This window comes from Mucilaginibacter agri (assembly GCF_009928685.1).
Lineage (GTDB): Bacteria > Bacteroidota > Bacteroidia > Sphingobacteriales > Sphingobacteriaceae > Mucilaginibacter > Mucilaginibacter agri.
In genome coordinates this window covers 115344-173014 of sequence record NZ_WWEO01000041.1, presented here as the reverse complement: position 1 = coordinate 173014, position 57671 = coordinate 115344, and the positions used below count along the sequence as shown (strand labels likewise).

General features: G+C 43.4%; 55 protein-coding genes (2 of these 55 cut by a window edge). 30 read left to right on the top strand and 25 right to left on the bottom strand.

Features of this window, described 5'->3' with window-relative positions; all coding sequences use genetic code 11:
• Positions 1 to 1305, top strand: partial view of an outer membrane beta-barrel protein gene (locus tag GSY63_RS08045; protein ID WP_166585285.1) — the 3' portion only. 1686 nt of this gene lie to the left of the window's left edge; only the last 1305 of its 2991 coding nucleotides appear in the window; the start codon falls outside the window, past its left edge; the stop codon is at positions 1303 to 1305.
• A 70-nt stretch (positions 1306 to 1375) separates the two neighbouring features.
• On the opposite strand, the gene GSY63_RS08040 is transcribed toward GSY63_RS08045, so the two are convergent.
• Both GSY63_RS08040 and GSY63_RS08035 read right to left on the bottom strand, forming a co-directional pair.
• Positions 1376 to 1750: a response regulator gene (locus tag GSY63_RS08040; RefSeq protein ID WP_166585284.1), complete on the bottom strand. Its 375-nt coding sequence runs from the start codon at positions 1748 to 1750 to the stop codon at positions 1376 to 1378.
• 131 nt (positions 1751 to 1881) lie between these two features.
• A complete protein-coding gene (locus tag GSY63_RS08035) occupies positions 1882 to 2436 on the bottom strand; it encodes a biliverdin-producing heme oxygenase (RefSeq protein ID WP_166585283.1) in 555 nt (184 codons plus the stop codon).
• Positions 2437 to 2601: 165 nt separating this feature from the next.
• Between GSY63_RS08035 and lspA the strand changes: the two genes are divergently transcribed.
• On the top strand, positions 2602 to 3126 hold the full coding sequence (gene lspA, locus GSY63_RS08030; RefSeq protein ID WP_166585282.1) for a signal peptidase II: 525 nt from the start codon (positions 2602 to 2604) through the stop codon (positions 3124 to 3126).
• 114 nt (positions 3127 to 3240) lie between these two features.
• Here lspA and pdeM read toward each other — a convergent pair whose 3' ends face one another.
• Positions 3241 to 3903, bottom strand: a complete 663-nt coding sequence (gene pdeM / locus GSY63_RS08025; RefSeq protein WP_166585281.1) for a ligase-associated DNA damage response endonuclease PdeM — start codon at positions 3901 to 3903, stop codon at positions 3241 to 3243.
• A gap of 571 nt (positions 3904 to 4474) precedes the next feature.
• Entirely contained in the window at positions 4475 to 6031 is a 1557-nt protein-coding gene (locus GSY63_RS08020; protein ID WP_166585280.1) for a trypsin-like peptidase domain-containing protein, read from the bottom strand.
• A gap of 71 nt (positions 6032 to 6102) precedes the next feature.
• Between GSY63_RS08020 and GSY63_RS08015 the strand changes: the two genes are divergently transcribed.
• The 4 genes from GSY63_RS08015 (at position 6103) to GSY63_RS08000 (ending at position 11144) form a co-directional block, all read left to right on the top strand.
• Positions 6103 to 6246, top strand: coding sequence for a hypothetical protein (locus GSY63_RS08015; protein WP_166585279.1), 144 nt, complete (start codon positions 6103 to 6105; stop codon positions 6244 to 6246).
• Positions 6227 to 7018: a diaminopimelate epimerase gene (gene dapF, locus GSY63_RS08010; RefSeq protein ID WP_166585278.1), complete on the top strand. Its 792-nt coding sequence runs from the start codon at positions 6227 to 6229 to the stop codon at positions 7016 to 7018. The genes GSY63_RS08015 and dapF overlap by 20 nt, the downstream gene beginning before the upstream one ends.
• Positions 7019 to 7121: 103 nt before the next feature.
• Positions 7122 to 9059, top strand: coding sequence for a gliding motility-associated C-terminal domain-containing protein (locus GSY63_RS08005; protein WP_166585277.1), 1938 nt, complete (start codon positions 7122 to 7124; stop codon positions 9057 to 9059).
• 93 nt (positions 9060 to 9152) lie between these two features.
• A complete protein-coding gene (locus tag GSY63_RS08000; protein WP_166585276.1) occupies positions 9153 to 11144 on the top strand; it encodes a gliding motility-associated C-terminal domain-containing protein in 1992 nt (663 codons plus the stop codon).
• A 42-nt stretch (positions 11145 to 11186) separates the two neighbouring features.
• Here the strand turns inward: GSY63_RS08000 and GSY63_RS07995 are convergent, their stop codons facing one another.
• Positions 11187 to 13079 carry an alpha-amylase family glycosyl hydrolase gene (locus GSY63_RS07995; RefSeq protein WP_208094490.1) on the bottom strand — a complete coding sequence of 631 codons (1893 nt, stop codon included), beginning with the start codon at positions 13077 to 13079 and terminating at the stop codon, positions 11187 to 11189.
• A gap of 283 nt (positions 13080 to 13362) precedes the next feature.
• Between GSY63_RS07995 and GSY63_RS07990 the strand changes: the two genes are divergently transcribed.
• The 18 genes from GSY63_RS07990 (at position 13363) to GSY63_RS07905 (ending at position 32692) form a co-directional block, all read left to right on the top strand.
• Entirely contained in the window at positions 13363 to 16257 is a 2895-nt protein-coding gene (locus GSY63_RS07990) for a DEAD/DEAH box helicase (protein WP_166585275.1), read from the top strand.
• Between the two features lie 31 nt (positions 16258 to 16288).
• Positions 16289 to 16942 (top strand): DUF4919 domain-containing protein, encoded by a 654-nt coding sequence (locus tag GSY63_RS07985; RefSeq protein WP_166585274.1) that lies wholly within the window; start codon positions 16289 to 16291, stop codon positions 16940 to 16942.
• Positions 16943 to 18098: 1156 nt separating this feature from the next.
• Positions 18099 to 18944 carry a dienelactone hydrolase family protein gene (locus GSY63_RS07980; protein ID WP_166585273.1) on the top strand — a complete coding sequence of 282 codons (846 nt, stop codon included), beginning with the start codon at positions 18099 to 18101 and terminating at the stop codon, positions 18942 to 18944.
• 79 nt (positions 18945 to 19023) lie between these two features.
• A complete protein-coding gene (locus GSY63_RS07975) occupies positions 19024 to 19983 on the top strand; it encodes a lysylphosphatidylglycerol synthase domain-containing protein (protein ID WP_166585272.1) in 960 nt (319 codons plus the stop codon).
• Positions 19980 to 21110: a glycosyltransferase family 2 protein gene (locus GSY63_RS07970; RefSeq protein ID WP_166585271.1), complete on the top strand. Its 1131-nt coding sequence runs from the start codon at positions 19980 to 19982 to the stop codon at positions 21108 to 21110. The genes GSY63_RS07975 and GSY63_RS07970 overlap by 4 nt, the downstream gene beginning before the upstream one ends.
• An 80-nt stretch (positions 21111 to 21190) precedes the next feature.
• Positions 21191 to 22429 carry a PP2C family protein-serine/threonine phosphatase gene (locus GSY63_RS07965; RefSeq protein WP_166585270.1) on the top strand — a complete coding sequence of 413 codons (1239 nt, stop codon included), beginning with the start codon at positions 21191 to 21193 and terminating at the stop codon, positions 22427 to 22429.
• A 43-nt stretch (positions 22430 to 22472) separates the two neighbouring features.
• On the top strand, positions 22473 to 23069 hold the full coding sequence (locus GSY63_RS07960) for a ribonuclease HII (RefSeq protein ID WP_166585269.1): 597 nt from the start codon (positions 22473 to 22475) through the stop codon (positions 23067 to 23069).
• A 56-nt stretch (positions 23070 to 23125) separates the two neighbouring features.
• The gene (locus GSY63_RS25065) at positions 23126 to 24337 is read left to right on the top strand and encodes a glycosyltransferase family 4 protein (RefSeq protein ID WP_166585268.1); all 1212 of its coding nucleotides are present in this window, start codon (positions 23126 to 23128) and stop codon (positions 24335 to 24337) included.
• Between the two features lie 37 nt (positions 24338 to 24374).
• Positions 24375 to 25451, top strand: coding sequence for a glycine cleavage system aminomethyltransferase GcvT (gcvT, locus tag GSY63_RS07950; protein WP_166585267.1), 1077 nt, complete (start codon positions 24375 to 24377; stop codon positions 25449 to 25451).
• Between the two features lie 80 nt (positions 25452 to 25531).
• Positions 25532 to 26299, top strand: a complete 768-nt coding sequence (locus GSY63_RS07945) for a 2-phosphosulfolactate phosphatase (protein ID WP_166585266.1) — start codon at positions 25532 to 25534, stop codon at positions 26297 to 26299.
• Between the two features lie 109 nt (positions 26300 to 26408).
• Complete coding sequence (locus GSY63_RS07940; RefSeq protein ID WP_166585265.1) at positions 26409 to 26900, top strand: hypothetical protein; 492 nt, start codon at positions 26409 to 26411, stop codon at positions 26898 to 26900.
• Positions 26901 to 26906: 6 nt separating this feature from the next.
• Positions 26907 to 27806: a hypothetical protein gene (locus GSY63_RS07935; RefSeq protein WP_166585264.1), complete on the top strand. Its 900-nt coding sequence runs from the start codon at positions 26907 to 26909 to the stop codon at positions 27804 to 27806.
• 4 nt (positions 27807 to 27810) lie between these two features.
• Positions 27811 to 28959 (top strand): beta-ketoacyl-ACP synthase III, encoded by a 1149-nt coding sequence (locus GSY63_RS07930; protein WP_166585263.1) that lies wholly within the window; start codon positions 27811 to 27813, stop codon positions 28957 to 28959.
• Positions 28960 to 28982: 23 nt separating this feature from the next.
• Entirely contained in the window at positions 28983 to 29390 is a 408-nt protein-coding gene (locus tag GSY63_RS07925; protein WP_166585262.1) for a hypothetical protein, read from the top strand.
• Positions 29380 to 30393 carry a BtrH N-terminal domain-containing protein gene (locus tag GSY63_RS07920; protein ID WP_166585261.1) on the top strand — a complete coding sequence of 338 codons (1014 nt, stop codon included), beginning with the start codon at positions 29380 to 29382 and terminating at the stop codon, positions 30391 to 30393. The genes GSY63_RS07925 and GSY63_RS07920 overlap by 11 nt, the downstream gene beginning before the upstream one ends.
• Entirely contained in the window at positions 30384 to 31139 is a 756-nt protein-coding gene (locus GSY63_RS07915; RefSeq protein WP_166585260.1) for an ABC transporter ATP-binding protein, read from the top strand. The genes GSY63_RS07920 and GSY63_RS07915 overlap by 10 nt, the downstream gene beginning before the upstream one ends.
• Positions 31139 to 32416, top strand: coding sequence for an ABC transporter permease (locus tag GSY63_RS07910; RefSeq protein WP_166585259.1), 1278 nt, complete (start codon positions 31139 to 31141; stop codon positions 32414 to 32416). Before GSY63_RS07915 ends, GSY63_RS07910 begins: the two co-directional genes overlap by 1 nt.
• Before the next feature lie 12 nt (positions 32417 to 32428).
• Positions 32429 to 32692 (top strand): phosphopantetheine-binding protein, encoded by a 264-nt coding sequence (locus GSY63_RS07905; protein ID WP_166585258.1) that lies wholly within the window; start codon positions 32429 to 32431, stop codon positions 32690 to 32692.
• 115 nt (positions 32693 to 32807) lie between these two features.
• Here the strand turns inward: GSY63_RS07905 and GSY63_RS07900 are convergent, their stop codons facing one another.
• From GSY63_RS07900 to GSY63_RS07850, 11 genes are all read right to left on the bottom strand, one after another.
• Positions 32808 to 33185 (bottom strand): 3-hydroxyacyl-ACP dehydratase, encoded by a 378-nt coding sequence (locus GSY63_RS07900; RefSeq protein ID WP_166585257.1) that lies wholly within the window; start codon positions 33183 to 33185, stop codon positions 32808 to 32810.
• Positions 33179 to 34237 carry a beta-ketoacyl synthase N-terminal-like domain-containing protein gene (locus tag GSY63_RS07895; RefSeq protein WP_208094489.1) on the bottom strand — a complete coding sequence of 353 codons (1059 nt, stop codon included), beginning with the start codon at positions 34235 to 34237 and terminating at the stop codon, positions 33179 to 33181. Before GSY63_RS07895 ends, GSY63_RS07900 begins: the two co-directional genes overlap by 7 nt.
• A complete protein-coding gene (locus GSY63_RS07890; RefSeq protein WP_166585256.1) occupies positions 34237 to 35436 on the bottom strand; it encodes a beta-ketoacyl-[acyl-carrier-protein] synthase family protein in 1200 nt (399 codons plus the stop codon). The genes GSY63_RS07895 and GSY63_RS07890 overlap by 1 nt, the downstream gene beginning before the upstream one ends.
• Before the next feature lie 121 nt (positions 35437 to 35557).
• On the bottom strand, positions 35558 to 36172 hold the full coding sequence (locus tag GSY63_RS07885) for a hypothetical protein (RefSeq protein WP_166585255.1): 615 nt from the start codon (positions 36170 to 36172) through the stop codon (positions 35558 to 35560).
• Positions 36173 to 36188: 16 nt separating this feature from the next.
• Complete coding sequence (locus GSY63_RS07880) at positions 36189 to 37328, bottom strand: beta-ketoacyl-[acyl-carrier-protein] synthase family protein (RefSeq protein ID WP_166585254.1); 1140 nt, start codon at positions 37326 to 37328, stop codon at positions 36189 to 36191.
• Positions 37329 to 37335: 7 nt separating this feature from the next.
• Positions 37336 to 37764 (bottom strand): 3-hydroxyacyl-ACP dehydratase, encoded by a 429-nt coding sequence (locus GSY63_RS07875; protein ID WP_166585253.1) that lies wholly within the window; start codon positions 37762 to 37764, stop codon positions 37336 to 37338.
• A gap of 4 nt (positions 37765 to 37768) precedes the next feature.
• Positions 37769 to 38497, bottom strand: a complete 729-nt coding sequence (gene fabG, locus GSY63_RS07870) for a 3-oxoacyl-ACP reductase FabG (protein ID WP_166585252.1) — start codon at positions 38495 to 38497, stop codon at positions 37769 to 37771.
• 4 nt (positions 38498 to 38501) lie between these two features.
• Complete coding sequence (locus tag GSY63_RS07865; RefSeq protein WP_166585251.1) at positions 38502 to 40055, bottom strand: HAL/PAL/TAL family ammonia-lyase; 1554 nt, start codon at positions 40053 to 40055, stop codon at positions 38502 to 38504.
• A 191-nt stretch (positions 40056 to 40246) separates the two neighbouring features.
• Positions 40247 to 41014 carry a DUF1835 domain-containing protein gene (locus GSY63_RS07860; protein WP_166585250.1) on the bottom strand — a complete coding sequence of 256 codons (768 nt, stop codon included), beginning with the start codon at positions 41012 to 41014 and terminating at the stop codon, positions 40247 to 40249.
• Positions 41015 to 41206: 192 nt separating this feature from the next.
• Positions 41207 to 42829 carry an ATP-dependent DNA ligase gene (locus GSY63_RS07855; RefSeq protein WP_166585249.1) on the bottom strand — a complete coding sequence of 541 codons (1623 nt, stop codon included), beginning with the start codon at positions 42827 to 42829 and terminating at the stop codon, positions 41207 to 41209.
• Complete coding sequence (locus tag GSY63_RS07850) at positions 42826 to 43962, bottom strand: ligase-associated DNA damage response exonuclease (protein ID WP_166585248.1); 1137 nt, start codon at positions 43960 to 43962, stop codon at positions 42826 to 42828. The genes GSY63_RS07855 and GSY63_RS07850 overlap by 4 nt, the downstream gene beginning before the upstream one ends.
• Positions 43963 to 44088: 126 nt before the next feature.
• Here GSY63_RS07850 and GSY63_RS07845 point away from each other — a divergent pair, with 126 nt between their 5' ends.
• The 3 genes from GSY63_RS07845 to GSY63_RS07835 all read left to right on the top strand — a co-directional run bounded on the left by GSY63_RS07845 (position 44089) and on the right by GSY63_RS07835 (position 45878).
• Complete coding sequence (locus tag GSY63_RS07845) at positions 44089 to 44493, top strand: VOC family protein (RefSeq protein WP_166585247.1); 405 nt, start codon at positions 44089 to 44091, stop codon at positions 44491 to 44493.
• A 5-nt stretch (positions 44494 to 44498) separates the two neighbouring features.
• Positions 44499 to 45002: a DinB family protein gene (locus GSY63_RS07840; RefSeq protein WP_166585246.1), complete on the top strand. Its 504-nt coding sequence runs from the start codon at positions 44499 to 44501 to the stop codon at positions 45000 to 45002.
• 186 nt (positions 45003 to 45188) lie between these two features.
• Positions 45189 to 45878 carry a hypothetical protein gene (locus GSY63_RS07835; protein ID WP_166585245.1) on the top strand — a complete coding sequence of 230 codons (690 nt, stop codon included), beginning with the start codon at positions 45189 to 45191 and terminating at the stop codon, positions 45876 to 45878.
• Between the two features lie 76 nt (positions 45879 to 45954).
• Here GSY63_RS07835 and GSY63_RS07830 read toward each other — a convergent pair whose 3' ends face one another.
• The 5 genes from GSY63_RS07830 to GSY63_RS07810 all read right to left on the bottom strand — a co-directional run bounded on the left by GSY63_RS07830 (position 45955) and on the right by GSY63_RS07810 (position 51943).
• Positions 45955 to 48093 (bottom strand): carboxy terminal-processing peptidase, encoded by a 2139-nt coding sequence (locus tag GSY63_RS07830; protein WP_166585244.1) that lies wholly within the window; start codon positions 48091 to 48093, stop codon positions 45955 to 45957.
• 196 nt (positions 48094 to 48289) lie between these two features.
• Complete coding sequence (locus tag GSY63_RS07825; protein WP_166585243.1) at positions 48290 to 48907, bottom strand: hypothetical protein; 618 nt, start codon at positions 48905 to 48907, stop codon at positions 48290 to 48292.
• Between the two features lie 179 nt (positions 48908 to 49086).
• Positions 49087 to 49716: a DNA-3-methyladenine glycosylase family protein gene (locus tag GSY63_RS07820; protein ID WP_166585242.1), complete on the bottom strand. Its 630-nt coding sequence runs from the start codon at positions 49714 to 49716 to the stop codon at positions 49087 to 49089.
• Positions 49717 to 49825: 109 nt separating this feature from the next.
• On the bottom strand, positions 49826 to 50428 hold the full coding sequence (locus GSY63_RS07815; protein WP_166585241.1) for a hypothetical protein: 603 nt from the start codon (positions 50426 to 50428) through the stop codon (positions 49826 to 49828).
• Between the two features lie 366 nt (positions 50429 to 50794).
• Positions 50795 to 51943, bottom strand: a complete 1149-nt coding sequence (locus tag GSY63_RS07810; RefSeq protein ID WP_166585240.1) for an alginate lyase family protein — start codon at positions 51941 to 51943, stop codon at positions 50795 to 50797.
• Positions 51944 to 52212: 269 nt separating this feature from the next.
• On the opposite strand from GSY63_RS07810, the gene GSY63_RS07805 reads away from it, so the two are divergent.
• Entirely contained in the window at positions 52213 to 52800 is a 588-nt protein-coding gene (locus GSY63_RS07805) for a hypothetical protein (protein ID WP_166585239.1), read from the top strand.
• Between the two features lie 80 nt (positions 52801 to 52880).
• The gene (locus tag GSY63_RS07800; protein WP_166585238.1) at positions 52881 to 54161 is read left to right on the top strand and encodes a replication-associated recombination protein A; all 1281 of its coding nucleotides are present in this window, start codon (positions 52881 to 52883) and stop codon (positions 54159 to 54161) included.
• Positions 54162 to 54325: 164 nt separating this feature from the next.
• Here the strand turns inward: GSY63_RS07800 and GSY63_RS07795 are convergent, their stop codons facing one another.
• A complete protein-coding gene (locus tag GSY63_RS07795; RefSeq protein ID WP_166585237.1) occupies positions 54326 to 54529 on the bottom strand; it encodes a KTSC domain-containing protein in 204 nt (67 codons plus the stop codon).
• Between the two features lie 150 nt (positions 54530 to 54679).
• Between GSY63_RS07795 and GSY63_RS07790 the strand changes: the two genes are divergently transcribed.
• Positions 54680 to 55651 carry a c-type cytochrome gene (locus tag GSY63_RS07790; protein WP_166585236.1) on the top strand — a complete coding sequence of 324 codons (972 nt, stop codon included), beginning with the start codon at positions 54680 to 54682 and terminating at the stop codon, positions 55649 to 55651.
• A 13-nt stretch (positions 55652 to 55664) separates the two neighbouring features.
• Here GSY63_RS07790 and GSY63_RS07785 read toward each other — a convergent pair whose 3' ends face one another.
• The 3 genes in view from GSY63_RS07785 to GSY63_RS07775 are tightly spaced (each overlapping or abutting the next) and all read right to left on the bottom strand, a layout consistent with a single transcriptional unit that may run on beyond the window.
• Positions 55665 to 56354 (bottom strand): 4'-phosphopantetheinyl transferase family protein, encoded by a 690-nt coding sequence (locus GSY63_RS07785; RefSeq protein WP_166585235.1) that lies wholly within the window; start codon positions 56352 to 56354, stop codon positions 55665 to 55667.
• Positions 56351 to 56611: an acyl carrier protein gene (locus GSY63_RS07780; protein ID WP_074491485.1), complete on the bottom strand. Its 261-nt coding sequence runs from the start codon at positions 56609 to 56611 to the stop codon at positions 56351 to 56353. Before GSY63_RS07780 ends, GSY63_RS07785 begins: the two co-directional genes overlap by 4 nt.
• Positions 56611 to 57671, bottom strand: partial view of a beta-ketoacyl-[acyl-carrier-protein] synthase family protein gene (locus GSY63_RS07775; protein ID WP_166585234.1) — the 3' portion only. 211 nt of this gene lie beyond the right edge of the window; only the last 1061 of its 1272 coding nucleotides appear in the window; its start codon lies off the right edge, out of view — the gene reads right to left on this strand; it ends in the stop codon at positions 56611 to 56613. Before GSY63_RS07775 ends, GSY63_RS07780 begins: the two co-directional genes overlap by 1 nt.

The window sequence follows — 57671 nt, the reverse complement described above, 5'->3', positions numbered from 1 at the left end:
CCATCGTATGAGTTTTATCCGCGCTTAAGTAACAGTTACGATTTTACCTTTACAACCAATAGGGTGGGTTTAAACTACCGCGTGGTTCAAAAGAAATATAACTATACCTTAGGTATTGGCGTGTTGCCGGCAACTTTAGATGGGCACTCTGCCACTACCGGAACGGATACCCGTACAACTACAGTTAACTTTGCACCAACCGCGCGCTTCGTATACAACTTTGCCCGCAGCAACTCATTAAGCATTAATTATAACGGAACCAGCAACCAGCCAAGTTTTAGCCAGCTTCAGCCGGTAACAGATTTTTCTAACGCATTATACCCTGTACAAGGTAACCCTAACCTAAAGCCCGAGTTTAATAACAGCCTTTCTATTCGCTACAATAAATTCAGTTTCCAAACGGGCGATGTAATTTTTACCAACTTGTCATTCAACCAAACAAGCAATAAGATCTCTACCGAAGTAATTACAGTGCCTCAGAGCGCCGCTTTAAATAACAGCGTGCTGTATAAAGACTTGCAGAATACTATATTGACCCGCTATACCAATACAAGTGGCTATTACTCGGCAAATGGCTTTGTAACCTATGCCAAGCCTTGGGCTAACCGTAAATATACCGTGTACTTAAACGGCTCTGTTGGCTATACTAATAACATCAGCTATGTAGGTAACGTAGATTCAACTACCACTGCTTTAAACCTGCAGAAAAACATAGCCAAAAACCTGCAGTTTACGCCGGGTGCACGTTTCCGTGTTGATATAACCGATATTGTTGATGCGCAGATCTTGACAAGCTATTCTATCAACAAAACAAATAACTCTATTAAAAACGATTTGACCAGTGCAAGCTCTAATGTTCGTGCATTTACTATTGGCTTAAATGGTAAAAACTACTTCTGGAAAAACTGGACTTTAAGTTACGACTACAGTCGTGTAATGAACTATGGCTACACCGTACCGGTAACCAATCCTAACATCCTGAACGGTTATGTAGAACGCCGTTTCCTTAAAAATAATGCTGCAACTATCCGTGCAGCGGTATTTGATGTGTTTAACGAAAATACAGGTTACAGCAGCTCGACAACAGGTTCATCTATTACGCAAACCAACACCAACAGGCTTGGCCGTTATTATTTGTTAACCTTTACGCTAAGGTTGCAGAAATTTGCTGGTCGTAGCCCGGGTCAGGGCCAAGGCGGCGATAGAGGCGATCGTGGTTTCAGACGTGATGGCGGCGGCCCTGGTGGCCCTCCTCCGGGTCCCGGCGGCCCAGGTGGTGGTGGTCCCGGTGGTTTTAATAACTAAATAAGACTAGCCCAATAACAAAAGCCCTATAGTGCATACTATAGGGCTTTTAACTTTTATAAATCGAAGTTTATTGTTTTATTAATACGGTGTTGATAATTTGCTCCAGATCATCCAGATCAAATGGTTTGGCCAGATAGGTTTCTGCACCGGCATGCTCTGCCAGCAACTGAATGTCACTGTTTGCCGAGAAATAGATAACCGGGATGTGTTTCAGTTCTTCAGATTTTTTAAGGGTTTGAGTTGCAATGATGCCGCCTGCATCGGGGATCCAGTTATCCATTAAAATAACTGCCGGGTTTACGCTGCTTACCTTCTCAACAATATTATTGCAATCTGTAAATGTATGTACCTCCCAGCCCTGCTCTTCTAAAATATAAGAGCAGATAGAAAGAATGTCTTCATCGTCATCAAATATGATGATTTTCTTAGTAGAAGCGTCCATAGGTGGTTTTAAGCGGAGAACAAAACTAATTATTAATTATAAAAAAATGCTAAATTATTTTTTAGTTAGCTGTTTCAACACGAATCTTTATTTATCTTACAATCAAGGCCTATAATGGCCACTAAAGGCATTTAATTATGCTGTTCTATCCAGTTTTCAAATTTCAAAAAAGTGCTGTTTGCCGCATCTACAACAACGGGTTGTGATTCGGCAGGTTGTCCGTTAAGTATGTTTTTGAAAACGGCCCACATTTGATGCGTATTATCGCCGTAACTATTAAAAAACGACAGCCCGTTTTGAAGCCCCAGCCTGCCCGAAATCATTTTACTGATAATGCTTCCGCCCAGGGTAGAACCCTCAATTACATAGAGTGCGCCAAGCGCTTGTTGTGCGTTATTTATTTCGGGCAAGTCGTTATTTATAGCCTTGTCTGCAGGTGTGCCGCCTAGTTCAGTAATATCGGCGGCAATAGATTCGGTTTTGCGACGGTTAGCGTGATCGGGGATGATATTTTGGTCGATAAACAGGTTTATGCGCTCTTCCAGTCCACCGAAATAGCCGTAAAACAATTGTAATAGTTTAATATAGTCTTCTTTAGAAGTAAGACCTTTTATTTGTCCAACCAACTTCTTTTCCAATTGCTGGTGATTTGCTAGGGTTTGTTCTTTTAAATTTTCGGCTAACATAAAGTGTAGAAACACGAAATAAGAGAATAAGTTTAATAAGTAGAAATTTATTTAAGCAACAAGGATCTCAATGGGTGTTTTGTAACCAATAAACTACGTTGCTAAACTAAGCAGAAAAAATATTAATAGCTTTGACCCCGTATTTGAGAGTACAACATTGATGACATGAAAGTAAGTAAGCCGCTTAAAGCAATAATAATTATAACAATAGTGCTGGTTAATGTGGGTTGCGATCAACTTACCAAAGCTATCGTGCGCAGCCACGTAGAAGCCTACGCCAGTTTCAGGTTTTTCGGCGGCCATTTTATGCTTACCCGTGTAGAGAACACCGGCGCATTTCTAAGCCTGGGCGATCAGATTCCCGGTTATTTGCATGCTATTTTACTATCAATTATTCCCGCTGCTTTTTTGGTGCTGGGTATATGGTACCTTATTCAAAACAACACGCTTTCTAAGGCCGCTGTGGTAGCAATTTGCTGTATGATAGGCGGCGGAGCCGGCAACGTGTTCGATCGCATTATATACGGTTCGGTTACGGATTTTTTATATATCGATTTCGGCGGTTTCCTCCACACGGGTGTATTTAACGTGGCAGATATTTCCATAACCACCGGGGTAATTATTATGCTGATTGACATGATTAAGCAAAGAAGAAAGGCACAGCCAATCTCCCCGGAGCAAGAAGCTTGAAAGATTTCGGATATAAATTATAAAAATCGTCATTTCGAGGCAGCGGGAGTTCTAAGGCAATGACGAGTTTTAAATAAGGTCTGAATTCTTGTTTCTCGATTCTTGCCTCTCTTCTTACACCTTTATCACCCTATCACCAAGCACGCCGTATACATGATCGTCTTGGTGGTGGCGTATGGCCACTTTGCCGGTAAATCTTCCAAAAGAAGGGAGGATAGCTTGTTTTTCGCTAAAAGTGAAGCAGGGTAGCGTGAGCGCCTGGCGTCCTTTGCCATGCAGCCGTACGCCGGGATGAATATGACCGCACATCACATAGCCCTCTGCTTGCAGGAGCTGGGCGGGCGTTAAGGGGTGGTGTAGCATCAAAAACGGACCGATTTGATATTCTATCGGTGTTTCGATATTGAGCTTGTGGTAATACTCATCATTAATAATATCATGATTGCCTTTAACCAATATGATCTTTAAATGGGGAAATTGCTCGCGCCACATCGCAAACCAATCCCAATCCGTATTTAATTCGCTATGGAAAAGGTCGCCCAGGAAAATAAGTTTTTCGGGATGGTATTGTAAAATGAGATCTGATAGCACGGCAAGGTCTTCCTGCGCAATATTTTGAGGAATGGCGATGCCTGCTTTACGAAAGTGACCTGATTTACCCAAGTGCACATCGGCAGCAATAAGCGCTTTTTCCTGTTGCCAGTAAATAGCTTTTTCGGGTAATAATAAAAGCGATTGGTCTAATAGATCAACCTCAGCCTCAGCACATATCTTCATTCAAACAAAGATAGTTATTTGCTATTTAAATTAGCAACCCGCTGGTCGCTTACATGTCCTTTGTTAAAAGATAATGTGAATACAGGCGTTTAAAAAAGATTTAAGCGTAATGCGTAGCCAACGCTAAGGCTAACATGGCACCAGCTGTTAAAAATTGAAGAACTAAATATTTTAATGGTGGATGTTTCATGGCGGCGAAGTTTTAAGTTATACAAATATAACGCATACCTGCCCCAAAGGGTTGCAGTTGATAACACTTTTAAGATAATGTTAAAATAGTAGCAACATATCGGCATTTTTTTTGAAAACTTTGTTTTTGACGTATTCTTTTTAAGAATATTTAAGCAGAACAATGTGAAAAATTGTATCACTTAGCGAGAGATTTTGATCAAAATATGAGAAATAATGTTCAAAAACTCTTGTTCTTGCATAAGTAGGAACCAATGATGAAACAGGCCGATTTAGGCATAGAATTACTCAAAGCGTAATCACTTACAATTGATGTTAACACCATAAACAAAGAAAGCCCTCGAATTTTTCGAGGGCTTTCTTTGTTTATAATACTATTAAATTATTGCACTTGGAAGGTATTGTTAAAGCTGGTACCGTCTGGATAAACACCGGTAATAATAACCATACCGTTACGGAGGTTTGTTATTGCTTTATCAATATCGGCAACACCGTTTATCGGTTGCTTGTTAATGCTGGTAATTACTGATCCAACAGGGATGTCAGTTTCATCAAAGAAACCACCCGAGCGTACCTGCGTTACCAAAACGCCGCTGCCTACATGCAACTTGCCTTTTTCTTGAGGGGTAAGCGGTTTAAAGCTTGCACCCAGTTTGTTGTACAACTCTTCGGCAGATTTTGAGCGTGCTGCTGCAGTTTTGTTAGTTGGCGCAATATCGCCTTTAAGCGTTACGGCAATGTCTTTAGTGCCGCCGTCGCGTAATACGGTTAATTTTACTTTATCACCTGGTTGCAAACGACCAATACGTTCTTGCAAGTCAGATGATTCGTAGATGGTAGTACCATCTACCTTGGTAATAATATCGCCTTTGCGTACACCAGCTTGTTGTGCGCCACCGCCATCAACCACATCATTTACATATAGTCCGTTGGTGGTTTTAATATTTAACCTGTCGGCCTGGTCTTCGTTCAACTCAACAAAGTTTACGCCTATGTAGCCACGTTTTACGCTACCGTATTTTTCAATATCGTCCAAAACCTTTTTAGCCAGGTTAATTGGAATAGCGAAGCCATAACCTTCGTATGAGCCAGTGTGCGAAGCAATTGCCGAGTTGATACCAATTAACTCGCCTTTGGTATTTACTAAAGCACCACCACTGTTGCCCGGGTTAATAGCAGCGTCGGTTTGGATAAACGACTCGATAGCTTTATTGGCCTTTGGCACAGCTGGTTGGTTGCGGGTTGGGCCAAACGGGTTCTGATCATCATCGTCGCCTTGATCTTCGCTGCCGATGATGCCGATGTTACGGCCTTTGGCGCTTACGATACCAGCTGTTACAGTTGACGTAAGGTTAAAAGGGTTGCCCACGGCTAATACCCACTCACCAACTTTTACGTCGTCAGAGTTGCCTAATTTTACAATAGGTAAGTTAGTAGCTGTGATTTTTATCAGCGCCAGGTCGGTATTCGGGTCTGTACCGATAACTTTAGCCTGAAATGTACGGTGATCATTAGTAGCTACAGTAATTTTATCGGCCTTTTCAACCACGTGGTTATTGGTTACGATGTAGCCATCTGGCGAAATGATAACACCTGAGCCAGATGCCATTTGTGGCTGCGACTGGCGCGGGCGCATACGCTGACCAAACATCTGACCAAAAAGATCTTCCATCTGGCTATCGCGGCCGCTGCTTGCTGATGCTGAATATGTAGTACGAATATAAACTACCGCAGGGGTTACTGCAGCTGCAGCCTGGGTAAAATCAACATCACCAGCCGATGAAGTAATGGCTGCAGATTTGTTGCTGGCGAAATATACTTTCTGACGATCTTCGAAACTCATGCTGCTTTCTTGCTTGTTCTCGAATACCTTATAGGTACCGATCGCCATTGCCCCGCCAACAAAGGCAGTTAACAATGTTAAACCTATCTTTCTCATATAATTGTTTTACGCTTTTACTTAATTGTAATATGAAATTAAATATTCAAAATTAATACCATATAGACGATATGAACAATAAGAAGTTATTAGCAAATTTGTTAAAAAATGTTAAAGTTGGAGGTATAGAACAAACAGCGGTTAGCGTTGCATGTTTTGATGGCCTTGCTTTAAGGTATATTTATTTAATAAAAGGTGAAATTGCATTTCTATAAATACCAGGGTGCCGGCAACGATTTTATCATGATCGATAACCGCGAAAACAGGATAAATCATCAAAATCCGGCCTTTATAGCCGGTTTATGCGACCGCCGTTTCGGTATTGGCGGCGACGGTATTATGTTTTTGGAGAACGAACCCGGGTACGATTTTAAGATGGTATACTACAATGCCGATGGCCAGCCGAGTAGTATGTGCGGTAATGGCGGCCGTTGTATCGTAGCCTTCGCCAAATACCTGAAAGTTATTGGTACAGAAACCCACTTTTTGGCAGTGGATGGCCCGCATTATGCCAAAATTTCAGAAGGTGGCGACTGGGTTAGCCTGCAAATGATAGATGTTGAGGATGTTAGCAGAGATAGCGAAGCATATGTGCTTAACACAGGATCACCGCATTATGTGCAGTTAACCACCTGCCTTAAGGATAAAGATGTTTATCACGAAGGGTATGCTATACGTAACAACACTACCTATGCTGAAAAAGGCATCAACGTAAACTTTGTTGAACCTGCCGATAACGGAGGTTATTTTGTACGAACCTTTGAACGGGGTGTAGAAGATGAAACTTATGCATGTGGCACCGGCGTTACAGCAGTAGCACTAGCTATGGCTAAACACAATGGCCAAACTGGTGACGTTACTACGCCGATTAAGGTTTTGGGCGGAGATCTCAATATCCGTTTTAACAATCACGGCGACCGCTTTACCGATATATTTTTAGAGGGGCCGGCTAAACAGGTATTTGAAGGCGAGATTAACTTAGATTAATTAGGAATATCTGCTTTAAAATACTGGCAATAAGGCGAAATAATATTTCATCAAAAGATGAAATTATTACATTTACAAAAGCGCATTTTTTGCGCTTCCCCTAATGCGCCAATTATTTTCATTTTTATTATTGATTTGTTTTTTCGCCGGAAGTCTAACTGCGCTTGCACAGGGTAGCCTTGGTAAACCTGCCGTTAGCGAAACGTTTGGAGCAGGCCCTAACCCAGGTGGGCCATTGCCAGCGGGCGTTACAACCTTAATATATCAGACAGGTGCCTGCCCCGATGATGAATATTATACCATTGTGAATTCATCAAATAGTAACTGCTTTGGCGCCTGGTTTAATATTCCTTCAGATCATACCGGCGACCCTAACGGGTATTTCATGCTTGTTAATGCATCGAGAACTCCCAGCGTATTTTACACTCAAGTAGTGAAAAATTCAGAGCTTTGCCCCAATACAACCTATCTGTTCAATGCTTATATTATGAATGTGATAAGAGGCGCTGGTTCTTCATCGATACAACCTAACATTACATTTCGGATAGAAACAAGCACGGGAACGCTTTTGGCAGAAAGTGAATCGGGCAATATACGCACGGAAGATACCCCAACATGGAGGCCATACGGTATGACATTTGTTTCGCCGTCCAACGGTGCTGACGTTGTAATTAAGATGATCAATAACGCTCCAGGAGGCATTGGCAACGATTTGGCACTTGACGATATTACCTTTAGCCCCTATGGCCCTGTAATAGAAACCGGATTTAATTCAACTACATCAAATGCTGCCCAAGATCATTGCGAAGGTGACCCTTTGATTTACACGCTCGAATCGGATCAAACAGGATACAGTAACCCGAGCTATCAATGGCAGTCAAAAAGGCCAGGCGATGTGGATTGGACAAATGTTCCCGGTGGGAACTCGAAAAACTTGCCGGTTAATATCCCTAAATCGGTTGCAGGTGTGTACCAATATCGCATCGGAATTTTAGATGGTGCAAATACGTCTCCAAATTGTGTGATATATTCAGACCCCCTTGTTATAAATGTACATGCTTACCCGGCTAACACGCTTGCCGCAACAACTGGTACGTGCGCAGGTTCGCCTTTACTAAACGCAACAGGGGGCGACACTTATGATTGGACAGCGCCGAACGGAGCTGTTTTTACAGGCCCTAACCCAACCATTACTAATATGGCTACCGCAGGCGATAATGGCAGATATCGCCTAAAAATAACCACTAATGGTTGCCCTACATTTGCAACAACACAGGTTACCGTTTATCAAACAGCAAGCGTTGACCCAATAGCACCGCCATCGCCAATTTGCGAGGGTAGCAGTGTACAGCTAACTGCTGTAGGGCATAACGCCACACATTATAAATGGACGCCGTCAACAGGCTTAGACCACGATAATATTCCTAATCCAATTGCTTCGCCTAATGTAACTACGGATTATCAGGTAACGGTTAGTAACGATGGTTGCAGTGCACCGGTGCCTCCGGCATTAGTACAGGTAAGGGTGTTAAAGAAGCCACAAGCCGATGCAGGCCAAACCATTAAAATGTTTGAAGGACAAACTGTGCGGCTGAAGGGAATAGTAAAGGGCGATGATGTAACCAGCTATTGGTCGCCGCCAGATTTTTTAGATAATCCATTATCCCCTGTACCACGTGCCAGCCCTACCAGCGACATTACTTACACCTTGCACGTGGTTTCTGATAGAGGCTGCACCGAAGCCACGAGCAGTGTGTTTGTAAGGGTTTATAAAAAACTAGGCATTCCAAATACCTTTACGCCCAATGGCGATGGGAAAAACGACCAATGGAATATCACCAATTTACAAACGTATCCTAATGCTGCGGTAAGCATTTACAATCGCTCGGGCCAACAGGTATTTCAAAGCAATGGTTATGGGATACCCTGGGATGGCACTTACAATGGTTCATCTTTACCAGTAGGTACATATTATTACCTTATAGATTTGAGGGAAGATAATCTGCCCAAACAATCGGGTTGGCTGTTTATCGCCAGGTAGAAAATAAATACTGACTGTTAGGTAGTTAAATAGTATTCCATTACTGGATGAAATTAGTAGATTTACGGCTAGCGCCCCAAGCGCCACTAACCAATGCGCCTCCGTTTCTCGTTAATAATTTTCATAGCCCTACTGTGCTCTGTATTGTATACTCGCGCGCAAAGCTGCACCGGTAGTTTTGGCGCGCCGGTAGTTAATGAAACTTTTGGTAGTGGACCCACGGAGCAGGGACCGCCATTGCCAGCTGGAGTAACTACCTACAGATTTCTCGAAGCTCCTTGCGGTTTAGAAGACGGTCAATACTCCATTGCAAGCTCCATGCGTAGCACCAGTTGCAAAGGAGGTACCTGGCAGGCCATACTTAACGACCATACTTATGAAAGCACGGGCGATCCTACCGGTTATATGATGATTGTTAATGCTGCTCTTGATCCGGGTGTTTTTTATACCAAAAGAGTTAGTGGCAGTTCGCTTTGCCCGGGCACTACCTATGAGTTTAAGGCGTACATTATGAACATATTGCGGTTGATACCCAATCAGACGGACAAATTTGTGAAGCCTAACATCACCTTCAGAATAGAGACACCAGATGGTAAGCTTTTGGCGCCCGAATATAATACTGGTGATATCGACGCGCTGCCATATCCAAAATGGCTGCCCTATAGCACTACATTTGTATCTGACGGATCTGACGTGGTTGTTAAAATGATAAATAACAGCAGTGGTAGCGATGGGAACGATCTGGCCCTCGACGACATTACCTTTAGCCCTTGCGGTGCAATGGTTCAGTCCGGATTTAATACAATTGCTGCCAGCGCAGATGATGAGACCCAAAAGGCCTGTGCCAACGATAACCTGAATTACACTTTGGTATCTAGACAAACCGGCTATACCAATCCCACTTACAAATGGCAACAGAATATTAATAACAGTGGCTGGATAGATATTGAGGGAGCTACAGGCCCTACGTTACCGCTAAGCCTGCCCCATGTTGCAGCTGGAAGATATTTGTATCATGTTGGTGTTTTAAACGGAAGCCAAGCCGGTGCAGAAAGTTGCCGCATCTACTCAGACCCATTATCCATATTTGTTTATAATTATATAACGCCTGTGGTTGATAAGGCTACAAGTGCATGCGCCGGATCACCCCTACAACTTAGCGCAACGGGAGGGTTAAACGGAAGCTACGAATGGACCGGCCCCAATGGCTACTCCGCAACCGGCGATAGCCCGGTTGTTACCCAAATTGCCGACAAAAGCTTTGAAGGGGTTTACTCGGTTAAAATAACCACCAACGGCTGTCCGTCTTTTGCAAATACTACCGTGAAGGTGTATGACGCTCCGCTGCTTAATCCAATAACAGTGCACCCGATATGCGAAGGCTCGAGCATACAATTAGTGGCGTCGGGTACAAATATTACACATTACAAATGGACACCTTCTTATGGATTAGACCACGATGATATTGCCAACCCCATTGCAAGCCCGGCGGTTACAACCAACTATCAGGTTGAAGTTTACAATGATGGATGTGATAACAGGCCATCATCGCCTCCAATAACGGTAACAGTTTGGGCAAAGCCCCAGGCCGATGCAGGCCAAACCATTAAGATGTTTGAAGGGCAAACTGTGCGGCTGAAAGGAGTGGTAAAAGGCGACAATGTAACCAGCTACTGGTCGCCGCCAGATTTTTTAGATGATCCAACATCGCCCATACCGCATACCAGTGCTACCAGCGATATAACCTATACCCTGCATGTAGTATCCAGTACAGGTTGCGGCGAGGCTACTAGCAGCGTATTTGTAAGGGTTTATAAAAAACTAGGTATTCCAAATACCTTTACACCTAATGGAGATGGCAAAAACGACCAATGGAACATCACCAACTTACAAACGTATCCTAACGCTGCGGTAAGCATTTACAATCGCTCGGGGCAGCAGGTATTTCAAAGCAATGGTTATAGTGTGCCTTGGGGAGGCACGTATAATGGCTCACCTTTGCCGGTAGGAACGTATTACTACATTATTGACTTGAGAGAAGATAACCTCGACAAACAATCGGGCTGGTTATTTATTGCCAGGTAATTTAAAAAGAAAACCCCGGCTCTTTGAGCCGGGGTTTTCTTTTTAAAGTGTAAGCGCACTCGAGCTATACACATGGTATTCGCCCGGAGCGAGGGTTATGGTATAAGGGATACTCGGCACATTAATAGTAGTGCCGGTTATATTATCATACCAACTACCGGTTGATGGGAAGCTGATACTGCTGCTTTGGCTTACTACATCAAAGTTACCTACAACCTCAACCTTGTTGCTCGTGCCGGTAAGCTGCACATATTTAATGGCGCCGCTGGTGCCATAACTAAATGTTTTGGTGTTGAATACCTCATTCTTGGTACGCATCCTGATCAGCCTCGAATAGATAGTGTACAGATGATGGCGGTTAGCGTCGTTCATAAATTCCCAATGTATAGGCTTTGGATCGGTACGGCCGGGTACGTTAATACTAATGTCGTAGCCCAATTCTCCAAATTGCCATATCATTTTCGGTCCCGGCGAAGCTAGTAAAAATGCAGCAGCCATCTCCTCGCGTTTTAATCCGGTAGCAATGTCTTTCACATTGTAGCCTGTTGCCGTATTACCATAATTTTCATTTTTAAACTGAAGGCGCTCTTCGTCATGACTTTCAAAATAACTTACCAGGTTGTCGGGCTGGGTAAAGCCGTGTTGATCATAAAACAAACGGGAGAAATTAGAAGTGCCTATCCAGCCCATTGTTGCTTCGTTAGCGTTATAGTTCAGGTTGTTCCACATAATCATGCCTTGTGAGGCAAGCGCCTGCTCTTCCTGATCTACAGCGAAGTGCTCGAGGATCACGTAGAAATTATTAGGATCAACGCTTTTGATAAAATTGTTATAATCTGTCCATATTGCCACCCGACTGGCATCGTAGGCGGCAAAGGAGGCATCGTCGTTAGAAACCTTTTGGGTAAAGCCTTTCGACAAATCGAACCGGAAACCATCTATCTTATACTCCTGCATCCAAAATTTCATTACGTTTTTAGCGAAGTACTTTGTAGCTGCGCTCTCGTGGTTAAAATCGAAACCGACACTGTAGGGATGCGTTGCATCCACATTAAACCAGGGATTGTTGGCAGCAGGCTTGCTTGTTGCAGCGTTCCAATACAATTGCACCATGGGCGACGAACCAAACGAATGGTTAAGCACCATATCTTGTATAACGGCCATACCATTAGAGTGGCATTCATCAATAAAAGCTTTCAAAGCGTTTTTAGTGCCATAATATTTATCGGGAGCAAAGTAAAAGTTAGGGTTGTATCCCCACGATGAGTTGCCTTCGAATTCATTGATCGGCATTAACTCCACTGCGTTTACACCTAAATTCTTCAAATAGCTAAGTGTGTCTTTCAGTGTTTGGTAGTTGTGTGCAGCAATAAAGTCGCGTAAATGCAGCTCGTAAATCACCAGTTTGTTTTTATCCGGGCGGGTAAACGAGGTGTTTTTCCAGCTGTAAGCCGGTTGCGTGCCCTGCATAACACTAACAATACCGGTTGTTTTGCCGGTAGGGTAGGCCATCAGGTTTGGATATGTTTCGGTAGGGATGTATTTGTCATTATCCGGGTCGAGCACCTTTTCACAGTAAGGATCGGCTACTTTTAAAGCACCATCCACCAGATACTGATAGGCATATTCTTTGGCAGGGTCGATATTATCTACCTGTACCCACCAGCGCTTACCATCGGTAGATTTGGTCATGGCGGTCGGTTGCCAGTTATTAAAGTCGCCGATAACAGACACTGAGGTTTTTTCAGGCGCATACAGGTTGAATATCACCGATTTACCACTGTTAATAAAGGTAGCGCCATCGTTGGCGCTACTCGGTACATCTTTGCCGGTACCGTTCCCGGTATCGTTCCCGGTGTTGGGGTTTGAAGATTTTTTACATCCGGTTCCTGCTATTAGCAGCAGTCCCAGAAGTAACATGTAAAAGTTTTTCATGTTAATAAATTGGGGTTTATGAGCGGCGATGTTAGGTGTCGAAACTCCCGCCATTACAGCTTCTTATAATTGGTGTGCTATAAAAGTAATATTTATAAAGCTGAAGTTGCAAATTTTACCACGAGTTTTTATTTGGTGCAAAATATATTATAGAGGTGTCATATAAGTGTGTTATTAACACTGTTGGCAAAAAAAAAGCCCGAAATTCTTTTACTTGAGCGATTTTCTGATTACGTTTGAATTTTTTCTTTACTGTAGCTTCAATAAATTTTTTACCGAATTTATGTTGCGCGTAGACAGTACCAAACCCTGCCAGATTATTTACTCCCTCGCCAGGCACGAGTACTTGTCTTATGTAATAGAGCCGCACATTGTGCAGCTTAACCCCAACGGCGAATTTTCACTCACTTACCAGCGTCTCTTTTCTAACACAGCATCCGAATTTGCAAGCTGTTTAAACGAAAGCGATTTTAAGCTCATTAAAGTGCTGGAAGACATTGAGCAGGGTAACATCATTAAGAAATATTATAAAAAACCCATCCGGCCGTACGAGTTTTTTAGCAAGATATTTAACGAGCAGCTATTTGATGTTATCAGGCCAAAGATTGAGAAAAAGATGGCCGAGGTGCTCAACTCCATTCGCGATAAAGAAATTTACTTGATGAGTAAGGAGGGCTACCCCGCCGGTCGCAAGCTCACCATTGCAGAGGAGCCCGCAACCATACTATTCCACTTTAAACGTAACGAGACGGAGATAAGGTATTACCCAACTATCAAGTATCAGAACCTGAAGATCGAATTTATATTCAAGGGGGCCGAGATCATCTGTAACCACCCGGCCTGGCTGCTCCTGGATGATGTGCTTTATCATTTCGAAAAAGATATTGAGGGTAAAAAACTGCAGCCCTTTTTAAATAAGCGATTTATCGCCATACCGCGTTCGTCGGAGAAATCGTACATGGAGCGCTTTGTTGCGCCATTGATCGAAAAGCACCATGTGCATGCTGAAGGCTTTACCATTAATACCGAGAAGTATGATGCAGTACCGATGTTGAAACCTATCATTGTTGATGGCGGCACTTCGCAACTGCAATTGTATTTTAAGTATGCCGGCTATATTTTCCCATACGGCGATGGCCGAACGGTTTCGGTGCGTATAGAGCACCACGACGATGAATATTTATTCCACCGCATTAAACGCTCGGTGACCTGGGAAAAAGGTAAACTGCAGATACTGGAAGATATGGGGCTAAAGCCAGCATCTTCATTGTTCCAGAACCTGGAGGTTGATGAAAAAAGCGAAGATGGCGACCGTGCCTTTTCTATCCTTGAATGGCTCAACCAACACCACGACCAACTACAGCAGGAGGGCTTCGTTATAGAACAACCCGAAGGTAACAAGCGCTATTTATTTGGAAGCAGTAAAATAGATGTACAGGTAAGCGAACGTAACGACTGGTTTGATATTTACGCTGTGGTTTATTTCGGCCCGTATCAGATACCGTTTATAGATCTGCGCAACCACATCCTTAATCGCAAAAAAGAATTTGTACTACCCTCGGGCGAAATTGCGGTAATACCAGAAAAGTGGTTTTCGCAATACAGTAACCTACTGCACTTTAGCGATGGCAGCAAGGATCTGAAATTAAAGAAACATCACATTGGCCTTATTAACGAATTAGCCGAGGGCGAACTGGCCAGCATCACCATGAGCCGCAAGCTGCAAAAACTAACAGATTTTGACGATCTGGAAGATATTGCCATGCCAGAAAACTTTAACGGCAGTTTGCGTAGTTATCAGAAGGCCGGTTACAACTGGTTCCATTTTTTGAAGAAATTCCACTTTGGCGGCTGTTTGGCTGATGATATGGGTTTGGGTAAAACCATCCAGACTTTAGCCCTGCTCCAAAAAAATAAAGAAGAGGCCGAAGCTGAAGGTGGCAAAAGCACCTCGCTTTTGATTATGCCAACTTCGCTCATTTACAACTGGATGAACGAGGCTAAAAAGTTTACTCCGCAATTACGACTGATGGTGCATACAGGTGTGTTCCGTTATAAATCGGCTGATGTTTTTGCCAATTACGATGTGGTGGTAACCACCTATGGCATTAGCCGCATCGATATCGAGTTGATGAAAGGGTTCTTTTTTGACTATGTGATATTGGACGAAAGTCAGAACATTAAAAACCCATCGTCCAAATCTTACCAGGCGGTTAAGCAATTAAAATCAAGGCACAAATTAATCTTGAGCGGTACACCTGTAGAAAACTCGGTGAACGATTTGTGGACGCAGATGTCTTTTATAAACCCTGGTTTACTTGGCAGCCAGAAATATTTTTCGGATGAGTTTGTTACTCCGATAGAAAAGAAAAAAGACGAAGACAAAGCCCACAAGCTGCAAACGTTGATTAAACCTTTTGTACTTCGCCGTACTAAAGAACAGGTAGCAACTGAGCTTCCGCCAAAAACGGAGCACCTGTTTTATTGCCAGATGAGCGAGGAGCAGGCCGAGGTATACGAAAAAGTAAAATCTGAATACCGCAATGAGTTATTGCAGGGATTGGAAAACGGCACCTATGTGCAAAGCCAGATCCAGGTATTACAAGGCTTAACCAAGTTGCGCCAGATTGCGAATCACCCGTCGATGATCGACGAGGCTTACGAGGGCGATTCAGGCAAGTTTGAAGACGTAGTGCATACACTTTCAAATGTGCTGGACGCGGGTCATAAAGTGCTGATATTTTCGCAGTTTGTTAAACAGTTGGGCATTTACCGCGATTATCTTGATAAAAAAGATATTGGTTATGCATACCTCGATGGCAGTACCCAAAACCGTGGCGATGTGGTAAAAAACTTTCAGGAAGATGAAAAAACCAGCGTATTCCTGATCTCTATAAAAGCGGGTGGGGTAGGCCTCAACCTAACCAGTGCCGATTATGTATTTATCCTCGATCCATGGTGGAACCCGGCTATTGAGCAACAGGCTATTGACAGAACGCACCGCATTGGCCAAACCAAAAATATTTTCATCTACAAGTTCATTACTAAAGACACGGTGGAAGAAAAAATCCTGGCACTGCAGCAGCGAAAATTAAGTGTTGCTCGTGCTTTAATTACTACTGAAGAAAGCTTCATCAAAACCCTTACTGCGGATGATATCCGGGAGATCTTGAAATAATTTATAGTTTAGCATCGCACGATTTAGCCCTATGAAATATCTTTTACTGCTGATACTTTGCGTAATCGCCGCTTACGGCGCAAATGCCCAGACTATTTCCAATGTGAATTTTGATGAAATTAAAAAGGAGATTGCAACTAATGGAGCCCAGAACTATTCGACTTTAATGAAACGGGCCAGTGTAAATGATTCCACTCTTACGGCCAACGATTATAAGCATTTATACTACGGGCAGGTATTTCAGGCAAACTATTCGCCTTATGGTGGTAAGCTCGATGCAGACGCAGCCATGAAGCTGGCTGACCAGGATATTGCCGCAGCCGAAAAACAGATAGACGCGCTGCTTGCCGAAAATCCTGCCAATATGGACGCGCTGTATGATAAGGCGCTGTTATTGTTTAGAACCAGTAATAAAGCACAGGCTTATCCTTACATGAATCGGTTTCGCAGCTTGCTGGCATGTGTGTTAAGCAGTGGCGACGGCAAAACGGCAAACACTGCCCTTGTTGTTGCCTGCGTGCCCGACGAATACCAGGTGATGAAATTTATGCGCTTAAAATTGATATCGCAGGCGCTGGATAGCAAAATGCAGTGTGATATAATGAAAGTGGAGCGCATGGGCGAATCTGGCCAAACTACGCTTTACTTTAATGTAGAAAAGCCGCTTTCGGCAGGCATGAAATAATAGCCACTACTTCTAATCAGTTATTTCTGTTTCGGGCCACTATAAATGCGCCACCAGTCTGCACGTGCCGATGACGCGGCGCGATCGCCTACATATTTTTATCCGCCTTTCCTCGAGTGCGATTGCATCGCGTGTGCACACTTCCCTGCGTTTGCAACGCCACGCTGCGAAACGCAACAAATTCCCCAATTCCACAGCTTTTTCCCCAAGTTATTATTTGGGGAATATTCCACACTCTTAAAAAAGCGCTTTTAAATCCATTTTGACGCACTTTTCTCATTTTTTCTCACATCGGTACACGTTTTGCCTTAACCTATACATCAAACGATAATTAAAAACTTTAAAACATAAAATCATGAACAACTCAATCATCATCGCAGGTATCATCGCTCAGGCAGCTCCTTTATTCTTAGTAGTAAAAACCATCGCTAACAAATTCAACAACTAATCAACAATACATTTTTCAACCATCAAATCTTGAATATCATGAACACTTCAATCGTAATCGCAGGTATCGTAGCACAGGCAGCTCCTTTATTCTTAGTAGTAAAAACTATCGCTAACAGATTCAATAGCTAATCAACAATCACATATTTTAACCATCAAATCTTAAAATCATGAACACTTCAATCGTAATTGCAGGTATTGTTGCACAAGCAGCCCCATTGTTTTTAGTAGTAAAAACTATTGCTAACAGATTCAATAGCTAATCAATAATCACATATTTCAACCATTAAATCTTTAAATATCATGAACACTTCAATCGTAATCGCAGGTATCATAGCACAAGCAGCTCCATTGTTCTTAGTAGTAAAAACTATCGCCACCAAATTCAATAGCTAAACATTACTGTTACGTCAGTATATGCAATCGCTCTAACCCCTTCTGTTCCGTATTAATCTACTAGTTAGAACCTGGTCTAATTCTCCCCCTAATATTTCTTGAAACCCGATGCTTCAAATAAGCTATTTTGAAGCCAGCTATTTTGGCGCCTTTGTTGGGCTGCAATAAATTTATTTCCTTTTGTTTTTGCCGAAAACCACAGGCACACTTTGCGCCTTGTCAGGGGTTGAATTATGCATCTTACGCATAGAATTCATAACGCGCTAAAACAACATTGCCCCGTTGTTTGTATAAACATCATCTCATACTTTTTATGAAAAAATTTGTACTGCTTACCCTACTTATTGCGGGCAGCTTAATGGGCTTCGCTCAAGGTAAAGTTTTATGTTGTGGTAATCCGAGCGCAACGCAACAGTTTGCCATGTTGGCATCAAACAAAAACTTCCGGATGGCGCACCTTGTTCCGTCCAAAGTGCATTTTCAAAGCAGCATTGGTAAAGCCATTACATACACCACACCCGATGGGAAACAAGCGATGGCTTATGAACTGAAAGCTAAGAAACCAACCAACAACTACTTGCTGGTAATTCACGAGTGGTGGGGCCTGAACGATTTCGTAAAACAAGAGTCAGAAAAATTATATAATGACATAGGCAATGTTAATGTTATTGCACTCGACCTCTACGACGGTAAGGTTGCCACCACCCGCGATGAGGCCGGTAAATTTATGCAAGCCGTGCAAGACGATAGGGCACAGGCTATAATTAAAGGTGCCATAACCTATGCAGGCCCTAAAGCCCATATTGCTACATTGGGCTGGTGCTTTGGCGGCGGTTGGAGCTTACAAAGCAGTTTGCTGGCAGGCAACCAGGATGTTGCGTGCGTAATGTACTATGGTATGCCCGAGCAAGATGTAAACAAACTAAAAACCCTGCATGCCGATGTATTGGGCAACTTTGCCAATAAAGATCAATGGATAAACCCGAAAGTGGTTGCCAAGTTTCAGGCCGATATGGCAAGTGCAGGTAAAAAACTCATCGTACACCAATACGATGCCGACCATGGTTTTGCCAATCCAAGTAGCCCTATTTATGACAGCAACGCAACTAAAGAAGCTTATGGTTATACGCTGGCCTTTTTGAAGGCACGTTTAAAATAATGTCATAAAATACCCGTGAATATGCAGAGCAGGCCCTCGCGCTTGCTCTTTTTAGTAATATTGTACCAAATTTCTATCGTTGACCCGCGCCGCAAAAAAATTATTCTCTTATCTGATAAAGCTTGCCATACTGGTTTTGGCATTCACTTTCATTTATCGTAAGGTAAGTAACAATGCCAATTTAACGCAGTTTCGTAAACTGATTTCGGTAATAGATCGGCAGGAGGTAGTATTTGTATTGATACTGGTTTTACTGTTGATGTTGCTCAACTGGTTTCTGGAGGCACTTAAGTGGCGTTACCTTACCCGGGTGCTTGCACCTATAACTATATACCGGGCTGTAGAATCTGTTTTCTGCGGATTAACATGGGCCATTTTCACTCCCAACCGCCTTGGCGAATATGGCGGCAGGGTTATGTTTTTACCACCACGTAAACGTATCCATGGCGTGTTTTCTATGGCGGTGGGTTCGCTAGGGCAAATGGTGCTTACCAATGTGCTGGGCATAATTGCCATTTTATGGTTTGGTTACACCTTTTTGCACATGCAAATCTGGCTTTATTTAGCTGCGGTGTTTGCTGGTGGACTGGTTATGATGCTTTTGCTGGTGTTTTACTTCAACGTGAGCTGGCTGGTATCGGTACTTAATGCCATACCATTCTTGAAAAAATACCATAGGTTTTTTGATATTATGGACCGCTACCACGTTACCGAGCTTAATCGTATTATGTTGTATTGCGTTGCCCGGTTTGCGGTCTTTACCTTCCAATATTTTTTAGTTCTGCATTTATTGATACCAGAAATGGCTGCACTGCCTATGATTATGATGGTGCTGATCCTTTTCTTTATCCAATCCATACTACCCTCGCTCGATCTGATTGACGTGGGCGTGCGCAGCATAACCGCAACCACCTTTTTTGCCTATATTACCACCCAGCAAATAGCCGTAATTGCAGCCGTATCTTCCATCTGGTTTATTAATTTAATTGTTCCGGCTATATTAGGTTCTATATTTGTTTTTAAGTTAAAGTTCTTTTGATCTCAATTTACACCTACATTTCATTTCTGCTAACCGGGCTTTACCTGCTGGTTATTGTTTATCTGATTAAGGGCTGGGCTGCTTTAAAACGGCCGGTGCTGTCGTCAACAACCTTTAATACAAAGGTTACCATACTGATAGCCGCACGTAATGAAGAAGACAACTTAGCAGAAACCATAGAAGACCTACTGGCGCAAGATTATCCCAAAGAGCTTACTGAAATTATAATTGTAGACGACCACTCTACCGATAACACAGCCGGTATTATCCGCAGCTATGCCGACCAAGGTGTGAAGTTGCTGCAATTACAGGCAGATCAGGCGCTAAATTCCTATAAAAAGAAGGCCATTACAGAGGCCATTGCCATGTCCACCGGCGATTTGCTGGTAGCCACGGACGCCGATTGCCGCATGGGCAGTAAGTGGCTTTCCTCGATAGTGGGGTATTACGAAAAGTATAACCCGGTAATGATTTCCTCGCCGGTAAATTATTTTCATGAGCAATCATTCTTCGAACGTTTGCAAACTTTAGAATTTTCGTTCCTGATCGGTATTGGAGCCGCGTTTATTGGCAACGGCCGTGCCTCAACCTGCAATGGTGCTAACCTGGCTTATCGCAAAGACGTGTTTTACGAAGTGGGCGGTTTTAAAGGCATAGATGATTTGGCATCGGGAGATGACGAACTGTTATTACAAAAAGTAGCGGCAGTTTATCCGGGGCGAATAGGTTTTCTTAAACTTCGCGAAGCCATTGTTTATACTTACGCTAAGCCAGATTTGGGCGCATTTTTGCAGCAACGCCGTCGTTGGGCATCAAAATCAACCAGGTACAAGGATAAAAAAGTTGTAGCCCTCGCCGTTGGGATATGGGCTTTTAATGCATCGTTGATATTAAATGTGGCTTTGGGTTTTTTTAATCCCTGGTTTTTTAAATTGCTGTTAGCAGAGTTTTTGGTTAAAGTATTATTTGAAACCGCACTTCTGATGCCGATAATGGATTTTTTTAAAAGAACGGCTTTGCTTAAGTATATGGTAATATTGTCGCCCATACATATATTTTATATGGTTTATATAGGTTTAATGGGCAATACAAGTAAGTATAATTGGAAAGGACGAATGGTTAGATAAATTAACCAATTCGATAAATGAAAAAACTCTTCGGCTAACAATAATTAATTTTCTAATTTAGACCGTATTGCTAACGTTTAATGGAACACATTGATCAAAGTTCGGGCGAAGATGAGCTGATTCGGTTATTGCTTAAAAGGCAATCAGAGTTAAACTCACTCCTAGAGGTTACCCGGGCAATCAATAAAAATACTTCTACCCCCGTCCTTATACAAATGTTGGAGGTTATTTTAAAGAATTACCTCCAGGTGGGCAAACTGCGTTTCTTGGTAGAAAAGAACGGTAGCTTTGTATGCGTTGCAAAATATGGTGGCGAAACCGAAAATACTGCAGCACTTGTCCGATCGTGTCAGCGACTTAATAAGATAAAATCGCCTATGATATTAACCAGCCATCGCGATCCTATTTTAAAAGAGTACCATTATTTTATCCCCTTTCATCATAAAAATAAACCGTTAGCCTACGCCCTTATTGGCGACTTTAATACCTCGGGCGATATGGTTAGCAATGACCTTAACTTTATTCAAACGCTTATTAACGTTATAGTAGTAGCGCTTGAAAATAAAAAGCTTTTCCGCGAACGCCTGCAAACCGAACGTTTTCAGCGGGAGATGGAGCTTGCGGTTGAGGTACAGAATATGCTGATACCTTTAAGGTTGCATAAAGACAAAGCTGTGGAAATCGGTGCTAAGTATCTTCCACATCAGGATATCGGCGGCGACTATTTTGATTTTATCCGCCTTAACGACCATCAATTTTTGTGGTGTATTGCTGATGTTTCGGGTAAGGGTATTTCGGCAGCATTATTAATGGCCAATTTCCAGGCCAGCTTACGTGCCTGGGCCGGGGTGGAGACAGACTTAGGCACAGTGGTAGAGCGATTAAACAAAATTGTAATTAAGAATACAAAGGGCGAGCGTTTTATAACTCTCTTTGTGGCCAAGTACGACGAGGAAACCCGTACGCTCGACTACATTAACGCCGGGCATAACCCGCCAATCTTATGGTCAGATGGCGCGGTGTCGTCATTGGGCCTTGGTACAACCATGCTGGGTGTGTTTGAAGACCTGCCGTTTGTAAATCAAGGAGAAGTAGTGATAGAACCGGGATCGTTAATATTTAACTACACCGATGGGCTGATGGACTACGAGTTGAAAAATGATACCCATTGGAAGGACGAGCAGCTGCAGGAATTTGTAATGGCCAACGGCCACCTTACCCCCGATAGGTTTAATCAAACCATTATGGACCACCTTAACCTGGTTATAAAAGGAAAGGCCATTGACGATATTACCCTGTTAACGTTGAGAATTTTCTGAGAAACTCTCAACCATAAACCGGATATTTGCTCCACACTTAAAAATGTTATTAGCCAGGTATCAGCACGAATTTATTGAAGCCGGATGCGATGAAGCCGGTCGCGGCTGTTTAGCCGGTCCTGTTTTTGCAGCCGCGGTAATATTGCCCCATGATTTTGATCATCACTTGCTGAACGACTCCAAACAGCTGGACGAAGATACCCGCTACCAACTGCGCGCTGAGATCGAAGAAAAAGCCATTGCCCATGCTGTAGCTTTTGTTGATAATATCGAGATAGACAAAATCAATATTCTGAACGCCTCTTTCTTAGCGATGCATCGCGCAATTGAAAAATTGCACCTCGAGCCACAGTTTTTAATTATAGACGGTAACCGTTTTAACAAATACCGCAGCACGCCGCATAAATGCATTATTAAAGGCGATTCACTATATTTCAGCATTGCCGCTGCATCTATCCTCGCTAAAACCTACCGGGACGACTTTATGAAACAAATTGCCGAAGAGCACCCCGAATACGATTGGCACAGTAATAAAGGGTATCCTACCATAAAGCACCGTAATGCTGTATTAGAAATGGGTTTTACACCGTATCACCGCCGTACTTTCAGGGTTACAGACCCGCAGTTAACAATTTTTTAAAGAAGCTTTGATAAGTCGGCTGGGATGGTATTTTTGCAATAAACCAAATTAACCCAGTGAAGGTACTTATTCTTACACACCGAGTCCCATTTCCGCAGAATGGAGGATACCCTATTGTGGTGTGTAATACGATTAGGGGCTTGCTTAACCTGGGACATGACGTTTCTTTATTTGCGCTCGATCCCAAACAGAACGCCCACCATCACGAAGAATATGCCGGTTCGTATGATCTGATTGAGAGGATCCACTACAAATCATACCCTATCAATATCGGCGTATCTATATATGAGGCGGTGCTTAACCTCTTTAACGAACATGCGCATTATGCCAACAGGTTTCACGATCACGGTTTCGAAAAGCTGCTGATCCAGGAACTTGCAGATCGTAGTTACGATATTATCCAGTTTGAGGGCTTATTTATCACCCCCTATATAAATGCGGTAAGTAAACATAGCAAAGCCAAGCTTATCTATCGTTCACACAATGTAGAGCACCAGGTTTGGCATCGCCTGGCTGTGCAAAAAGGCGACCCTCTGAAAAAATGGTACCTCAAGCTAATGGCTTCGAGGATTAAAAAATACGAGCTGCACCAACTCAACCGCTTTGATGCTATTGGAGTGTTCACTGCACAGGATAGGGATACCATGCTCAATTGTAAAATAGCCCCGCCGGTGAGTATATTGCCGGTAGGCTTAAACATGGAGCAGTACAAGCCCGATTATAGCAAAGTCGAGTTCCCCAGCCTATTCTTTTTGGGGTCGTTAGATTGGATGCCTAACCGCGAGGGGATCCAGTGGTTTTTAAATACCTTTTACCACGATCTGAGCACCGGCGAACTGAATGTGCGGTTTTACGTAGCCGGTAACGACATTCCCGAACAGTTTGATGATTATGAGGTGATGGGCAAAATCTACATTCAGGGTGAGGTTGACGACGCGCTGGAGTTTGTAAACAGCAAATCCATTATGATAGTTCCTTTACTATCCAGCGGCGGTATGCGCGTTAAAATTGTGGAGGGAATGGCCATGGAAAAATGCATTATTTCTACAGCATTGGGTGCTGAGGGCATAGGCTACACCCACGGTGAAAATATTCTGATTGCCAATGATGCCGACGAGTTTTACCACCACATCCGCAAATGCATAACCGACGAGGAATATTGCAAAACTATAGGACAAAATGCCCGTAAGCTGGTAGAAAGTACCCATGATATTAGTGTTGTTACAAATAAGCTGGTGGCTTTTTATCAGCAGGTGTTAACGGACTAAGGTAATAATGTTACTTTTGCGCTATTAAAAATAACGCATGAAGAATACAGCTTTAACCCATATACATAGTAGTTTAGGAGCCAAAATGGTTCCGTTTGCAGGGTATAACATGCCCGTACAATATGCAGGTATCAATGTTGAACACGAGACGGTACGTAAAGCTGTTGGTGTGTTTGATGTAAGCCACATGGGCGAGTTTATACTAAAAGGCGAAAATGCTTTAGACCTTATTCAGCGCGTAACCAGTAACGATGCATCTAAACTGTATGATGGTAAAGTACAATACTCTTGCTTGCCAAACCAGGACGGCGGCATTGTTGACGACCTTTTGGTTTACCGCATCGATGATAAAACCTATATGCTGGTTGTTAACGCATCGAATATAGAAAAAGACTGGAACTGGATCTCTAAATTTAACACCGAAGGTGTTGATATGAAAGACATTTCAGACCGCACTTCATTGCTGGCTGTTCAAGGCCCTAAAGCAGCCGAGGCGTTACAATCGCTTACAGATATCGACTTAGCTTCGATGGAATATTATACTTTTAACAAAGGCAAATTTGCCGGTATTGATAACGTTGTGGTTTCTGCAACGGGCTACACCGGTGCAGGCGGTTTCGAAATTTATTGCGATAACGCTAATGCTGAGCACATCTGGAACGAAGTATTTAAAGCTGGCGAACCATTTGGCATTAAACCAATCGGTTTGGGCGCCCGTGATACCCTGCGTTTAGAGATGGGTTTCTGCCTGTACGGTAATGATATCGACGATACTACTTCGCCATTGGAGGCCGGCTTAGGCTGGGTAACTAAATTCAGCAAAGAATTTACTAATTCAGAGGCTTTACAAGCTCAAAAGACTGCAGGCGTTGAGCGTAAGCTTATCGGTTTTAAAATGATCGAACGCGGCATCCCCCGCCACGATTATGAGATTGTTGACGCAGAAGGTAATACCATTGGCAAAGTAACCTCAGGAACACAATCGCCATCGTTGCAAAGCGCTATCGGTATGGGGTATGTGCAAACCGCTTTCGCCAAAGAAGGTACGGAGATCTACATCAAGATCCGTGATAATAAAGTGAAGGCAGTTGTTGCCAAAATGCCTTTTAAATAAGTATCCCCCCGACCCCCTAAAGGGGAAGTAATAGAATCAATAAGAGCCCCTGCCGCTAAAGGGGAGCAAAAAAACATATAGTGACAAATACTCAAAATAGAAAAGCTACTTCTACTCCCCCTTTAGGGGGACGGGGGGCTTTAGAGGTTTGCCTTTCTCCGGCGCTACTTCCTTTATATAAAGTCGAAGAGTACATCGTAGTTATTATCGATATCTTTCGTGCTACATCATCTATTTGCTACGGCATTGATAATGGTGCCGAAGCGATTATCCCCGTTGCGCAGGTGGAAGAATGCATTGCTTACCGCGAAAAAGGCAATGACTATCTGATAGCTGCAGAGCGCGATGGAAGCGTGGTTACAGGTTTCGACTTTGGTAATTCGCCGTTCTCATACACTGCCGAAAAGGTTGCCGGTAAAACTGTGGTGTTAACTACTACCAACGGTACCCATGCGCTGCATTTATCGCGCGCTGCCAAAAAAGTGGTAATTGGTTCTTTCCTGAATCTTACTGCGCTGAGCAACTGGCTGAAAACACAGAACGAAAATATCCTGCTGGTTTGCGCAGGCTGGAAGAATAACTTCAACCTGGAAGACACTGCATTTGCCGGGGCCGTAATAGATAACCTTAAACAATCTGGAGAATACACTTTGGACGATCCGGCTATTGCAGCTTATGATCTATTTCAGTTGGCGAAAAGCGACATCCCGGCCTACCTGAGCAAAACCTCGCACGGCGAGCGAATGCGCAAATTGGGTATCGAACAGGATATAGCATTTTGTTTAAATGTAGATATAACCACGGCTATCCCGGTGTTAGAAGGAGAGCGATTGGTAAAGCTGGCCTAAACCAATTCAGAAAAATTTAGTCGGACTAACAAAAGCGACCTTGTAACGTTTAAACACCGTTGTGAGGTCGTTTATATTTTATTATGTTTGGTACGCCTAGTGTTGTGTTATGAGAGGAAGATTAGCTTTTTTATTGGTTTTAGTAACGTTAACAGGTGTTGTTAATGCCACTGGCTTGTTGCAGAAGTTTGAGAAGTCGACATTTTATCAGGCTATGGCATCTGGGACATTGAGTGAGATCGAAAATCAACTAACTGCTGTAGCCAGCGCTCCTGTGGAAGATCGTGGAGCTTATGAAGGTGTGCTGTTAATGCGTAAAGCAGGATTGCTGAGCAAGCCAAAAGATAAATTGCATTTTTTTAAAGATGGCCGCATCAAGTTTCAAACCGCTTTTATGGCCGATAGCAATAATGCCGAGTTTAGGTTTTTGCGCTTAGGTATACAAGAGCACGCGCCCAAGGTGGTTAAGTACAGCAGCAACATTCAGGTAGATAAGGCTTATATCAAAGAACATTTTAAAAGCTTATCGCCTGTTGTGCAGCATGCCGTAATAGAATATAGTAAAACGTCTAAAGTGCTGCATCCCGAAGATTTTAATTAGCCATTGATGAGTAAAAAGATCCTTGCGATATACTACACCCAGTCGGGCCAGATGAGTGACATTGTAGACTCATTTACGGAGCCGATGGCAGCTTCGGGAGCAACGGTTGAAAAGGTGCAGATCCACCCTGAAACCAATTACGATTTCCCCTGGACGGGCAGCCGTTTCTTTAGCGTAATGCCCGATTGCGTAATGGGTAACACACGCCCGCTGCAGCCCTATACTTTAAAGGAAGAAAAGTATGATCTGGTAATATTGGCCTACCAACCCTGGTTTTTATCGCCAAGCATACCATCCAGCACCCTATTACAGGATCCTAAATTTAAGACGCTAATACAGGGCACACCTATAGTAACTATAAGTGCTGGCCGTAACATGTGGTTAAACGCCTTTGATAAAATAAAGAAACTATTGGCAGACGCGGGTGCAAACCATGTAGGCAATGTGGCGTTAGTAGATAAGCATTCGAACCCGGTTAGTTTTGTAACCATTTTTTACTGGATGCTAAGCGGTAAAAAGGAGCGTTACCTGAATGTTTTCCCAAAACCGGGTGTGAGTGACGAGGATATAGAACGCACTAAAATATACGGTCAAACCGTTATAAAACATCTGAATAGTGGAAACTGGGAAGGGATGCAAAAACAGCTGGTAGATGCCGGGGCAGCATTTGTAAAATACCCGTTAATGGTAATTGAAGGCAAAGCTAAATACATTTTTGCAGCCTGGGCCAAGATCATTGTTAAAAGAAAGAACCAGCTGCCATGGACAACCGCCTTTAAATATTACCTGTTTATTGCGCTTTTTTTAGGCGCACCAATAATGCTGATATTAGACAATATTTTACTGAGGCCATTCACTCAGAAACAAATACGAAACAAGAAACTACATTACTTATTATTAAATTAAAACCATGTCTGCCAACGAGGTATATATTAATTCAACTTCTGCATTTTTTCCGAACGAGCCCGTAGCAAACGATGATATGGAGGCTTATTTAGGTTATATCGACAATAAACCATCCAAATCGAAAAAGATAGTATTGCGTAACAACGGTATCATTAACCGCTATTATGCATTGGAGAAAGGCGGAAAATCAACCCATACCAACGCGCAGATGACCGCCCTTGCGGTTAAAGAATTGTTTAAGAATGATCCCGAAAAGATCAAAGAAATAGAACTGCTATCTTGTGGCACTTCATCGCCCGACCAAATGATGCCAAGCCACGGCGTTATGGCGCACGGCTGGTTGCCGGAGATCGGCCCCATTGAAGTAGTATCGCCATCTGGTGTGTGCTGTGCGGGTATGCATGCTTTAAAATACGCTTACCTGGCCATCAAAACCGGCGATGTAAAACATGCCATCGCTACAGGGTCTGAAAGATTTTCGGGCCTGCTTGTGTCTGATGTGTTTGAAGAAGAAGTACAAAAAATTAAAGAGCTGAGCGAGAACCCATATATCGCATTCCAGAAAGACTTTCTGCGTTGGATGTTGTCTGACGGTGCTTCGGCATTTTTGATGAGTGATAAGCCAAATCCGGAAGGACTGAGCTTGCGCATAGAATGGATTGAAGGTGTATCCTACGCTAATGAAATGGAAACTTGCATGTACATGGGCGGCGATAAGCAAGCCGATGGTACGCTAAAGGGTTTTATGGACTATACTCCCGAAGAGATCATGACCAAATCTATCTTCAGCGTAAAGCAGGATATTGGTTTATTGAGTGATAACATTGTGCCGCTGGGTGGTAAAAAGATTAAAGAGATCTTTGAAAAGAAAGGCTTAACTGCCGAAGATATCGATTACTTTTTACCGCATATTTCGAGCGACTTTTTCAAAAGTAAAATTTACGACCTGGTGCAGATTTACGGCGGCGGTATACCATACGAGAAATGGTTTATCAACCTGTATACAGTAGGTAACGTAGGTGCAGCATCTGTTTACCTGATGATTAATGAGCTGTTTAACAACGGCACCTTGAAAAAAGGAGAGAAGATCTTATTACTGGTACCAGAAAGTTCGCGCTTTTCGTACATGTATGCCATGCTTACTGTTTGTTAAGCAGGCAATAAAGGGTTTAGGGAATGAAAAAGGAAGATGTTCCGCAGGATTTAGGGTCGCTCGGTAAAATTACCAGGGAGGTTTGTTACGCCACGGATAGTGAAGGTAAATACGTTACTGCACTAAGTACTGGTTGGGATGTAAAAACCAAAGCCCTTGATGTAGCCTGGCAGGAAATTGACCACCGCATTGCCGTCGCAAAACAAAAGGTATTAAATAAGGAAGCAAGCCCCCTGTTGTTTTTTATGGAATACCGTATGATGGATGCCTCTATACTGGCCGACTATACCGGCTTTTGGCAATGGCAGATTAAGCGGCATTTAAAGCCTGAAGTGTTCGATAAATTATCCGACAAAAAATTAGAAAAATACGCCGAGGCGTTTAATGTAAAGGTCGCCGACCTTAAAAGCATGAATGTGCATGAAAGTTGATTTTGTACACCGCCAGTCTGCACATTGCGAATCAGGGGTTACTTCGAGTTTATTACAAAATATTGGGGCCGCAAAAATAACCGAGCCATTGGCCTTTGGCATGGGCGCAGGTTTATTTTTTGCTTATATCCCCTTAATAAAAGTTAACAACGGCCCGGCAATCGCCTTCCGTACGTTTCCGGGTTTGATATTTAAGCGTACCTGTAAAGCGCTGGGTATTCCTATCATCCGCAAAAAATTCAACTCCAAAACAGAGGCCGAAAAGTACTTGCAGGATGCATTGGCGCAGGGTAGCCCTGTAGGTTGCCAGGTTGGGGTTTACTATCTGTCGTATTTCCCGCGCGAGTACCGTTTCCACTTCAACGCCCATAACCTTATCGTTTTTGGTAAGGAGGAAGACAACTACCTCATCAGCGACCCAATTATGGAAACGCCCACCACACTTACTAGCTACGAGTTAGAGCGTGTGCGTTTTGCCAAAGGTGCGCTGGCACCTAAAGGGCAAATTTATTACCCTGCAAGTGGAGTAGAAGTTACAGACGATACCATCCGCAATGCCATTAGAAATGGTATTAAGCTAAACGTAAGCAACATGCTGAACATCCCCGGCTGGTTTGCTGGCGTAGATGGGATTAAGTTTACCGGTGGCCGCATAAAAAAATGGCGTGATAGTTTAGGGCTTGAAAAAGCCGGCCAATACTTAGCCCAATTAGTGCGTATGCAGGAGGAGATCGGCACCGGTGGCGGCGGTTTCCGGTACATGTACGGGGCCTTTTTACAAGAGGCGCATGAATATTTGCCGAATGATGATCTGCTCCGGATTTCAGAAAAATTTACAGAGACGGGCGACCTTTGGCGTACTTCGGCCGTATTAGCTGCAGGGATCTATAAAGGACGCCTGGGCAGCCAGGCAGATTTTAACCAGATGGGCGACTATCTGATCGAGATCTCGGAGATTGAACGTAAGGCTTTTACCGAACTGAAAAATATAAAATGGCAATAACAGATTCGTTAGCGGTAGATATACAAAACCTCAGCTTTAGCTATGCGGAAGATGCGGGCGTGCATTATACTGGCCTGAATCTGCAAATCCCAAAAGGCGAGCGTTTTGGTTTGTTTGGCCCAAACGGAGCAGGTAAAACCACGCTAATGAGTTTAATGACCGGCCTGATAAATGCCGACAGCGGCAGCATTAAATTATTGGGAGAGCCGGTCGATAAGAAAAATAAGGCAGTTAACAAGCTCTTCGGTTTTGTACCGCAGGATTTTTCTTTTTACCAGGAACTAAGTCCGGCCGAAAATCTCGAATTCTTCGGTGCGTGGGCTGGCCTAACAAAAAAGCAAACCAATCATCGTACCACAGAACTTTTGGAAGTTTTAGGTCTGCAGGATGTACGTAACCAACAGGTACAGAAATTTTCGGGAGGGATGAAACGCCGGGTTAACCTGGCGATAGGAGTGATCCACAATCCTGCCATTTTGTTTTTAGACGAACCCACCGTTGGGGTAGATGTGCAAACCCGCCATGCTATCATAGGCTACCTGCATCAGCTAAATGAACAGGGTACTACACTGGTTTATACCTCACACCAGTTAAGCGAAGCTGAGGATCTGTGTAACGACGTAGCCATGATTGATGATGGCAAGATCATAGCCCAGGGTGGTTTAAATAGCCTGATGGAGAAATATAAAGAACCAACCCTTGAGGGTTTGTTTCTAAAACTAACCGGCAAACAATATCGTGACTGATGTATAAACTGAAGGCAACCATTATAAAGGATATCAGGATCCTGCTTCGCGATAAGGTGGGTATAGCGCTGGCTTTTATTATGCCTATTATACTGGTGATTATTGTAACCAGTATTCAAAACAGCACCTTTCAGCTGGTAAACAAAAACCGCATTACCATGATGGTATGCAACCGCGATACCGGCAAGTTGAGCACCCAACTCATGAGCACGCTGGATAAGATGGGAATGTTTAAGATCAACAACATCGATAAAGCAGAAACAGACGATGCCATTAAACAGCGGATGCGCGGTAAAGACGCCTTGCTGGCTATTGTGATTCCGGCTGATTACACGCAGAAGATAACAGCAAAAGCAAAGAATGTATCGGGCAAAGCATTAAATAGCTTTGGTTTATCGGGAGATACTGCTAAAAGCAAAATATCGGTAAATCCCCTGGCGATGTACTATCAGCCTATTATACAGGAATCGTACAGAATGTCTATCAATGGCGCACTGCGCAGTGCATTGCAAATTGTAGAAAGCCGCGAAACCTTGCGCCAGCTATACTTCGCCATTAACGAAAAGCCATTGCCGGAGGCATTGGAAAAGGACCTGTTGAATAACCAGACTAAGATTAATGAATTGCCGGTATCTATTAGCGGAGGTATTATTATGCCCAATGCTACACAACATAACGTGCCCGCCTGGACAATTTTCGCCATGTTCTTCATCATAATTTCCCTCGGCGGCAGCGTGGTTAGGGAAAAGATAAGCGGTAGTTTTATTCGCCTTAAAACGCTGCCAACCAATTTTATGGTGGCGTTGGTCTCTAAACAAATAACCTACCTGGGCGTTACTTTGCTACAGGCACTGGTAATATTTTCGATGGGTATCTGGCTGTTTCCCCACATCGGGTTGCCGGCCTTAAACTTACCAAGCGATTACTTTGGCTTGCTGATGGTTACATTGGTGTGCGGATGGTGTGCAGTAAGTTATGCGATATGCATGGGCGTGTATTGCCAAACGCAGGAGCAAGCGAATGGCTTTGGCGCGGTATCTATAGTGATAATGGCCGCCGTGGGCGGTTTGATGGTACCCAGCTTTGCCATGCCCGATGCCTTTAAAACGGTTGCAGCTATCTCGCCATTACACTGGTGCATAGAAGCTTATTATACCCTGTTTTTAGAGGGAGGAAAACTGAAGGATGTAATTCCAAATCTGCTACCTTTGCTGGGTATTACGCTGCTGATACAACTGGCAGCCTACATTGGACTAAAAAAGAAGAACCTGATCTAAGAGAAACATATAATGGAAAAAGAAGCGCTGAAAGAACAGCTTAAGCAACAGATCATCAAGTTTTTAAACTTAACCGACCTTACCCCGGCCGACATTAAAGATGACGAGCCACTTTTCGGCGATGGTTTAGGTCTGGATTCTATCGACTCGTTGGAACTAATCGTACTGCTTAAAAAAGAATATGGCATCACCATCAAAGATCCTAAGGACGGCCGCAAGGTATTAGTGGACGTAAATTCGATGGCTGATTATATTGTAGAGCATTCTGCGAAATAATCCGCGCCTAAAATATTTTTGTCATCTCGAACGATAGTGAGAGATCTTCTGCGCCGACTGTTTCATCGTAGAAGATTTCTCCTCCGTCGAAATGACAAATTTGATAAAAATCGTATCAGCACTTCATAATCTGCTGATATAAAGCCTGCAATTTAAAGCTCACCGTTTGACCGCAATTGAGCGTTGCGGTAATTTTTATCTGCAGTTTCTCCACCTCCTGATAACTTACCTTTAACTGCAGAACCGGATCGGTTTGAGGGTTCACCATCGATAAAAACTTCATGCTGCTGGCTTTAATAAGCTGCACGCACTGGTCAAAAGCGATTTCCATTACTTCCTGTATCATTTGCAATGCACATGCTCCGGGCAGCACCGGTTGCTCTGGGTAATGACCCGAAAAAATTTCGTGAGTGGGGTTGAGCAGCAGCGTTGCATAAATGGCATTGTCGCTGTTCTGCAAAGTTTGAATAGTATATAGAGTATCCTTTAACATGCTGAAACCAACATTAGCGACCAGTATTTATTTTGATAATGAGTGCAGATCAATACTCGTTTGATTTGCGAATTGGTAACCTTGTTTTCTGCCAATGCAGCAGGAACTGCTCCTGTTTTAACAATGTTAGAAGCCAACCACAAAGCAAAAGATGATGCCGTTGGATACTCGCCGCAGAGATGTTTGTAATGAATTAACGGGTTATTCTTAAATAAGCCTTTTTCCAATTCATCAATAGCCACGTCACTTGGTGTATCCCCGTTTTTACCTGAAATAACAAGATCGATATTATCCAACTGTAAATCATGAGCGGTTAAAAAGCTCAATACAGCCTCTTCGATATTGGCAGGCTTGTAAACGGTTTGAAAAGCATCGATAGAAGCTATATCGCTACCCGATGACTCGTTAGACAACACAAAGAAAGCTGCCCCTTCGCCCGCAATAGTACCCGGCGAATTGGTTGCATACAGCTCTGTATTAGTAAAATCTCCCTTTTTATAGGTGTCAAATCTGTCGAAGATGGCGTAATTGGTGTCTGTTATTTCGTCAATTCCGCCTACTAAAATGGTTGATGCTTCCTGCTCTGCAAACAGCATGGCGGCATCCATTAATGCGCTTTCGAAAGAGAAGCTTTTGTGTACAAATGTGTTGTTGTAGGCGTGGCATTGCAGCATCAATGCTATTTGAGCTGCTACCGTGTTATGGGTAGACTGAATAAATGCTGTAGGTGGCAGCATTTCTTCCTCCTGCTCAATAATGCGGGTTAGGAAAACAGTGGTGTCCTCTACGCAACCATAAGCAGTGCCGGTAATAATGGCATCGGGCATCGTAACGCCTGATTGATTTAGTGCCTCCTTCGCGGCCGCTACTCCCATCTTAATTACCCTGCTCATCCTGCGGCTTAGCTTGGGATCGAGATAGGGTTTGTAATCCGGTTCTATAGCATCCAAACGAGGCTTGGTATAGGTATGCGCGTCGGTCAAAAATGGGACATCCCCAAAAGTTTTTTGGGCTGAAATACAGGCTGTTGATTTAATGTATAGCTTCATCATTATGCCTTAGAAAATATTAATGATGAACAATTACCGCCAAACCCGAAAGAGTTAGACAATACATGATTGATTGGCTGATCGGTTAGCAACTCCGTTTGTGGCGAAAAAGGTAATTCTTTCATCTGCGTTTCAAAGCGAAGATTTGGGAATACCAAACCGTGTTTCAAAGCGAGTAGAGAAAATACCGCTTCGATGCCGCCACTTGCTCCCAAGGTATGCCCTGTGAAGGATTTGGTAGAACTCATCGGCGGATAATTGCCATCAAACAGACGCATTACCGCCGTGCCTTCGCTTTGATCGTTGTTTGGTGTGCCGGTGCCATGTAGGTTGATGTAGCCAATATCAGATGGCTGTAGCCCCGCCCGTTTTAATGCACCTTGCATAGCCATGTACGGGCCGTCGCCTTCGGGCGAGGTTGCTGTTTGATGATAGGCATCGTTGCTGTTATCGTACCCGCTTAGTTTGCCATAAAGTTCTTTATCAAGCTGTTTGGCAATTTTATCGGATACCAATACTACATAGCCCGCGCCTTCGCCTAAATTAAGGCCCTCACGGTTTTCGTCAAAAGGTTTGCAAAATTTACGATCGAGGATCATAAGGGTATTAAAGCCGTTAAGCGTAAACCGGGTAAAGGCATCAGTACCTCCGGCTACAACTGCATCCAGTATCCCCGCGCGAATTAGCCGCGCACCAAAAAATATCGCATTGGCCGATGAAGAGCAGGCGGTGCTAATAGTAGTAACATAACTGTTGATCTCCAACTGATCGGCAACCAGTTCTGTAATATTACCGCAGCCGTGATTTACTACATCTAGCAAATCGCCTCTTTGATTGTCCTTTAAGAAATCTTCGTAAAAATGTTCGGATTTATCCATACCCCCCACGGTATTGGCCGAAATAAAACCAATACGCAGACCGCCGATATTTTTGATAGCTGAGTCCTCTAATGCTTCTTTAGCTGCAATGCTGCTCAATAAAGCCGTGCGGCTAATATGCTCCGGAAAGCCTGCCATCGCAGCCAATTGCGAATTGTTGAATTTCACTTCGGCAGCCGGAATCTCGTGCTTGTATCTTGTTTGCAGATAAGTAATATCGGCCATGCCGGCTTTGCCGCTTTTAAGCGCAGCCAGGTTCTCCGCCACATTGTTTCCAATGGCCGAGATAACGCCTAAACCTGCAACGTAAACCGGTGAACTCATTTTTATTTTTCTTTTAATAAATATGTCATTGCGAGGAGGTACGACGAAGCAACCTCGTAGCTATGCAGATCTAATTTGTATAGCTACGAGGTTGCCGCGCTATCGCTCGCAATGACATATTTTATATATTAAATGTCTTTGTCAAATTGTTTACTTCAAACTCAACCCCGTTGCTGCTTTGCTCCACCAAAAATAACGCCGCTTTATACTCATCACCAACCACATCAACCCAGCCGCAAATGCAGGCTTTTAATATGTCATTGTTTAGCAAGTAGCTTGCCTGTTGATGGATAAATGCAGCATCAAAAGCAGGCGTAATATAAAATGCGTCTTCGCCCTTAAAACCATTGCGAATGCAGATTTCGCCTATTACAATATTAGGCAGGGTATACACAAATAACGATGGGCTGGCCATATCCTGCGCCGAATCCCAATATTTTAGATCGGCATCGAGGCTAGAGTTGGCGTTCGTTAATACTATCCCAATTTCCTCGGGCTGATATTTAGTTTTATCGAAACTATCCTTCAATAAAACCTCTGATGCCAGCCAACCTAATTTACTCAGATTATCCATTTTATAGAATTTTGGATAGTTGAGTTCGAAATGTTGGTAGGTAGATAACAAAAAAGCGGCTAAATCCGGGCTCTGACCTCCGAACACCGGCATCTCATCCTTGTACACCGCATTATTGCTAATGATACAACTGCTTGTGATATATTGCTGTTCTGCCGACAATCTTCTTTCTGCTAATTTATTTACTTAAAACCAACGCGCCATTGCACCCACCAAAACCCGATGCTGTTTTTACGCAGTGTTTAATTTCGGCGTCGCTAATGGCACTTGTGATGTTTAGTGGCGCTGTACCTGTTTCCTCAAAACCTAAGGTAGGTAATAAAGTATTTTGCACCATGCATTGTTTGGCCAGTACGGTTTCAATTAGGCCGGCTGCGCCTAATGTATGGCCGTAGAAGGCTTTGAGTCCGTTTACAGGCGTATGTTGGATGCCAGCAAGTGTAATTGCCTTGGCTTCCATTTCGTCGTTATAAGGGGTTGCTGTGCCGTGGGCTGAGATCAAATCGATATCAGTTGATTTTACCCCAGCATTGCTTAAAGCTTTGGTAATGGCATCTGCCAGTTCTTGCCCTGTGCGCGATGGCCCAGAGATATGGTTTGCATCATTACTAATACCACCACCTGTTACCCGAATATTACCGTTATATTTTTCATCGCCCGATAAAATTATCGTGGCGGCACCTTCACCCAAATTAAGTCCGGCGCGGTTTTTATCAAATGGCTTGCATCTTTCCGCGCTTAATGCCTGGAACGATTGGAAACCGGATACCACGAACTTAGATATCACATCGGCACCCGTAACCACCACCTGATTGTATTCCCCCGACTGAATCATCCGCATGCCGGTAACAATTGCCATAACACCCGAAATGCAGGCATTGGATATAATAACAGGTTGAGAAACGAAACCAAATAAACGTGCTACCAATTGAGCAGAAGTATTAAGCGAGATCCGTTTCTGTAGTTCTTCGTTGTTTTCTTCTGTTCCCAACAGGCTGATATTGCCTTTGGTGGAGGAGATAATTAAGCCGGTTTTAGGATCATCGACCTGAACTTTAATTTGGCTTAATGCTTCGGCGATTGATGCAACAAGCAGTTGCTCAAATTTGGTGTAAGTGTCCGCGCCGGGAATCAAAACTTCGTTGCCATTGAACAAGGAAGCTGCTATGGGAGCGTTCGATAGATCAGCCCTATGATGTTGTTGAACACCTGAAATCCCGTTTTTGAGCTTGTCGAAGTTTTCGGCAGTAGTACGGCCTAAAGGACTGCAAACATTGTCTGCAATAATAAAAACGCTTTTATTACTCAACTGTCCCATTAGCGGCTCAAACTTTGGCTGAAGTATCCTGTAAAAATATTTTCATTTCGCAACTGGCTAAAAGCTGGTTGTTGCACCAAACTTTACCAGTAACTACGGTAACGTCAAAAATCTGGTTTTCGGTATATATTTCGGTTAGTAATTCATCACCTACTTTTGGTATACCGAAAATTTCGAGGTCTTTTACTGCTCCGATAAACCCTTTAATAACAGGTTTGTTTTCTGCTAATGCCTTATAGCCGGCGTGGGCCGCAGCTGTTTGGGCAATGTTTTCGAGTAAGCCACCTTCTGTAAAAGAGCTTTTATCAACCAGCGGATTATCTGCCTTTATAGTGAAACCACATTTAGCGGTGGTTTCATCGGCAAACAACAACTGGTCTACCATTACAAATGGTGCCTTTTGTGGGATAAGTGGAATAGCGGATTGCGGCAACATATTTTTATGAATATAAACCGCCGTTAATAGATAAAACCTGACCGGTGATATACCCCGAATCGGCAGACGCCAGAAACGCGGCCGCATGAGCAACTTCTTCCGGCAGTCCAAAACGGCGAACAGGAATTTGATTACGTAGTTCTTTTTCGTCAAGTCCCTCGGTCATATCAGTTTTAATAAAACCGGGAGCAAGTGCATTTACGGTGATGCCCTGACGGCCTACTTCCTGCGCTAAGGCTTTAGTTGCTCCAATTACCCCTGCCTTAGCAGCCGAATAATTGGTTTGCCCCGGTAGCCCCTTAATACCCGACAGTGAAACCACATTGATGATACGGCCGAAACGGTTCATCATCATGCTGTTTAAAACCAGGCGTGTGGTGTAAAAGAAACTATCGAGGTTGGTACTTATCACGTTGTCCCATTGCTCGTCTGTCATCCAGGTTAGCAGGCTGTCTTCGCGGATACCGGCGTTGTTTACCAGTACTTCTATAGGGTTTTGTTCGTTAGCTTCAATCCAGCTACCTAACACTTGCTTTATCTGCTCTTTGTGGGCCACGTCGAATTGCATCAACTCGCCATTACCGCCTGCATCTTTAATCTGTTGCAATGTGTTTTCGGCTTCTGCGGTATTACTTTTAAAGTTAATAAGCACATAATAGCCCAATGCTGCCATTTTAATGCAGATTGCTTTGCCTATTCCCCTCGAACCACCGGTAACTAACGCGCACTTCATCAAATTAATTAGCTTGTGCCGGAATAAATGAATCCGCAGTTTCTAAAAACTCTCTAACTTTTTTCAAGGTTTTGTATTGCGGTTGGTCTTCCACAAATACAGGGAAAATCTCGCGTAGTTGTGTGTAAACAGTCGAAGACGCCGATGATAACCTATCCTGAAAGCCCATGTAATCTATAGCCTGTGCAATGGTCATGAGTTGGATGGTCAATACCTCGAACGAATTATCGATCACCTTTTTCGTCATCAATGCTGCGTTGCAGCCCATGCTCACCATATCCTGGTTGTCATTGTTGTTCGGGATGCTGTGCACATACATCGGGAACGAAAGCGTTTGATTTTCGGCCACGGTAGATACGGCCGTAAATTGCACGCCCTGCATTCCAAAGTTTAAGCCTAATACGCCAAGGTTTACAAACGGCGGGAATTTCTGGTTCAGCTTTTGGTTCAGCAGGTAGTTTAACTGTCGCTCTGATAACATAGAAAGTTTGGTGATCGCAATCTTCAGCTTATCCATTTCTAAAGAAACATAATCGCCGTGAAAGTTACCGCCGTGGAAAACGTTGTTGTTTTCGTGGTCGATAACCGGGTTGTCGTTCACCGAGTTCAGCTCATTTCCCAGTACTTCGCCCGCCTGCTGAATGGTATCGTAAATAGGACCGAGTATTTGCGTAACACAACGAAGCGAATAATACTCCTGTACCTTATCCTCAAATACTTCCTGATCTAAATTATCAGGATTATATAAATGCTCCGAACGATCGCGGATCAGTTTGCTGTCTTTCAAAATTTCGCGCATTTGTGCGCCGATCTCGTTCTGGCCTTTGTGGCGTTTAACAATGTTCAGTTCGTAAGAGAAGTGGTCATCATAGGCCTCCACAATTTCGTTGACCATTGACGACAACATTACCGACCAATCCAGCAGCTTCTGTGCCCGGATTACATTTGTCATGCCAATACCCGTCATAGCCGACGTTCCGTTAATAATGGCAAGGCCTTCGCGACCGTGAATGGTTAACGCCTTAACACCTTGCTCGGCAAAAACCTCAGCCGTAGGGCGAACTTGCCCTTCAAAAATTACTTCACCTTCACCAATCAGTACCAGGCCTAAGTGGGCCAGTTGCACCAGATCGCCGCTGGCGCCTACACCTCCGTGCTCGAACACGCAGGGCGCTATGTTTTTGTTAATAAGATCTGCCAGCAGGTTTACTACATCGGGGTGTACGCCAGAACGTGCCTGCATAAAGCTGTTTAGGCGGGCAACCATCAGGGCTTTAACCAGGTGGGCTTGTATCAAATTACCACTGCCAGACGAGTGGCTGCGGATGAGGTTATACTGAAGCTGTAAAAGGCTGTCGTCGCTGATCTTATACTGGGCCATTGGGCCAAAGCCGGTATTGATACCGTAGATCAGTTTGTTTGACGAAAATTGAGTAAGGAAATTATAGTTGACTTGAACTTTCTCTAAAGCGGCCTCGTCCAACACAACCTGCTGACCGTTAAATATGATCTCAGCAAAATCGTGTAGTGCAAGCGTACTTTGTCCAACAATTATCATGGGCAAATTATTAGTAATATGATAGAAATATTAAACGGGTAAATTTAGGAAAATATATGGTAGGATTTGGAGAGAATTAACACACCGTGTCATTGCGAGGCACGAAGCAACCTCGTAGCCTACAGATCGAATATATTGCTACGAGGTTGCCACGCTATCGCTCGCAATGACACGGTCCAGGTCAGGGAATGCTATAAGCCTAACCTATCCAAATAAATATCCAATTCCCTATCACCCATACCATAAATCTTTTCGGTTGACCAAAAGGCCTCGTAGATAGCCGGGCGGTTTTTAATGCCTAGTTTTTGGATATCGATCAGTCTTTGCTCAATATGATTGTATCCCTCGGCATTAACTGTTAAGCGTTGCACATGCGCCTGCATGGCAGGCTTTAAGTTGTGCAAGCTGCCCCAGAAGGGGTTAGTATCTATCCAATTCTGTAATTCGGCAACATCGCCTTTAACGTATAGCGCCCAGGCTTCTTCGGCCAGGCGAAAGTCGTATTCGGTTAGACGTACCCGGTCGTCGAATACATACTCAAGCTGCTCGCCATTTAGTTGTCCCATGCCTCGGAAATCGGGCATGCCCGGGAAACTATTCGGGGATATGAGGTAAATAGCCTTTTCGCTTAAATCAACCTGTTGCTCTATCAGTTGCATAGCCCCAAGCATATTCACCTGGCAATGCAGATCGAACTCAAACCAGAGATTAATTTCTTCGTGCGGGCAATTAAACTTATCCAGCTTATCTACGGTATGTTTAAAATAGTCTTCGGGTGTAATTTTAAATGTATCGCTCACCCATTTGGCGCGCATTTTCCAAAACTCACTATCAATGCCCTTACAAAGCGGACCTTCCGACAGTACCTCGCGCCAAACAATTACCTCGCCGTCGAGGCCGGTATCGTTAAATCCATGTAAGGTGGCATCACCATTGAGAATGTGGAGCGTTTTTTCCATAGAGGTAAAGGTAAATTATTGGTTGATTTGTTTATAGGGCGATAGAGATATGTGACATAGGGAAGAGGAAACGTTTTGTCAAAGTTAACCTTTACGTCATCCCGAACTTGTTTCGGGATCCCATTTGCTAAGTATACTGTAGGCACATCTTGTGGGATCCCGAAACAAGTTCGGGATGACGGCTTTTATATTTTATTCACCTCCCAATAAAGCCTTCAACGTCTCAATACTATCAGCCTCTTCCTTAGGCTTGTCGTGCCGCCAGCGTAGTATCCGTGGAAACCGCAAGGCAACGCCAGATTTATGCCGGGTTGATTTATTTATACCCTCAAAGCCTATTTCGAACACCAATTCTGGTTTTACGGTGCGCACGGGGCCAAATTTTTCGAGCGTGTTGCGTTTTACAAAGTTGTCTACCTTGTTAATCTCGGCATCTGTTAATCCTGAGTAGGCTTTGGCAAAGGGCACCAGTTTGTCGCCGTCCCAAACCGCAAATGTATAGTCGGTGTAAAGGTCGGCGCGGCGGCCGTGGCCTTTTTGAGCGTAGATCATCACAGCATCAATAGATAGCGGGTCTATTTTCCATTTCCACCAGTCGCCCCGACGGCGGCCTACCTGGTAGGTGGCGTTTTTGCGCTTCAGCATTATACCTTCGGCAATCATATCGCGCGATTGTCCGCGAATTTCGCTTAGTTCTTCCCAGCTATTGAATGTGATCAACGGTGATATATTGAAGATCTCCGGGTAAGCATTATCCCGGTGCAGGTCCTCTAAAACTGCTCTGCGCTGGGTTTGGGTTTTGTAGCGTATGTCTTCGCCATCATATTCCAGGCAATCATAAGCTATGAGCGAAACCGGGCTATCTTCCAGAATTTTCTTTGTCAGATTTTTGCGGCCGATGCGTGTTTGTAATACGTTAAATGGAAGCGGTAAGCCATTGCGGAAACTCAAGATCTCGCCATCGAGTACGGTGCCATCGGGTAGGTTGTTCATAAACGGGTGCAGTTCCGGAAATTTATCGGTCGACAGGTCTTCACCACGGCTCCAAATAAAAAGCTGACCATCGCGTTTAATCAACTGTGCTCTAATACCGTCCCATTTCCACTCTGCTTGCCACTCAGTAGCATCGCCTAAAGCTGACTGTAAATCTTCAACCGACTTTTGCACCGTTGATGTTTCCTGTATCGGGTATGCCAGAAAGAAGGGGTAGGGGCGCGAGATGTCTTCTTCGTCCTGCTTGGGCTGAGTGAGCTGGGTGAAAGTGTATTCCTCGGGTTTCCAGCTGCCCATAATTCGATGGGTAAGTACATTAGCATCGAGGTTGGCAATATCGGCTACAGCTTTAACCACTAAGCTTTGCGATACCCCAACACGAAAACTTCCCGTCATTAACTTGTTAAATACAAAGCGCTCCTGGGTATCTAAAATTGCCCAGGAGTTTAATAGCCATACTTTCTTTTCTTCCTCGGTAAAGGCGCTGAGGGTGTTGATCTCGGCAATCCATTCGGTTAGGGTTTTATTGCTACTTTGTGCAGTGTTTTGCGGGAATAGCAATGCTATCGTTTCTGCAAGATCACCCACAACATGGTAGCTCTCTTCAAACAGCCAGGCGGGTATATGCACGGCCTCTATTGCCCAAAGCCTGAATAGCGTACTGTTAATCTGTCGTTTGGGTTTTCGCCCGGTAAACAGCGCAAGCATATGCATCTTGTCCGTATCGGGCACACAGTTAAAGTAGTCTTTAAGAATGCGGACTTTTTCGTTTGTTTTATTCGTCTCATCGAGCGAGAGAAAAAGTTGGGCGAAGGCTTTCATAGAATATCGCCCTCAACCCCTCCCAAACCCTCCCCGAAGGGGAGCGCTTTATTAGCCTCACCTAAATCCTCTCCAGAGGAGAGGACTTGAGCTTCATTTAGTTGCTGCTCCCTCCCCTCGGGGGAGGGTTGGGGAGGGGTTTCCTCCTCGCCACCATACAGCGTATGCACCTCATGGGCGTCAAACCCAATATCATTTAAATAGCGTGTAAAGCTGGCTGTGTAGCCGTGCGTAAGATAAACGCTGTCGCAGCCGGTGGCGTCAATGGCGCTGATTAGGCCGTTCCAGTCGGCATGGTCTGAGAGCACAAAGCCACGATCGGCGGCACGGCGTCGTTTGGAACCGCGAATAGCCATCCAACCAGAGCAATAGCCAAAACTATAAGGCTGAAACTTGCGCATCCACGGCGTACCTACAGACGAGGGCGGGGCGATGATAATGCCTTTGCGTACTTCTTCTTTGTTAGAGTCTATCGTAATGCGCGTGGTTGGGTTGAGTATTACACCGTTTCGTCGTAAGGCTTCATTTGTGTTTTCGATAACGCCGTGGGTATATATTTTACCGATGGACAGATCGAGATTTTGGATAATACGCTGCGCCTTGCCTAATGAGTAGCCCACCACTACCGTTGCCAGGTTGTTCTCAACATTATGCCGCCACCAGTTATTCATATCCTCAAATAATTGGGCCTGTGGTTTCCATTGGTACACCGGCATACCGAAGGTGCATTCGGATATAAAATGATTACAGCGTACCGGTTCAAATGGTGAGCAAACGCCATCATCTTCGGTTTTGTAATCGCCCGAGACCACCCATACTTCGCCCTGAGATTCTACCCTTATTTGCGCAGAGCCAATTACGTGGCCGGCAGGGTACATGCTTATTTCTACCCCGTTTTTAAAAACCGTTTCGCCATATTCTACTGTTTGCAGGTTGATCTCACCTAAGCGATAATACAATACATCGCGCGAGAGGTAATGCGCCAGGTAGTGCTTGTGCCCAACATAGGCGTGGTCGGCGTGGGCGTGGGTTATAACCGCATCGTCTACGGGTTTCCAGGGGTCTATGTAAAACTTCCCTTTGGCACAGTAAATCCCTTTGTCAGTAAACTCGAGCAGCGGTTTTTTCGGCATAATAATATAACCCTTGCAATACCAACTTGTTTTTCGTGTCGCAATACACCCCTCTAATTGTCGCTTTTGCACATCATATAGTGTGGTGTTTAGCTATAAGTTTGTGTAAACTAAAATGATACATCTATGGCAAGTCAAATTTTTTTAAACCTTCCGGTAAAAGATCTCGATAAATCGGTAGCCTTTTTTACCGCACTCGGGTATACATTCAACGCTCAGTTTACGAACGAGCAGGCAACTTGTATGATAGTAAGCGATAGCATTTTTGTGATGTTGCTGGTAGAGCCATTCTTTAAAAGCTTTATTGATAAAGAAATTGCTGACACAACTAAAACTACTGAGGCATTGATAGGCATTTCAATAGACACCAAAGCGAAAATTGACGAAATGGTAAACACAGCAGTTAACTCGGGAGGCAAAGCACTAAAGAAAACAGATGAGGGCTGGATGTACTCGTGGGCTTACGAAGACCTTGATGGCCATATATGGGAATTAATTTGGATGGACCCGGCTGGAATGCCACAAAGCTAAATAGTATGAATGTAATAGCAAATGATGTAGAGAATACGTCGAAGGAATTACTCCAGGCGATATTTTTAATTCCGAGCGGCAAGTTTGACACGGTGCCGTTTGATGGTAGTTGGACTGCCGGGCAGGTAGCCGAGCATGTACTGAAATCTTGCTCGGGGTTCGCTGAGGTTTTGGAGGGTAATGTAAAACCAACAGACCGGGACCCGGAAGCCTATGTGCCCATGCTGCGCGAAACTTTCCTGAATTTTGATATCAAAATGAAATCGCCGGAATTTATTTTGCCAACGGAAACCGTTCACGACATGCAGTCGATGTCGGCCGAATTGGCAACGGCCTTGGCAAGTGTAGCTGCGGTAGCTAAGGTGGAGGATTTGACTTTAACCTGCGAAGACTTTGAGTTTCCAAATTTGGGCAAGCTTACCCGTATTGAGTTTATCAATTTTGTTGTGGTGCACACGCAAAGACACATCCATCAGTTGAAAAATATTAACAAACATCTTGTAAACTAAGCAAGGAACGATAAAAGAGGGCATCCGGACAACTTGGGGTGCCCTTTTCTGTTTATAGGGGTTTACCAAGTAGAAATATTCTCGCTGATTATTAATTGGTTGGGAATTTGGGGTTGCCTGATGTTAAATTAATTACACGGGTTAACCATAAAGTAATATCTTTCGCCAAATTTACTTTATCACATAATGACTAAAAAACTTCTCATGGCGCTGCTTGCCCTAAGCAGCTTTACGGCCGTAAAGGCGCAAACAGAAAAAGGCAATCAATTATTAGGCGGTTCTATTGGATTTAATACTTCGAAAGTGAGCAATACGAATTATACTGCTACTAATACTTATTCAAGTACATCGTTTAGCGATACCAAATTGACAACTTATAACATCGGCCCCAATTACAGTTATTTTGTTGCCAGCAATCTCGATTTAGGTGTGTCGGCCAGTTATGGTTACCAAAAAGGTACTTCAACTTCTATTTACAATAGCCAAGCTTATGATTCGAAATTTCAAAATGCGACGGGAATGTTGTATTTAAGGAAGTATTTTTTGTATGAAAGCAAGATTGGTATTAGAACGGGTCCGTTTGCTTCGTTCTCCTATGGGAGGCAGACTACCAATAATTATCAGCCAATTTCTAATGGTTATTCGGATGTAACAGAACAAAAAAACTGGAACTACAGTGCGGGTGTAGGATTGGACATAGTTTATTTTCCGGCAAAGAAACTGGGCCTGTCATCCGCTATAGGCAACTTAGCTTATACACATAATAAATCCCGTAATATCTATTATAACAGCATCTCAAATGGTCATACAAATGGCTTCGGATTCAATTTAGCATCAAGTGTTAACTTTTCTGTTTTCTACGTTTTCGGAAAGTAGATACAGGATCAAAATGTTTATAAAAGAGAAAGGCCGGGCAAACTGCCCGGCCTTTCTCTTTTATATTGTTAATTGCTTATGGTGTAGTTTTAACCGGAGTTGCGGTTAATTTGTTACCCATGCTAATGTAGTCTGTTAAAATTTGTCCTGCTTCAATTTTCAAGAAGTCAAGGTCTTCTTTCTTAGGGCGTGTTTCGCCTTTTTTCAACGGAGGCAGGCCTAAAGCTACACGGCGCAGATTATTACGTTCGAAGGTTTTGGCTTCGTCGGCATCGCGCTGTTGTTTTAATTGCTCTTCGTTAAGGGTTACGCTTTTTTCTGCATCACGTTTCTTAAAGTCGGCAATGTCTTCTTGCAAATACTTGTAATTAGGGCTGGCGGCCATACGGTCGTCGTGCATTTTACGTAATTGCGGTAATACAGCGCTAAAATCACCCACTTTAGTATAAGTGCTTTGTTTGATCATATCATAAGGTAAAGCCGAAGGCTCAGTGTCTTCACCATATTTATCTAACGGAATAATTGCGGGGAAAGTAACATCTGGCGTAACACCTTTGTGTTGGGTTGAACCACCGCTTACACGGTAAAATTTAGCCATAGTAAGGTTAAGCTGGCCGAATTTAGACATGCTGCCTACGGGCTTAGTTCCTTTTTTAGTAATGTTGGCAAGCATTTCTTTAATAGATGGGCTAATTACCTGATCTAAATCGATAACACTTTGTACGGTGCCTTTACCATAGGTTTGTGTGCCGATAATCATACCGCGACCGTAATCTTGTATGGCTCCCGAGAAAATCTCTGATGCCGAAGCACTGAAGCGGTCAACCAAAACTGCCATCGGGCCGGTCCATGAAATAGTAGGGTCTTCGTCTTCGTCAACTTCTACACGGTTTCGGGTATCGCGAACCTGTACAACCGGGCCATTTTTGATAAACAAACCGGTAAGGTCTACAGCTTCCACTAACGAACCACCACCATTTTGGCGTAAATCCATTACCACGCCATCAACACCATCGCGTTTCAGGGTATCTAAAATCAACTTCACGTCGCGCGTGGTGCTTTTGTAGTTCGGGTCGCCAGCTTTATAAGCGTTGAAATCGAGGTAGAAAGCAGGTACGTAAATGATACCTATTTTAACCACTTTGCCGTTCTCGTTATAAGTACGAATCTCTTTTTTAGCCGACTGATCTTGCAGGATGATTTTTTCGCGTACCAGTTCTACGATTTTTGGTTTATCAGATGCGTTTTTACCCTTAGGCAAGATTTTTAATTTAACGATAGTTCCTTTAGAGCCACGGATCATAGTGATGGCATTATCAACGCGCCAGCCCACAATATCTGTAAACTCGCCTGCTTTGCCTTGCGCAACACCGATAATACGGTCATCTATATTAATCAGGTGGCTTTTATCTGCAGGGCCACCCGGTACAATCGATTTAATGGTTACATACTCGTTTTCCGAAGCCAGTGATGCGCCGATACCTTCCAGTGAGCGCGACATATCGATGTTAAATTCAGCCGCATTTGCAGGGTTGAAATAGTTAGTGTGCGGGTCTATGGCGTTGGTTAAAGCATCCATAAACACCTGCAGCACGTCAGTATTCGCCAATTTGTTCGATTGGCTTAGCAGGTTTTCGTAACGCTTTTTGAGGGTCTCTTTGTTTTTGGTCATGTCTGCACTGGCCAGTTTAAGGTTTAGCAGGTCATATTTAACACGTTGCGACCATTGAGCATCCATCTCCGCCTGGCTGGCGATAAATGGCAGGCTATCCCTATCGTAAGTAAACTCTTCGTTCTTGGTAAAATCGTAGGTTTTGCTTAGTTGGGCTAAAGAATATTTGATGTGCTCATTGTAACGCTTTTTGTACACATTAAAAATGTAAAATACGTTATCGAGGTTACCCGATTTAATATCATCGTCTAGAACGGTTTGATATTGCTCAAAGCTTTTAACATCAGATGCCAGGAAGTAATTGTGGTTTTCGTCAAGCGATTTAAGGTAACGGTTATAGATCACCTTCGAGATTGAATCATTTAATTCAACCTTTTTGTAATTGTATTTTGATATCAGATCGGCCACCTGCTTTAAAACAACGCTTTGTTGCTCGTCGGGGTGCAGATCGCCTGGGTTAACCTGTGGTGTTGTTTTGCTGGGGGCGGCCTTACATGCCATTGCTGCGCCCAGTATAAGTACGATATATAATTTCTTAAACATGTCTTTTACTATTACTAAACGGGATCTATTATCAAACATCAAAATATTCAACTATTTATTTGCTAATGTAAACAAAAAGAGACAGCTGCAAAGCTGTCTCACATGTACTAATAAAATATTACTAAATAATGTTTGAACCAGTTCGCAATATGACAAACGCATTATTGCACAACATAGTATCGTAACAGATTGTAGCTTAGTCTACAGAGTTTTGGGCAACCATCGCATTGCTGGCATATCGAAGCTCTGCTTTGCTGGTCTGAATGCGTGAATTTTGGATTGATTTAAGCTTTTTCTCTACCGAGATCAGATCGATCAACCATCCGTGTGAAGCGGCCATATCACGCGCCTCTATCAAATCTTGCTGTGCCAAAATAAAATCACCAATGTCTGATTTTACGCCGGCAAGGTGCATCAGGTTATTGATAGTAAGCTTATCGTTATTTTGCTGGCGAGATAAAAAGTTACTTTGCAAAAAGTACCATTTGGCTTCAGAAAAGCGGTTTTGCTGAACGTAAAGCTGTGCCAGATCGCTAAAATTGTAGCTTGCCAAATCGTAAACACGGAAACGCATGTTGTGCTGTGCCGTTTTCATTACGTAGTTTTCGGCCAGTTCCATATCGTAGGCGCTCGCGGGTACAGTTTTAAATTTAATCCTTTTTGCTTTGTTGAAGTCTGCTTTTGCAAAGCGGCTGATAGAATGATCCTGTACCTGGGGTAGTAAAGGAGAACGTTCGTGCTTTTTGAAACTTAGCCATTGCGCAGACGCGGACATGCTGATAGCGCATAATAAGACAAGTAGGGTTAATCTCATTGATTTGCCTTTGGGTTTAATTAAATTAATTAGAATGCAAATATACGCTTGTATTAGTATTGCTAATTATCATCAGCACGTAAATATAATAACTTTCTTGAAATATCCAACAGATTTGCTTCAGTATTATATTGATAATCAGATAGCTAATTATAGTAAAATACGTTTTTAGGCAGATTTCAACGCGGTTTTCTAACGCTAAGATAATGATGCCACAAAAGCATAGTGGCAACAGTACGGTAAGGTTGCCATTGTTTGGCAATTTGTATTAACTCTTCGCGGGTTGTATCATGGGGTAGTTGCTTAACCTTTTTCATCGAATTTACTGCCGCCAGGTCACCAGCAGGGAATATATCGGCTCGATGCAGCACAAACATAAGGTAAACATCAACCGTCCAGTTGCCAATGCCCTTTAACGACGTGAGTTTCGCGCGGACTTCATCGTCCAATTGATTTTCGAACCCGGCTAAGTTGATCTGTCCGCTTAAAATAGCTTCGGCCAAATAGCGCACATAGGCGGTTTTTTGCCTGCTGAAATAACAAGCCTTAAACTCTTCGTCGGTTAACAATAATACTCGTGCGGGGGTAATTTCCTGTATGGCGTCTTTCAATTTATTTAATGCCGACAAAGCGGACGCCAGCGAAACCTGCTGCTCCAGAATAATATGCACCAGCGATTCGAAACTGTTGGGCCTCGACCAAAGTGGCGGATAACCGTAAGTGCTAACGATCAAGGCCAGGTCGGCATCTGCTGTAGCCAGGTTATCGCAGATCTGCTGAAAGTTTTGATGATCGAAGTGTTGGCTCATTGGAGTCGGTAAATATAAAAAGCGGGGGCTCATATAAAAAGCCCAGCACGATGGCTGGGCTTAATTTTAAGCACAATCATGCGCTAGTATATGGTAAGCTATCGCGTATTTACTTTGATAAAACCTTTGCTTGTACAGTAACGTACCCGTTTTTTAAAAAAGGATCAAAAAATGTTATAGCCTTTGGATAAATTAAATCTGTATAATACATTTTGTCGATAAAACTTTTATCACTCACCCTAAATTGAGTTATAATTTTAACTTCATAGGTGAAATCTTTATTACTGGTTAACTTAATACTCGATGTACGGAAATTTGAACCTAAATCTCCAAATTGGTATATTTTTTCACTCACGCGCTCACTAAACAGTGGGAATGTCTGAATCTTTCCGACAGGGATAAACATTTTATTTTTCTCATATTCAAGGGGAATAAAATTTAAGTTTTTAGTTTTATCGTTATAGCATAAATAGCCTGATTTTTCTAAAGAATCACTTGAAAACGTGAACTGAAAAAATTTTGTTTTTTCATAAGTTAGCGTTTTGCTTGAATCTACAATAAAATATAGCTTATACTTATAAGAATCGCCGTTCATCGTTAAAGTTGAATATTCATATTTGATTATAAGTTTACCTTTTTTCCGAACATTTCCGCAAGCTATTAATCCTATTAAAATCAATGAACTAATACTGAGATTAATTTTCGCTATCATTTTTCTTTTTATTTACCCTCGCTACAGCAAGCGTCTTCGGCTTATGGTAAATATAAAACTAAAGCCCAAAAAAAAGGCCCCGCTCTCACCCAGGGCCTAAGTCTCAGTTAAAAAATTATTAATCAACAATCTCAAAATATGTTGTGCCGATTAAGACTACTCAAAGTTAATAACTGTATTTGTGACATTATAACTTTTTTTAATATTTATTTATCGCAATCGTTTGCGTAATGCTCTGTTTTACAGTTTTGTATATTTTTAATGTTGATTTGCAACGAAATAAATGCGCCACCCCATTACCGGGGCGGCACATTGCTCAAAAAAGAACTACCAATTAATAGTTTATAACAGGGTATTAAAATATCGTTACAACGGCACGTTTCTATGGGTGTACTGTGTAAAGCCTAAAAAGGTATTATCATTTGGCACATCATATTGGAAATGCGTTTTATTGATCAGTGAATTAGTGGCCGAGGTATTATAATACCTGTTTGCAACCTCAACTCCGGTGTAAATTGGGCTGGAGGTTGAGCAGTAGTTACAGCCGGTGCTGCCTGCGTAAGCCTGCTGCATGTAATTAAAGCCAGTGCTTATACGACTCGAGTTATAGCCATACAGCTGGTTATCATTTTGCTCGCGGCAAATTTCTGCGGCGAAGGTTAGGCCTGCTAATGAATATTGATAGTGTACGCAATCGGTACGGCCGCACAGCTCGGGCATAACACCGCTGCTGTTAATTACCGATGGCATAACACCCTGCAAAATATCTACACCGCTTTGGTAAACGCTGGTACTGTTAAAAAATACGCCTAAGGCAACTTTTGCATATCCGGCAGATACATTCCAGTTGTTGTTGTACGCCGGGGTAGCATTGATATAAACTTTCAGTTTGTTTAAGAAAGCCGAGAAATTATCAATATCGCTTTGCGACCAACCTGCGCCAACACCGTTGATGGTGTAGTAACGCAAAATTTCGCCAGCCGCAGCAAATGTTGGGGCTACCCATGCAGCCTCAAGGTCGGGCTGATTGGCATTGCTGCCGGCATCAACACTATAGCTTTGGAAATTAGTTGCCCAGCCATTCAGGATGTTTTTGGCTTTGGTAGACCATTGCGAATCGCCGGTTTTAGCCCAGCGAAGTGCGATGGCGTAAGCCAGTTCGGCATCAGTTTTTATTTGTGTTTCGGTAGGGGTAGTGCCCGAACTTTTGGCCACCACCACAGAGGGGAACGAAGTTGGCACCGCATGGCTATCTACATAAGCAATTACACTGTTGTTATAAGCGGTCCAGCGGCTTGATGATTGATCGGTTGCCTGGGTACGGATCACGTCCAGGCTTGCGGTGGTATTTAAAATGCCCGGGTGCACAAACGTAGTTACGGCACGTGCTGCGGTTGGTTGGGCAGCATCAGCATTGGCGTGCGACACATCAGATTTTTTACACTCGTAGAAGAACGTGCTCAACGCTAACAACAGGGCACAGCCCAGCCAGTAAGAAAGGTTTTTCCTTTTCATAAATCAGGTTTTAGTTTATTGGTTTTTGTTAATTAATTCTTGATAGGCTAACACCGGGCTATCTTCTCTTTCGCCGGGTGCTATTGGTTACAGCACTAATCAAAACAACGTTGGAGCGTTAGGTCAAACTTATTTAACTAAAACAATAATCTGTAACATTTCTATGGATTTATTTGCGCAATCGTTTTCGTAGTTGTTTGTAATACAGCTGTTTATACCAATTCAACTGAAGTTAAAAATTGCGTTTTTGAGCGTTAAATGAATGCTAAATGCATACAGCAAACGGGAGAGTTAAGCCTGATCTGGCGATTCTTATGATTCGATTAAAGCCAAGTGGAATATTATATTTGACATCGAATATGATTTTAAAATTAAGCCTAAAAGAACTACTAAAACCATTATTCAGGCTCTTGATGACAGCGATGCTGCTTGCCGCTGTTTTGTATTTTTACGCGGGCGGATACGATGGCACTTTGCTTCCTGGCTTTATTATCATTCTTTGCATTCCGGTGCTGCCAACAACTTACTTATGCATTGAATACTATCTAACTACTCGCAATCAAACTGTAGAAATCGCTGCCGAATCTGTTTGTATATGTTATAAAGACGGCAGAAGCGAAAAATATTCTGTTAACGAGATAAAAGAAATTAAACTATATAAATCTGCAGGAATGGAAAAAGGGAGCTTCCCCTACCAAACAGCGGAGATGTATTATCATGCTGAATTAATGTTAAACGATGGCGGGAAGATCATCCTAGCCTCGATACTTGGGCCGAATTTTGACGATGCCATAGATTTGCTAAAAGGAGTAAATAAGCGGGTGATCAGAACGATTTACTCCACCATCTATATCTAGCAATTTGCCGAAGAATTTGAATTGCTAAAAATTATAGCTAAGCTTCGTTTCTTTCGTTTACTTTCCCGAAATTTACTTTCATGAATAATTTACCACCGCTGGCCGAGCGTATGCGTCCAAAATCATTGGACGATTATGTTGGTCAGAAACACCTCGTAGGGTCAGGGGCTGTGTTACGGAAAGCTATTGAAGCGGGCACCCTGCCATCCATGATCTTCTGGGGGCCGCCGGGAGTTGGTAAAACTACGCTGGCCTACATTATCTCGCAAAGTTTGTTCCGCCCGTTTTTTGCGTTGAGTGCCATTAATTCGGGGGTGAAGGATGTGCGCGAGGTGATCGAAAAAGCATCGCTATTGAAAGAAGAAGGCCAAACCCTGCCGATATTATTTATTGACGAGATCCACCGTTTCTCTAAATCGCAGCAGGATTCGTTGCTGGGTGCCGTAGAACGTGGTATCGTTACGTTAATTGGTGCAACAACCGAGAATCCATCGTTCGAGGTAATTTCCGCTTTGCTGTCGCGTTGCCAGGTTTATATTTTACAGTCCCTTACCGAAGACGACCTGGTAAACATGCTGCAAAAAGCACAGAAGGAAGATGTGGTGTTGAGTAAAAAGAAGATCAACATTAAAGAGCACGAGGCATTATTGCGCCTCTCTGGCGGTGATGGCCGTAAGCTGCTCAATATTTTCGAGTTATTGGTAAATGCTTTCGATACCAAAAATATTACCATAACCAATAAGGTGGTACTGGAGCATGTACAGCAGAACATGGCTCTGTATGATAAAGCGGGCGAACAGCACTACGATATTATTTCGGCCTTTATTAAATCTATGCGGGGCAGCGACCCCAATGGTGCCATCTATTGGCTTGCCAGGATGCTGGTTGGTGGAGAAGATCCATTATTTATCGCGCGACGCATGCTGATACTGGCTTCGGAAGATATTGGCAATGCTAACCCGAATGCATTGCTTTTGGCGCAAAGTTGCTTTGAGGCGGTAAATAAGATTGGTATGCCGGAGTCGCAATTGATTCTTTCGCAAACGGTTATTTATTTGGCTACATCGCCTAAAAGCAATTCGGCTACAACGGCTATTGCTGCCGCCATGGAACTGGTGCGCCGCACCGGTGATCTGCCGGTGCCACTGCACCTGCGCAATGCGCCAACCAAGCTGATGAAAAACATAGGCTATGGTAAAGACTATAAATACGCCCATAGCTACCAGAACAACTTTGTAGACCTTGACTTTTTGCCCGACGCTGTTAAAGGCACCAAACTCTATGAGCCCGGAAACAATGCACGTGAAAATGAAGCGAAAGAAAAGCTGAAAAAGCAATGGGGGAATAGGTATGATTATTAAGCCCCCCGACCCCCTAAAGGGGGAGTAAGAGAGGCAAGAGACAAGAGTCGGGAATCAAGACTTTTAATTTATTATCCAGCGCGATAGCGAAGGATCTTCTTCGTTAATGCCTTAAAGTTAGCAGGGGATAAATTTTTGCTATGGTTGATGATAACATCCCTCCATCAACCCACCTTTACCTTCTTATACCTGTATTTCCCTTTAATGCTGTAGTTTAAATATTGCCCTTTTGAGTCCGCAGCCAACATCTCATTATACACTTCAACTGGTACCGAAAGATAGTCGTATACCATACCCGAGGTATAGGTAATTCTCAGCACCCTTTTACTTTTATTATAATCCATGTGCGCTACAACAGATGATGGCATATTGTAATAATGGGTTGTGTAGTAAATTGTTTGCCAGAGTGTGCAGTGCTATAATTTATGTAAAAAAAATGTTACTAACTTGTAACATCTTATTAATCAGTACTGTCTTATCAGCCGTAAACGATTTAATAGACTTCCTAACGTCACAAAATGAAAGCACTCAAGGTAACAGGCGTTATCCTGTTAGTATTATTGGCAATAGTATTTGCCGCCGGCACTTATGTAAAAGTAGCCCTGCCCAACACGGGCCCTGCACCACAACTTAAAATAGAACGTACGGCACAACGCATTCAGCGTGGCGAATATCTCGCCAAAAATGTATCGGTTTGTATGGACTGCCACAGCACCCGCAATTGGGGCGAGTATGCAGGGCCAATGATACCAGCCACGCTCGGGAATGGCGGTGAAAAATTTGATCAGCAAATGGGTTTCCCCGGAGTGTTTTATGCTCCTAACATCACCCCCTACGCTTTAAAAACCTGGAGCGACGGCGAAGTTTTTCGGGCTATTACAACAGGTGTGAGCAAAGAAGGAAAGGCGCTGTTTCCGTTAATGCCGTGGGGCCACGTAGGTAAAATGGATAGGGAAGATGTGTACAGCATTATTGCGTACCTGCGCACTATACCAGAAATTAAGAAAGACGTGCCTGAATCTAAACCCGATTTCCCGGTTAACTTTATTATCAATACGATGCCGCACGCGGCAAGCTTTACCACAATCCCAAGTGAGGAGGATACCGTAAAATATGGTGCCTACCTGGTTAACGCTTCGGGCTGTGTGGATTGCCATAGCCAAACCGATAAGGGGGCAATTGTCTCCGGAACTGAATTTGGCGGGGGGATGGTATTTAAACAGCCGGCGGGTATTGTAAAATCGCCCAATATCACATCAGATAAGGCTACGGGTATTGGCAATTGGAGTAAGGGCATGTTTGTACAGCGCTTTAAGGCTTTAAATGGAAAAGAAGCTGAAGCGGTGAAGCTTTCGCCAAAAGATTTAAACACGCCAATGCCCTGGTATATGTACAGCGGAATGAAACAAACTGATCTGGAGGCCATCTACGCTTATTTACGCAGCATTAAGCCTATTAAGCATCAGGTCACTAAGTTTCAGAAGATTTAGTTAATCAGCGGGATTATTCTCCAAATGAATAAGCTACATAATTACCGTGATGGGAAAATGTAGCTTTTATGCTTGTTTCTTTAGCCTCGTTGAAAATTATCGGATAGCCAACCGGGCTTTTTCCGATGCTGAAGTTGCTGCCATCTGGGTAGACCTCATTTAGTCTTTTCAGCGTACACTCCCTTACCGCAGCTGATTGCGATTGTGAGTCGGACTGCTCAATGCGTTTGATGCCTTTAAAAACGTGGTCCGACTTTTTGGTTTTCAGGGCAAGCGTGGCAATAAAATCGGTCGTAATGCGCGATTGCAGGTAGTAGGTTTGTGACTTATAGGTTGCCCTGAAATTAAATAGTTTTTCTGACGCCGGATTTGCTGCATCGGAAAATTTATCAAATTTTGATTTGGACGAATCGCTCTCGAGATCAACATTCCGGAAACCTTCGAACTTTGGAAGTTCAGCCCCAAAAATGCATTCGACACGTGTGGGAGAAAATACCAGCTCGGGGTTGAGCCTTTTGGCAAACTTATAAACCGACTCTTTAGCCGACCATAACAGCCATACAAAAACATGTATTGGCAATGTAGTGCGGCGAAAGAGCTGTTGTTCGGTTTCTGATAATATTTTGGTATAAAATGTTTTCTGTTGGGTGCGATTTATATCTATCGCGCTAAGGTCTACAATATCGTTGCCGATACTGATCATACCTGGCCTTGTCCCATTTTTTCTGAGATAACATCTATACAGCTACCTACATTGGTCATTCTATCGGCTGAGTCATAGTCGATCTCGATGTTATATTTCGACTCGGCATCAATAATAATGTCAACAAGGTTAGCAGAATTTATCTTCAGGTCTTTAATCAGGTCGGTATTCTCATCAACTTTGGCAAGCGCTTCTTTATCTGCCGTGTAGGGTGCAAGTACCTTTTTTAATTCGTCTAAAATTTCTTGTCTGGTCATTAGTTATTAAATTTTGAAAAAATCAAACAGCTGTTTACGTCGCCGAAGCCAAAGTTAGCTTTTGCTACGATATTTACGTCTGTTTGCACTATGGTTGTAGGTAAACAATTATTACCTATAATGTTTGTAATCTCGGGGTTTGGATCCTCTAAATTAATGTTTGGATGCACAAACCCGTGTTGTATCTGCAAAATTGCTGCCACAGATTCGATAGAACCTGCCGCACTAAGGCTATGCCCGATCATGGACTTCAGTGAATTTACATACGGAAATTCATTACCCGAGCGATTTAACGCCTTGCACCAGTTCTGAATTTCGAACTTGTCGGCCAATGTCGCAGTTAAGTGCCCACTGATCAGATCTATTTGACTAGGTTCGATACCCGATAGTTTAACGGCATCTTCAATACAACGTACAACGCCCTCTGGCGCTGGTGCCGTCATAGACCCTCCACCACGTTGACCGCCTGAGTTGGTAGATCCACCTAAAACCTCGGCGTAGATCTTTGCGCCACGAGCCAAAGCAAAATCAAGGTCTTCCAATACTAAAGCTGCCGATCCGGAACCGGGCACAAAACCACCTGCTGTATCACTCATTGGCCTCGATGCACGTTCGGGCTGATCATTAAACTTGCGCGACAGTACCCGCATAGAATCAAATGCCCCGAAAACGTAGGTGTCTACGTGCTCGGTACTGCCAACCAGCATGCGTTTGGCATAACCGTGTTTAATGTACTCGTAGCCCATTAAAATGGCCTGGGTGCCGGTAGCACAAGCCGCTGAGTTGGTGACTACTTTATTACCCAAACCCAAACGGCCGGATATGTATGAAGTTACGCCGCTGTTCATGGCTTGTTCAACCACGCGCGAGCCTAACTTTTTAACTTCTTTATTATCAACGCGACTGATCACGTTTTTCATGGCATCGGTATCGGCAATACTGTTACCGAAGATGATGCCTGTATCCCAGTCGGTTTGTTCGCTTCCTATTTCGTTGCCGGCATCGGTCCAGGCGTCTAATGCCGCGCGGAGGCCGTAACCAATACCGCGTGCTTTAAGGC

Excerpts from the sequence above, each read along its gene's own strand:
- GSY63_RS07915 (WP_166585260.1), top strand. The coding sequence starts at position 30,384 with ATGGCAATAACAGATTCGTTAGCGGTAGATATACAAAACCTCAGCTTT.
- GSY63_RS07785 (WP_166585235.1), bottom strand. The coding sequence starts at position 56,354 with ATGATCAGTATCGGCAACGATATTGTAGACCTTAGCGCGATAGATATA.
- GSY63_RS08020 (WP_166585280.1), bottom strand. The coding sequence starts at position 6,031 with ATGAGAAAGATAGGTTTAACATTGTTAACTGCCTTTGTTGGCGGGGCA.
- GSY63_RS07930 (WP_166585263.1), top strand. The coding sequence starts at position 27,811 with ATGTCTGCCAACGAGGTATATATTAATTCAACTTCTGCATTTTTTCCG.
- GSY63_RS07820 (WP_166585242.1), bottom strand. The coding sequence starts at position 49,716 with ATGAGCCAACACTTCGATCATCAAAACTTTCAGCAGATCTGCGATAAC.
- GSY63_RS07995 (WP_208094490.1), bottom strand. The coding sequence starts at position 13,079 with ATGAAAAACTTTTACATGTTACTTCTGGGACTGCTGCTAATAGCAGGA.
- GSY63_RS07840 (WP_166585246.1), top strand. The coding sequence starts at position 44,499 with ATGAATGTAATAGCAAATGATGTAGAGAATACGTCGAAGGAATTACTC.
- GSY63_RS07990 (WP_166585275.1), top strand. The coding sequence starts at position 13,363 with ATGTTGCGCGTAGACAGTACCAAACCCTGCCAGATTATTTACTCCCTC.
- GSY63_RS07835 (WP_166585245.1), top strand. The coding sequence starts at position 45,189 with ATGACTAAAAAACTTCTCATGGCGCTGCTTGCCCTAAGCAGCTTTACG.
- GSY63_RS07800 (WP_166585238.1), top strand. The coding sequence starts at position 52,881 with ATGAATAATTTACCACCGCTGGCCGAGCGTATGCGTCCAAAATCATTG.
- GSY63_RS07810 (WP_166585240.1), bottom strand. The coding sequence starts at position 51,943 with ATGAAAAGGAAAAACCTTTCTTACTGGCTGGGCTGTGCCCTGTTGTTA.
- GSY63_RS07795 (WP_166585237.1), bottom strand. The coding sequence starts at position 54,529 with ATGCCATCATCTGTTGTAGCGCACATGGATTATAATAAAAGTAAAAGG.
- GSY63_RS07960 (WP_166585269.1), top strand. The coding sequence starts at position 22,473 with ATGTTATTAGCCAGGTATCAGCACGAATTTATTGAAGCCGGATGCGAT.
- GSY63_RS07940 (WP_166585265.1), top strand. The coding sequence starts at position 26,409 with ATGAGAGGAAGATTAGCTTTTTTATTGGTTTTAGTAACGTTAACAGGT.
- GSY63_RS07910 (WP_166585259.1), top strand. The coding sequence starts at position 31,139 with ATGTATAAACTGAAGGCAACCATTATAAAGGATATCAGGATCCTGCTT.
- GSY63_RS07965 (WP_166585270.1), top strand. The coding sequence starts at position 21,191 with ATGGAACACATTGATCAAAGTTCGGGCGAAGATGAGCTGATTCGGTTA.
- GSY63_RS08035 (WP_166585283.1), bottom strand. The coding sequence starts at position 2,436 with ATGTTAGCCGAAAATTTAAAAGAACAAACCCTAGCAAATCACCAGCAA.
- GSY63_RS07880 (WP_166585254.1), bottom strand. The coding sequence starts at position 37,328 with ATGGGACAGTTGAGTAATAAAAGCGTTTTTATTATTGCAGACAATGTT.
- GSY63_RS08040 (WP_166585284.1), bottom strand. The coding sequence starts at position 1,750 with ATGGACGCTTCTACTAAGAAAATCATCATATTTGATGACGATGAAGAC.
- GSY63_RS07905 (WP_166585258.1), top strand. The coding sequence starts at position 32,429 with ATGGAAAAAGAAGCGCTGAAAGAACAGCTTAAGCAACAGATCATCAAG.
- lspA (WP_166585282.1), top strand. The coding sequence starts at position 2,602 with ATGAAAGTAAGTAAGCCGCTTAAAGCAATAATAATTATAACAATAGTG.
- pdeM (WP_166585281.1), bottom strand. The coding sequence starts at position 3,903 with ATGAAGATATGTGCTGAGGCTGAGGTTGATCTATTAGACCAATCGCTT.
- GSY63_RS07830 (WP_166585244.1), bottom strand. The coding sequence starts at position 48,093 with ATGTTTAAGAAATTATATATCGTACTTATACTGGGCGCAGCAATGGCA.
- GSY63_RS08005 (WP_166585277.1), top strand. The coding sequence starts at position 7,122 with ATGCGCCAATTATTTTCATTTTTATTATTGATTTGTTTTTTCGCCGGA.
- GSY63_RS07875 (WP_166585253.1), bottom strand. The coding sequence starts at position 37,764 with ATGTTGCCGCAATCCGCTATTCCACTTATCCCACAAAAGGCACCATTT.
- GSY63_RS07985 (WP_166585274.1), top strand. The coding sequence starts at position 16,289 with ATGAAATATCTTTTACTGCTGATACTTTGCGTAATCGCCGCTTACGGC.
- GSY63_RS07935 (WP_166585264.1), top strand. The coding sequence starts at position 26,907 with ATGAGTAAAAAGATCCTTGCGATATACTACACCCAGTCGGGCCAGATG.
- GSY63_RS07780 (WP_074491485.1), bottom strand. The coding sequence starts at position 56,611 with ATGACCAGACAAGAAATTTTAGACGAATTAAAAAAGGTACTTGCACCC.
- GSY63_RS07890 (WP_166585256.1), bottom strand. The coding sequence starts at position 35,436 with ATGAGTTCACCGGTTTACGTTGCAGGTTTAGGCGTTATCTCGGCCATT.
- GSY63_RS07825 (WP_166585243.1), bottom strand. The coding sequence starts at position 48,907 with ATGAGATTAACCCTACTTGTCTTATTATGCGCTATCAGCATGTCCGCG.
- GSY63_RS07900 (WP_166585257.1), bottom strand. The coding sequence starts at position 33,185 with ATGTTAAAGGATACTCTATATACTATTCAAACTTTGCAGAACAGCGAC.
- GSY63_RS07805 (WP_166585239.1), top strand. The coding sequence starts at position 52,213 with ATGCATACAGCAAACGGGAGAGTTAAGCCTGATCTGGCGATTCTTATG.
- GSY63_RS07855 (WP_166585249.1), bottom strand. The coding sequence starts at position 42,829 with ATGAAAGCCTTCGCCCAACTTTTTCTCTCGCTCGATGAGACGAATAAA.
- GSY63_RS07845 (WP_166585247.1), top strand. The coding sequence starts at position 44,089 with ATGGCAAGTCAAATTTTTTTAAACCTTCCGGTAAAAGATCTCGATAAA.
- GSY63_RS07790 (WP_166585236.1), top strand. The coding sequence starts at position 54,680 with ATGAAAGCACTCAAGGTAACAGGCGTTATCCTGTTAGTATTATTGGCA.
- fabG (WP_166585252.1), bottom strand. The coding sequence starts at position 38,497 with ATGAAGTGCGCGTTAGTTACCGGTGGTTCGAGGGGAATAGGCAAAGCA.
- GSY63_RS07860 (WP_166585250.1), bottom strand. The coding sequence starts at position 41,014 with ATGGAAAAAACGCTCCACATTCTCAATGGTGATGCCACCTTACATGGA.
- gcvT (WP_166585267.1), top strand. The coding sequence starts at position 24,375 with ATGAAGAATACAGCTTTAACCCATATACATAGTAGTTTAGGAGCCAAA.
- GSY63_RS07980 (WP_166585273.1), top strand. The coding sequence starts at position 18,099 with ATGAAAAAATTTGTACTGCTTACCCTACTTATTGCGGGCAGCTTAATG.
- GSY63_RS08000 (WP_166585276.1), top strand. The coding sequence starts at position 9,153 with ATGCGCCTCCGTTTCTCGTTAATAATTTTCATAGCCCTACTGTGCTCT.
- GSY63_RS08015 (WP_166585279.1), top strand. The coding sequence starts at position 6,103 with ATGAACAATAAGAAGTTATTAGCAAATTTGTTAAAAAATGTTAAAGTT.
- GSY63_RS07920 (WP_166585261.1), top strand. The coding sequence starts at position 29,380 with ATGAAAGTTGATTTTGTACACCGCCAGTCTGCACATTGCGAATCAGGG.
- GSY63_RS07815 (WP_166585241.1), bottom strand. The coding sequence starts at position 50,428 with ATGATAGCGAAAATTAATCTCAGTATTAGTTCATTGATTTTAATAGGA.
- GSY63_RS07865 (WP_166585251.1), bottom strand. The coding sequence starts at position 40,055 with ATGATAATTGTTGGACAAAGTACGCTTGCACTACACGATTTTGCTGAG.
- GSY63_RS07850 (WP_166585248.1), bottom strand. The coding sequence starts at position 43,962 with ATGCCGAAAAAACCGCTGCTCGAGTTTACTGACAAAGGGATTTACTGT.
- GSY63_RS07925 (WP_166585262.1), top strand. The coding sequence starts at position 28,983 with ATGAAAAAGGAAGATGTTCCGCAGGATTTAGGGTCGCTCGGTAAAATT.
- GSY63_RS07895 (WP_208094489.1), bottom strand. The coding sequence starts at position 34,237 with ATGATGAAGCTATACATTAAATCAACAGCCTGTATTTCAGCCCAAAAA.